Genomic DNA, 57,671 nt, shown 5'->3' on the forward strand with positions numbered 1-57,671 from the left:
AAAACGAAAAACTGATCGATGAAATTGAAGAGTTTACGCGCACTGAGTATCGACTAAGAAATTATGCAGAAAGCTTCGATCCATCGTCAGTGAAAGTCAATGAAAAAGACAACGGCGACGTGACCATTAGCTTCAACTATTCGAAATACGGCTTACCACAAGACATCGCCTATTTCCGTTTCTTGAATGTTGATATTGAACTTGTAGGCGGCACACCAAAACGCATGGTAATCACCAACGACAAGCCATTTAATCTTGGTAAGTCAAAAGTCGATACCTATTACCAAGTGATTGATTTCCAAACGTTAGACTCTGGTAAAGTCGTTATTGAACGTAAGACAACTAACATCGAGGGTACGTCTAAAACGAAACCGATGACCATGAGCGCTGTAACTGAACCCGTCGCAATTTATGAAGACGACAACGGCGTTAATGTCCTGCATGAAGAGCGTCTAAAAGAAGTTTCAGATCCTCGTATGCAAGAAGCGAGTGTTAAGTTAGATCGAGTATTCCCTTTAATGGGTGACATGGTGCGTCGTCAAGGTATCGATTTACCCCTTCCATTCGGCGTATCAGTGGCTTATCGCAATCAAGATATGGATATACCCATGACAGATTACGTGATTGGTGGAGTGCGCTTGAATGATTTATTTGACCCGGAAGACAGTGTTGCGACGGTCAAAGCGGAAAGTGTTTCGATACGCGGCGACGTAAATATCTTGCCATTCTGGAATGTATTCGGGTACGTAGGAAAGGTAAACGTTGATGCGAATATTGACGCCTCTTATACCGGCGCCGCAGGTGAATACTTAAAAGACAAGCTCAATAACAAATTGCCAGGGCTAGGTAACGCACTTTGCGAAGGTGTCTCTGCCTTATGTAACAGTGGTCGTTTGAATGTACCACTTCATCTTGAATATGACTTACGCGGCGCGGGCACCACATTATCTGTTGGTTACAAAGAGTTCTTTGCCTCAGTCACAGGTACCTATTCACAAACACGCCTGAAAGGGTTGGATGATTGGGGTGATGGCATTGTGACGGTTCAACCCATGCTGGGTTACCAATTAGTCGATTATCGAGCTCAGTTTTTCGTGGGTGCTGAATACCAAGGTTTAAATTCACGTATGCAAGGCACCGTAAAAACCGACGACATCGAATTTGATTATGACGTTGGCGTCGATATCGACCAGTGGGCATTCCTAACAGGTGTTAACAAGCAGATCGGCAAAAACTACAACATGACCATGTTGTACAACAAAGGCGAAACTCGTTCGGCTGTGACATTGAACCTTGGCTACCGATTCTAACGGTCAAACCATCGCTCTATTGTGAATATAGATTCGTTAGAGCGATATTTTCATACGAGCCTCTGAAGCTCAGTCGTCCAGCAAGATGACAACTCAAATATATGCCATGTCGATGCTCCATAGATGGAGCGCAATACCCAATGGAACTGCAGGATTGTCGATACAAGTGCGTTTGATCGTAACTATACCGAATATTATTGTGGAAAATTAAATATGAATATTGCATACCGCTCACTTATCGCATTGTCTATTGCTACTGCCCTTATAGGCTGTGGCGACGATAGCCAACCAACGGTTCCTTTCCCTGATAAACCTGAACCTTTAATTCCAGCACCTTCAGAAACCTTTACCACTCAAATCGGCGATGTGATGATTACTGCGACCAAAGAAGAGCTGGTTGTTACATCTAATACCGAAGACGATAAACTGGCTTCTGTTGAGTCTTTTAAAGGCATTAAGTTTGCCGATGCAGAGCGTTTTGAACACAGCAATCCTGTCGATTTAACTGAACTGATCAATTCAGAAGGCATTGTTGAAGCAACGTCGTTTGGTGATGCTTGTCCGCAAGACAAATCGACAGACTTTGGCTCAGGGCTTGATCTTGGACAAAGCGAAGACTGCCTCAACCTTAACATCTGGCGTCCAGTCGGTACGACTGAGCAAGACGACTTACCTGTTTATGTATTCATTCACGGTGGTGATTTTGAATACGGTACGGGTGCAAACCCAATGATTCATGGTGACACAGTTGTTGCACAGGGTGCCGATGAAGGCAATAAATTTCTCTCGGTGACATTTAACTATCGTTTAGGCTTGTTGGGCTCACGCTGGAAAAAAGGAACAGAAGGTATTGATGCAGAAGGAAACTTCAACGATGGCAACTATGGCATTGGTGATCAAAAGTCACTGCTAGAATGGGTACAGAAAAATATTGGTGATTTTGGAGGAAATTCAGACACAGTTACCATTATGGGGCAAGGCGCAGGAGCCATGTCTATTGAAATGCTTCAACATAAAATGAAGTTAGAGCAAGTTGATAGCGCGCTATTCTACCGTGCAATTATGCAGAGCGCGTCAACAGGCTTCGAATATTCAAGTTACAATGCGGCAAAGTCACGCTATGACCTTATGGATTTGGGTAGCCTTCCAACAGATAAAAAGAATCAAGAGGAGCTCAACCAAATTACAGACCGACAGTCTGACATCACAAACCCTATTTCCAAAATTGAAAAATGGTTGCTACGTAACGTAGGCGGCTTGATTAATAATATCGGTACAGATGATCCAGAGGAAGCAAGTCTGGACATTGACCTACCTGACCTGCCATTAGATTTAATCAGTTTTGTTACAGGTTCAGATAATACCCCAATGGCTGAACTAATGCCGTTTGCTCCTTACTTGGAATGTTATGAGACAAAACCATTTGGTAGCTGCAAAGACGGTAAAGGGGTGAGTCAACCTGCGATGTCGAGTTATCAAGTCCCGACAGTGACAGGGGTTAACTCTGGTGATTCAAACACCATAGCGATGTTGCCAAGTTTAACGTTTTTGATTCCAACAATCTTGAAAAACTGGCCAAACTCAGAACTGTATATGGATGACAAGGACAACGCTAATGAAATGTTGAAATCATTACTATCATCGTTTGCAAATGACTCAACTAAACAACAAATGCAAAATGAACTTAATGATGCTCTGGAATCTCGTATCCAATCACAAGATGAGGATATAGAGCTTAACTTAACCGCTTACAATGCAGTTTCTCAACTATTCCTAGGCTTGGGTAACTTTGACCAAAATACCAAAACATTGGGCCTAACCGATTATTATGTAAATGATGAACTTGAGCTAGGCAATGCGATTGAAAATATGGGCCAATTTAAAACCATGCTTAACGACTTGTTATTCACTGGTCCTGCTCGAATGAAGGTTGCGAAACAGTCATTGACCAGTATTAATAACATAAACATGTTCTACTATTTTGATTATAAACCAGGCTTTAATATCTGGACTTTCGAATCGACTGCTGAAGATAAAGACATCTTGGGTTTAATTAAATCAATCAGTTGTATCTCAGGTTCATGTAATGGATCAGAACTTCCATTTGTATTTAACAAAGCACTAAAAATGGATGGCTCAGGTACTCATCCAGGCTCTAAAGACAAACAGATGATGAATGAAATGTCTCGAACTTGGTTTAACGGAACACTTTTTTCTGAAGAAAATAAATACGTTGAGAGCGAAGACAAAGTACTAGTTATCAACAAAGATGGTATCTCACTTTCAGATTTAGATTGGGATCAGACAACGAATGAGGGTCAAGATCCCAAATTGAGAAATGGACGACTTAATGGATTGGAGAATTTAGAACTAATGGCTCACTACCTACAGAATTAAACCCTAGTTCATCGAAACCACGATTAATCGCTAGATTAAGGCCAGCTTGCTGGCCTTTTTATTGGCCCAAATTCCATGAGAACTCCTATGCTAAATAATAACCTACGTACTTTATGTGCCATGTTTTTCATGGCCTTACTCGCAGGCTGCGCCCAACCCTACCCTGATGTCGAACCTGACTTCGAAGCTAACTGGCAAAGCACAGAACATCAAGCCGAAGTCTATTTGATCCCGAGTGCGCCTGAAGCCTTTGCGCGCCGCATTGATCTGGTTCGCCAAGCAAAACACTCGATTGATATGACTTACTTCTCTTGGGAAAACGACACTCTGGGTCTGATGCTGTTAAACGAGCTGAAACACGCCGCTGACCGCGATGTGGCCGTGCGCCTCACACTGGATGACTTGTTGGTATTCAATGACAAATGGCTTGCGGAGTTGGACTCACACGCCAATATTGAGATTCGACTGTTCAACCCTTTTGAGTCACGTAAAGCTGGCTGGATTGGTCGTGCGCTCAACTTCTCTACTCATCAAAAACAGTTAGATAATCGACTGCATGAGAAATACTTTAACGTTGATCACCAATCGATGATCCTCGGTGGGCGCAACATCGGTGATGACTACTTTGGCTACAGCGAAAGTGCCAACTTCTTTGATATGGATGTGCTGTTTAAAGGCGATGTGATTGCTGCTTTCGACCGAAACTACCAAGCGTTGTGGAACAGTGAGCATGTAGTGCCAATTCAAGAACGCATTAAAATCAAAGAGAAAGAGCAATACCAAGCGTTCACCAAAGCGTTGAACAAAGGTGAAAAGAATCAAGCATTGATCACGTCTGAAGTCGAAAGGCAGATAAAGAGCTTAAACCAACCGAAGTTCATTTCAGCCTCTGTCACGCCGGTATTTGACTCACTGGAGAAACTCAATGACAACAAGCCCTACTTTCGCCAACGTATTGAACACTTGATGAAGCAAAAAGTACCGACACCTTCTAAGGTTATTATTTCTACGCCTTATATGGTGCCAAGCGATAACAAGTTTGTATTCGTCGATGCACTTAGAGAGAGCGAAGCCGAAGTCACCTTACTGACGAATTCATCGGCTTCTAATGATTCGGGCTTTGTGCCTGCGTATTACGAAAAACACCGTGAGACTCTACTCGACAAGGGCGTAAGTATCTATGAGTACAAAAGCCAAGCGATCAATGATGATCACTACTTTCATGTTGATACCTACTACCACAACAAGACAGTAATTTTAGATGAGCGTGTCACCTATATTGGCTCTTCTAACTTCGATCCAAGATCAGACTTTCTCAACGTTGAGTTTGGGGTGTTGGTTGACAGTGAAGAGTTTGCGAAGCAAGTGACACACTACTTAACACGTCAGAAAGAGGAGTTGTTCTGGGCTGTGTCGCGAGAACAATCAGGTGACACCATCTGGGCTTCAGAGGAACAAATCCATACTAAGAACCCGAACTACAGTTCATGGAACAAGGTACCTGATTGGTTATTTCGAAAAATAAATGGCGAGTTCGAGCTTTAAGTGTTCAGCTTCGAATCTTAATTTTTAATTTTCTCCAGTCCAAATGTAAAAAAGCCGCGTAATTCGCGGCTTTCTCATGTTTCAAATACACGTATCTGAGCTTATAGACGGTAGGTCATCGCTCTTTGGGCTACGTAGTTCACCATATCAAGCGTTGTGAAGATCGAATTAACATCATTAATGTCGTAATCCACATGTCCACGCTCCACATACTGTTCTGCGAGTCGATAGATATCGACAACACGTTCAGCTACCGCTTCCATAGGATCAATAAAAGTAATGGTTGGAAATGCGGTCTCAAGTTGGTTTCTAACCAGAGAAAGTTCAGTACATCCCAAAATAACCGTATCAACGCCCTTCTCTACGATGGATTGAATCGCTACAGCAAGCAGTGCGGCATTACGCTCAAACTCGCCCGCTTTGATCCCGTTGGTTTCTCGGATTGCTTGTCCACACTCTGTCATCTCACCGGTTACTTCACCATAGATAGCACTATGCACGTTATGCTCTTGCTCAAAGGAATCTGGCTTAACGAACACCAGATTCGCGTCCGTTAGGTAACGATCATAGATTCCCGAATTGTATGTGCCGTTGGCACATAAAATACCAACAACAGATTCAGAGTTCTGCTCTTTGATTTGATCAACGGTGGTTTGAAGCATGTCGACGATATAAACGTTGGTGTGCTTTTAAACCTCAGGTCTAAAGTAATGAGCGGTGTTACAGGTCATTACGCCAAACTGAACATTGGCATGTTCTAAAATGCACGCTGACTCAATCAGTTCAGGCACAGGATCGGTACCGCCTTCGTTAATCACTTCAGATCGATCGGGGATATCTGAGTTTTTCACCACTATCATGGCCATGTGGTCTTAGTCTTTAAGTGCGCCGTGTTCAATTTCTTTCTTGGCGACGATATCTTGGAACAGAGCATCTGCTTCAGGGCCCATATTACCAAATACACCGAATCGTAGCTTTTTCATTGTTTTTACCTTTGTGTTTGCTAAAGCACAAAGGTTATTACGCTCTTTCGATTTACTTGAATCCTATTAGATGGTTCGCATCCTCACGAGTGCATAAACAGCGTACAAAAATCAGAATTGAGTACCAAAGGAAAAATGAATACGAAATTCGTCGCCTTCAGGCGCATCTAAGCCGTAAGCAAAATCGAGCTTAACTGGCATTAACTGTGAGTTCCAAATCAAACTCACGCCCGTCCCACGCTTCCAATCCGCTTGTTGATCAAATGCATCACCCACATCAAGAAATGCGCCCAACCAAATTGAACGATAGACTTGATGCTGATATTCGAGCCCAGCAGTTAACATATAACGTGCCCCCGTTAGTTCACCATTCTCGTCTCTAGGGGAGATAGATTCGTAACCATAACCTCGCAGGTTTCCATCGCCACCAGCAAAATACCGCAGTGACGACGGCACATCAGATAATGATTTGGCAATGTTGATGCCTACGCTGGAGCAGAAATGGAGCTTCTGCCTGTCACTAATATCCCATGAAAGGACACTGTTTCCTTCCAACCGCAACAGCCTTGAGTCAGAGAACAGACTAGGGTCAGAATACTCGACAGAATAGATGTGTCGATGATTGAGCTCCAACTGATCATTTTTACGATCAACCTGAGAAAAACTGATGCCAGGTAACAGTAATTGCGATTGCTCTTCCTCAGACGCCTGACGGTACTGTTCGTGCAAGTATTTGACATAAATGGTGCTTTGCCAATCACTGTCTAATTGCCAGTAACGTTCGAACTTAAGATCGTTTGTAAAGCTATTGGTGTCTCGATGATCAATTCGTTTCGATTCAAACTGAATACCAAAGTAATCCGTTGTGACTTTCTCTGTGGGGATTTTGTACCCCAACTGAAGTGATTGCTCCTGTTCAGACAAATATGTCTGTGTTTCAAAGCTGTGGCCTCTCCGGTTATACCAAGGCTTTGACCAACTGAGAGAGGCGCGTAAACCGAGATCTGTATAATAGCCGCCACCGACCTGCACGATATTTCGAGAACTTGGCTCGGCAATGATTTCAATTGGAACTTCTAGGTTGTCATCAAGTTTGTCAAAGTCACCATGTACGATGACACTTCGAAACCATTGAGTGTCTGACAAATCAGATTGCAGTTCACCTAACTTGATGGTGTCAAAGTCATCACCTTTTTTAAAGGTGGGTATTTTCTCGATACGAGTAGGGTCAACCCCATCATCAGGAATACTTATAGAACCGAACTTGTAGCGTGGACCACTTGCAAAATACAAGTGTATATTCGCGATGTTCTCGCTAGGAATAACTTCAATCTTTGACTCGATAAACCTGCCGTCAAAATAACCTTTCCGCTTTGCTAAAGAGAAAATCGCACGCTTAGTTTGGTCGTATTCTTGGTGAGACAAAGTTAAACCTGAGCCTAACTTGCTTTGATTGAGTATATTGATGAACTCCGCATCTAGGCTAGCTTCACCTGTTATTTTTACTATCGATTCTGCGATGCGCATGACAGGACCAGAATCGATGTTAATGATCACGTTATCAGAATCATTGAGGTCGATATCGAGCTGTGGGTGATAATAACCATAAGGGTTGAGTGCATCTTGAATACGTTTAGATAGCTTCGTTTTCGATAGCTGTGATGCAGGAACATCGGCTAAAGGTTCTAAATATAATTCTACATTTTCGGTGAGAGTTTTATTAACCCCTTTAACCTCAAATTCAGCAGCACTAGAAGAGTGTTGGGTAAACAGGAAAAATGAAGTGGCCAGCACTAATTGTTTAATCGAGGTCTTCACGCGGTTACCCAATTGCTCAAAACCCGAACAGGTTATGAGCAAAGCGTTAAATCGCTGAATCTCTTATGGAGGACGCTATCCTTCGAACGGATTATCGGGTTGTTTAACACCGCAACAGTCGTTTATTAACGACTCAAATCCCAGCCCTACAGACACAAAAAAGGCGCAATTAAGCACCTTTTGAATGTCTATTACTTATTGATTTATATGGCTTGCTGACTCAAGATCAGTTGTTGTTCAGCCACACATCTTGGTTTTTTGGAGCTTTCTTCTTCTTTTTCTTCTTGCCAGTACCGGCCGGTGGCGCAACAGGTTTTAGTGCTGCGATCAGTTCAGCTGTCGCTTCTTCATCCACTTCAAAGCCTTCAATTTGCTCACGCTCAAGACGAATCTTGTTCTTCTTCTCGATGATTTTGAAGTGGTGGTAATCTTCGTGATCGATCAGAGATAACGCAAGACCAACTTCACCTGCACGACCACTTCGGCCGATACGGTGCATGTAGTCTGACGGGCTACGCGGTAAGTCAAAGTTGATTACCACTGGAAGCTTCTCAATATCCAGACCACGTGCCGCGATGTCTGTCGCGATCAGAACGTCAATCTCGCCAGATTTGAAATCTTCTAGGATACGAGTACGTGAACCTTGCCCTTTATCGCCGTGGAATACTTCTGCGATGATACCGCGCTTGTAAAGCTTGTCTGCTAGGTGCTCACAGCTGTTCTTCGCATTAACGAAGATCAGAGCTTGGCGCCATTCATGTTGTTGAATTAGGTGTGCGAGTAACGCGGTCTTACGACCTTTTTCTACTTCGAATACACGCTGAACCAGTGTGCTCGCATTGGCACTTTGAAGTTGAACCTCAATTGGATCATTCAGTAGTTCGTGAGTCAGCGTTTTAACTTGCTCGGGGAAAGTCGCAGAGAACAACAAGGTTTGTTTTTTGCTTGGTAGAAGTTTCAAGATCGCGTCTAGTTCTTCTGTAAAACCAAGGCTTAACATTCGGTCAGCTTCATCAAGCACTAACGTTTTTACTTTATCTAGCTTGATAGCGTTGCTTGAGATTAGATCCAGCAAACGACCCGGTGTTGCCACCAAGATATCAGTGCCGCCACGTAGCGCTTGCATCTGAGTGTTTACCGATACACCACCAAATACACAAACCGTTTTGATCGCACCATTGAAGTGTACTGCGTAAGACTTAACGCTATCGGCTACTTGCTTAGCAAGCTCACGTGTAGGAACTAAGATAAGGCCAGACACAAAGTTACCTTTGCCTGCTCTGCGGTCTAAAGGTGCATCTTCATGGATTTGTTGTAACAGCGGCAGTGCAAATGCTGCAGTTTTACCTGAACCCGTATTTGCACCTGCAATTAGGTCGCGTCCTGCTAACACACTTGGAATAACTTGCGCTTGGATAGGCGTTGGCTGTTGGTATTCAAGCTCTGTTAAACGAGCCATCAAAGGAGAGATTAAGCCAAGATCAGAGAAGTTGGTTGGTGTTGTGGTGTTAGTCATTAATTGCAGGAACTCAAAGCTAAAATAATAGCGCGCTATATTAACGTATTTCAGCAGTATTACGTAACTAAATCGCCCCTTTCTCCCGTGTTTCAGCGATTAAGCCCCTCTAAAACACATCCAGATATCAAGTTATCGCAAATTTAGTTAAGCCACCCTGCTACCGTTTGCTCTGGCGTATACGAGTTGAGATCAGTTAACCACACGGCTACAGCATCTGGCGTGGCGACTAAAGGAGAGAAATTGATATTGAATTGCCATTCAGACTCACCACGTTGATAGCCGTCGTAAACCACGACAAAATCGTGCTCAAGTTTCTTACCTCTGTTCTCGCCCGCTTTAACGCTGGTGACTTCGTTCATCGCCAACAAGGCAATATGAGCGACATAATCCCCTTTGCCTTCGTAACTCACGTTGAACGTATCGCCTTTATGGTTCACTGTTAATTTGGGATTAGTTTGTTGTTGGAGCGAAGGCAACGTTCTGTCTAGCCAATTAAAGTAACCACGCCACTCTTTTCCATCGACAACAAAGCCGGGTGTGTAAACCCCACTTGTTACTCCATAAGCTTTGTACAAGCGTTGCTTCTGACTAAACGCCTTACTCGCGAACTTGTCTCCCCAGCCTAAGTAGTCCCAGTAGTCTACGTGATAAGCAAGCGGTATAACCTCGGTCCAAAGTTTTGGATGATCTGCAAAAGTACTAAGGTACGTGTCAGCAGGCGGACAACTAGAACAACCTTCAGAGGTAAACAGCTCAATAACCTGAGCAGGCTGGCCTTCGTTACTCCACGTTTGTGCAAACGTCACAGAGGAATAGGCGCCGATAGGTAAGGCAAGTAAACAAAGTTTAATCAATGATGAATTGCGTGTGGCGTGTGACATACCGAGATCCTTGTACAAAGCGAATTGATTGGCGCTCAAATAAAGACCGTTATGCCTAAGTATTTCTTTCAGGTGATGAGTTTATTTCAGGTGCTGGGTTTCTTTCAGATAGACAGCTTGTTTTAGATGCACAGTTTCTTTCAGATACAAAAACGCCAGCTTTAGAAGCTGGCGTTTTCTTAAAATTCTATATTTTTACATGTTAACGCAGAGATCAACGGTTGATACCGATATCGCGTTGCATGTGACCAGATAGGTCGCTTGCGTAGTAACTACGTGGAGAGTTGTCTACGAAAAGAATATCGAAAATGTGTGCAATCAATCCTTTGATGTTAACCGAGTAGGTCTTCTTATCCATAGAGTTAGGAACAGCGATAGTATTCATTTGTACTGCTTGAGCCATGATTGCCTCTCTATAAATTTATTAATGTGTTTCGTTCTGATGACAAGAATAATAGGTGATCTTTTGCAGGTTAAAAAATGACTAAAATTAGATTTTGGGATTAGTTTTTCTAATAAAACAAACCATTAACAATGCCACAAAATAGATATGCAGATTATGTGATTATAAATTCAATATAGTGTTTAAATCATGCATTTAGTACAAATACCCCGCAAACAACAGTGGCCAATGTCACAGAAAATTTACATAAATAAATTTTCCACTTCATCAGCCACGTGTTCATTATCGACTTTTCGATAAGTTATATTTGTTTTTAATTTACTTGTTCAATGCCTGGCTTCTTCGCATAAACCGACGCTATAACCGCAATCGTCATCGTAGAAACCAATACCGCCAATGACCAGTAAGTTGGGATAGCCCACTCGCTATCAACCAGAAGCATTTTCACACCAATGAACACCATGATGAATGAAAGCGCGGGTTTCAAATAGATGAACTTGTCCATCATACCTTGCAGTACAAAATACAACGAGCGAAGACCAAGTAACGCAAACACGTTAGCCGCAAGTACCAAGAACGGTTCTTGTGTTACCGCAAAGATCGCAGGGATAGAGTCTAATGCAAACATCACGTCCATGACTGCGATCGCACCGATGACCAACATCATTGGAGTGAATGCCCATTTAGCACCCTGTTTAACCATTAATGCAGGGCCATGGAAGTCCTCTGTTACCGGCATCACTTTACGAAGTAGCTTTTCAGGCAGAGTATTCACACTCTCCTCTTCGCCCTTGTCTAATGCCAGCTTAATACCTGTACCAATCAAGAACGCAGCGAACACGTAAAGCACCCAGTGATATTCCGCCAATAGCTGTGCGCCTAGTGCGATCATAATTGCACGAAGCACCAATGCACCAATTACGCCCCAAAGAAGCGCACGAGGTCTTAGATGCTCAGGAACTTGGTATTGAGCAAAGATCATCGCAAAAACAAACAAGTTGTCTACGCTAAGGGATTTTTCTAACAAGTAACCCGTAATGAATGACACGGTTGCTTTTTGCGCTGTGTAGTCACTGTTCGGCGCATAAATGTCCCAAAATAGGTAAATCGAGCCAGCAAACAAAAACGCAAGTACAAACCAGAAAACACTCCAGATTGCCGCTTTCTTGATAGTAACGTTACCGCCACGAGTCTGATAGATATCAATAGAGACGAGAATAACCGTTAGCAGGAAAAAGCCCGCATAAGTCGTCATGATTGGCGATGAAAAAAAGGATTCACTATTTGTAGATAATAGAGATTGAGTTGAGTTCATTATTCCTCCGGGCGGAAGAACTGTACAAAGACCTTCCGCAAACAAAGCATATCAAGCTCCATTACGGATCTTGACTGTGATTGCGTTGGTCTCGTTGAAGTGAAATATGGGATTTCACTTTTACATACCGGATAGACTCTTGGCCTAACGAGATGACGATATGTAAACTTGCGCTAACTACTCCCCAAACGCGTGGATAATAATCCTCTGGTTGTGTTTCGTCTATATAAATTTGCACGGAAAAAGCAAAAAAGGAGCAAACGCTCCTTTCTGATTGATGCCACTTTGTCAAATAGACACGCGAATTGATTCTAAGAATAAATTCGCAAGTCAAACACACTATTGCACTGCGTAATGAAGTTGCAAAAAGAGCAATTTACAGCCCTGCGGCAGGTATTAAATACACTAACGCTGACCAAACTGATACCCAACCGACAACCGCTACCGCATCTAACCAATCTTTCTTATCCATGCATATCTCCACAAGAAGGCGACCTGCAGAGATAAAGCATAAACAATGCCAATTTTATAAATAACCCAAAGTAATAGTGTTAAATATCAGTATCAGCTTTAGTTATCTAAAACACTCCATGCAATTCAACGGTTCATTGAGGTGAAGCGACTCTGGGTGGTCTTGCAGAAACTCGATGAAGCAGTCTGCCATAGAGTCAGTGGTGACCGTGCCATCACCGATCATATCCAACACAGCGTTATAGCCCTCTTTGCCTTTCATTGTATAGGCTGACGACGCGCCCCGGTAAATACGGTTGCGAGAAACAGCTTGCCAACCTGAATCATCAGAGTGAATTTCTAGATGGTGAATCCTGTGTCCTATAGGCGCTTCTTTGTGGTAACAAAACCTCAAATTATGTGTATAAGGAAAGCTACCTGAACCTGTGCCCACGACACCATTATCAATCGCGTTATTGATTGCACCTTCAAGCATGCCAGCGATCGTTTCACCTTTTACTTCATACACACCAATAGGTACGGCAAACGGTAGTAGTTTTCCGGCAATATCGGCAACAGAGACATCGCCGCTGTTCAGTGAATTTCTTACACCACCGGCGTTGTGAATGGCAAAGTCAACCTGATGCCCTTTCTTGTTCATTAGATGGTGAAATGATTGAGCAACCAAGGGGGCTAGTTGACTCGGGCCTTTAGCATCTGGAATACGTACATGGCGAAGTTTAGTGTCTGCATGAGCAATCACTTGTTGCTGAAGCTTTCGAACTCGCGGCTGGTATTTATCCGTCAGAATGCTCTGCAGCTCAGGATCTTTCTTACACACTGCAATATTAGGGTGATTGTTTAAAAACTCACACGCCATATCGTGGGCATCGTCTTGCCCTACTTCACTCAGTTTCGCGTCTATAAAGAGTCGACGGCCTAATAACAGTTCGTTTTTACCATTGAAGTGCGTCACTTTGCCTTGAGAATCGAACTCGATTTCGCAGTGTCCTAAGCTCATGGCGTGGAAACCCGCTTGCACAACATAGGTATCGCCAATTTTCACACCGTATTCATCATCTTTAACTAAGCCGATATCAGAGAAATCACCTTGTAAGCGATGACTATGACCACCAACGATGACACCAATACCTGTTACGTTGGCTGCTAACTCTAAATCAGCTTCGTAACCAAGATGGCTAAGTAACACAATCTTGTTGATACCTGCTTGATGGATTTGCTCAATGGTCCCTTTTGCTGTTTCCAAAGCATTTTCAAACGGTGTATCGATATCTGGGTTAGCGATGCCTGCCATCTTGTCGATGCTTAAGCCGAATATTGCGACCTTCTCGCCATCAAACTCTTTCGTTATAAAAGAAGCACTTCGTGTTTCAGGCAGATAAGGCTTAACAATGTCGTTGTCCGCTAGCGTATGAGTTTTATTGATATCCTCATTCGATAGATTCCAGTTACCGGCCAACAGCGGGAATTTGATTCTTTTCGCGAAAATCGCAACGGGCTCATTACCCATGTCTAACTCGTGATTACCGAGCGTCATGGCATCTATATTAAGGGCATTCAACAAATCGGCATTGGCTTTTCCCTTGAATAAGGAAAAGTACAACGTGCCCTGGAAGCAGTCACCAGCGTGCAAGAACAAGGTTCCAACCTTCTGACGCTGGGCATCTTGTTCTATTTGTTTGAAGCGTGTTGAAATTCGAGCAAAGCCACCAGCACTGACATAAGGTTCAATGATGTGGTTGTTCATTTTAAGTGATAGCTGTAACGAGGTTGGTTCAAAGTATGAGTGGGTGTCGTTGATGTGTGCCAACACTATTTTTGTCGGCTTATTCTTTTTAGTCATATTTTCTTCTCTCTTTGTCCCTTCATACTAGGTCGAGAATCATGACAGAATCGTGAATTTTATGAAACTGCACTGCAAAAAAATACTCGAGATAGATCAAAAATCTCATTTTGCACCGTATTAATAAACAACGGGTTTTGTGACAGGTGAGCATACCGGATTTGGATTTTTCGATTATGATTAAAGATATCTGTTAGCTTTCAAATAATTAGCAGAGCCTTCCGTTAGGAGTAAGCCTATGCAACTAGAAAGAATCGAGATTTCTGGCTTTCGAGGTATCAAGCGCATGTCACTCGCGTTTGACGAGCTAACCACGCTTATTGGTGAAAATACTTGGGGTAAGTCTTCATTATTGGATGCCCTTTCCGTCATTCTGCCCTCAGACGGTGTGCCATATCACTTTGAAATGACCGATTTTCATGTCGATTACTCTGTTTCACACCCGCAGTCTCAACATCTTCAAATTGTTCTCGCTTTAAAAGCTAACGATAAGAGCGAACTTAACGCAGGTCGTTATCGCAAACTCAAACCTATTTGGGTTCAAGATGAATTTGGCGTATTTCGCATCTACTATCGCATCAGCGCGACGTTAGAACAGTATGAGACAACAACACACTATGCATTTCTTGGTTTGGACGGTAATCCGCTCAAGCTTCATCATTCAGAAAAGCTTGCTCAAGAATTAATGACCTTACATCCCGTTATCCGTTTGCGTGATGCAAGGCACTTTGATCGTCCTTTCAACGGCAAGTCCCTTAACCACAATGCTCACCTGCCGACTAATGTTCACGCAACTAATGCAAATTCAAACGGGAACGGGAACGGGAACCATCACACGAGCAATGGCACAACAAATGGAAACGGCGCCAATAACGGTAATGGTCGACAAGCAAGAATAGAAAAACGAATAGACAACACCTGCCGCCGTCTTATGGCGATACCCGGACATGTTAATAAAGGTGAAATGCGCAGTAGCCTAGAGTCGATGCAAAGTCTGATTGAGCACTATTTTTCTTTCAAAAGTACTTCTCGTCGTAACCCTAGAAAACAGCGAGACGGATTGCTTTATTCTGCGGGTGCCAATGATCAGAGTATTCATCAACTTGTCGAAGAGACCAAGAACAAACAAACTCGCTTATTATTCATGGGGTTACTTAACGCTTATCTACAAGCTAAAGGGCCAAACGACTTAAGGCGATGTGCGCGCCCTCTTTTGATCCTTGAAGATCCAGAGGGTCGACTGCACCCAACACACTTGGCAAGGGCTTGGAGCTTGATGCAGAAATTGCCCATGCAGAAAATCCTGACCACCAACAGTGGCGACCTACTTGCGGCGGTCCCACTTCAATCGATTCGTCGCTTGGTTCGTCAGTCAGACAAAACCATCGCCAATCAACTCAACATGAACCATTTCAGTAAGGATGAACTTCGACGAATTGGTTTTCATATCCGCTTCCACCGCTCTGGGGCACTATTTGCTCGCTGTTGGCTATTAGTAGAAGGTGAAACCGAGGTTTGGTTGTTCAATGAACTTGCCAACCAATGTGGCTATAACCTAGCAGCAGAAGGTGTGCAGATTATTGAGTTCGCCCAATCAGGACTTAAGGCACTGATTAAGGTCGCGCAAGAGTTTGGCATCGATTGGCATGTGGTAACTGACGGCGATGCGGCGGGTAAAAAATACGCAGCAACGGTGCTATCGAAGCTTGGTAATGATCAGGAAAGACATCGACTCACGGAACTGCCAGATAAAGATATCGAGCATTACCTATATATGAATGGATTTGAGAGCTTTTTCCGTGACATGGTTAAGATTCCATACGATCACCCTATCCCTCCAAAGAAAGTGGTTGCCAAGGTATTGAAGAAACATGCAAAACCCGACCTTGCACTCGCCATTGTTTCTCATTGCGAGAATCAAGGACAAGAATGCATTCCGCTTTTATTAAGGTGGACATTAAAACGCGTGATCACCATGGCGAATGGAAATACCTAAACATAATTTGTTTTATAGATGCTATCAGTTGCTCTACTGATGAAATATTTAGCTAGTCGCCTCAACCAAAAAAGGCACACCAAACGGTGTGCCTGTATAAATCGATATACAAATTAATTGGGGGTTATCTTGCAAGAGTTCACAGTGACTAACTAAGGTTAGGTTAACGAATTAAGCCTTTGCCTGTTTAGCGTGTTGTTCAACAACTTCCGAAGATTGAGTCGATTTCTCGTGAAGCCATAGCCCCGTTGCTTTCATCAAGTATCCAAATACACCACCAAGCAGTAAAGATGGCACTACAAGTTGCCAATCACCACCTGCAGCAAACGTCGCACAGCAACCAATGAAGGTGCCTGGGATATAACCTAGCCACGCTTGTTTCGCTTGAATACACATAAAGAAAGCCACAATAGCAGTAATCATGTAGCCTAAAATCTCTAACCCTGCGAAGGTTGAGCTTTCGATAATCACCATTGCCCAGAATACGCCAGTCATGTTGGTCAATAGGCTACCTGCAAGTCCTTTAACGCCGCCTGTTGGCGAAGCAAAGTAACTGGTGCAACCTAAGAAACCTGCCCATGACAATAAGCCGAAAGAGATAGCAATCCATCCCCATAGACCTGACAAAATACCTGTTGTTAATGAAATCGCGACTAATGTACTCATACTATTTCTAAAGCCTAATTACGTAATTGAACGCAACCGGATTTAGCCTCACTTAAAATCAAGTAAGCATACTATGGGAAGATAGCCCTTATTTAGCCGATCACGATCACATTAATAATGTATGAAGTTGTTCATTTATCACTAGATAGAGACCGGAATCGCTTATTCAACACATTTAGTTATTAGCATTGGTGTTGAATAGCGGCTAAAGAGCCGACCGTTTGCCTTTCATCATGCGCTTACCTTCACGCTTGATACATTCAGCAAGTGGGTTCTCTGCCATGTCAGCACGCCAAATAAAGGACAAGGTTCTTTCCATTTCAAGCTCAGAAACATTCAACGTCACAAGTTGACCTGACTCAACAAACTGTTCGACATCTAGATAAGGTAAACACGTTAAATATGGGCCGTTTGCAACCAAACTTCTTAAAACAGGAACGTGTTCATACTCTCGCCATACATCGAGATCGCCAATTAAATGGTGAATAGAGCTATCAAAAACTTTGCGAGTACCCGAACCATGTTCGCGTAATACCCACTTTGCTTGTTCTAATTGTGCCAAGCTGACTCGTTCACGCTTCGCAAACGGGTGATGAGCCGATGCAACCACCGTTAAATGGTCGGTACACCACACTTCTTGGTGAACTCGGTTGTCATCACAACGACCTTCGATAACACCCAAGTCATATTGATAATCTAATACACCATCAATGACTGCGTCGGTACTTTGCACGCCAAGCGAGATTCGCATCTCAGGAAAGTCGTTATCAATAATACTGATGAGATCCGGAACGAGGTGTTCCGCTGGAGTTTGGCTAGCACCTAATTTGAGTTCGCCACTCAACAAATGCTGCTCGTAAAAACCCATCTCAATTTGCTGCGCATCTTGCAGTAAACGCTTCGCTTTTGGTCTTAACCACATGCCCCAATGAGTCAGGGCCATTTGCTTGCCCTGCCTTTCAAACAAAGGCCTGCCGAGCATTTTTTCCAACTGTGCAAGAGACATACTTGTTGCTGACTGAGTCAACGCCAATTTGTCTGCTGCCTGACTAACGCTCCCGGAGTCTGCTACTGCATCAAATACCGCGAGTTGCTTTAATGAATAACGCAAAATTCATCCTTAATGCTTTTAATTATTTGTGTCCTGATGCTCGTTTTTTATAAAGCCAATGAGCAATCAATTTCATTCTACGCGTAACCCAATCTATATCAATAAATTTGATGTGGTTTCTAAAAATTATCAATTTTACCTCTACCCATCAACGCCCTAATCTGGAATGGCAGGACACAACGAGCCCTGCAAAACATTACTGATTAACCATTACGGATTAACCAAGTCATTAACACTAGGAATTACACATGACGGATTGTTCAAGGGGGGGATATGGCAACCAGCACTTCTGAAAATCATCAACTGTTCTCACCAACAGAAATGATGGCGGAAGCAGAGAAGTTTGCATTAAGTAAAGCAAATAAAACCAGCAGCATGACATTGAGTTTGGCAATCATGGCTGGCGCATTCATCGGGCTTGCTTTTTTGTTCTACATCACGGTAACCACGGGCAGCGCTGATGCTGGATGGGGATTGAGTCGCTTAGCCGGCGGTCTTGCATTCAGTATGGGTTTGATCTTGATTGTGATTTGCGGTGGTGAGTTATTTACCAGCTCAGTGTTATCCAGCATCTCATGGGCTAACAAGCAAATCACCTTCACTAAGATGCTGTCTATCTGGGGCAAAGTGTATGTCGGCAACTTTATCGGTGCCATGTTCCTATTGGCTTTGGTAAGCGCAGCAGGCTTATATCAACTGGATGGCGGCCAATGGGGCTTAAACGCTCTAAACATTGCTCAACACAAGCTGCACCACAGCCCAGTTCAAGCGTTTGCTTTGGGTGTGCTTTGTAACTTGTTGGTGTGTTTAGCGATTTGGTTAACGTTCAGCTCTGCTAACGCAATGACCAAAGCAATGATGACCGTGTTACCCGTTGCAATGTTCGTAAGCTCAGGCTTTGAACACTGTGTGGCGAATATGTTCATGGTTCCTCTAGGCATCACGATTCAAACATTCGCCCCGGAAAGCTTCTGGATGCAAATCGGTGCAACACCAGCGCAGTACGCAGACTTAAACGTCATGCAATTTGTCACAGCAAACTTAATACCAGTGACAATCGGCAACATCGTAGGTGGTTCAGTATTGGTCGGCTTAGCCAACTGGAGTATCTACCGTCGCCCACAACTTAAAGCAGCAAAAATTACCGCTATTACACAAACAACAGAAATTACGTCAGTTAAGGAAATTACTATGAACACAGCAACTACTATCAAGCAAATCATGAACACTCAACCAATTACATTGAGCGTTGAAATGCCAACATCAGTCGCGATTGATACACTTTTAGACGCGCAACTTGTTAGCGCTCCTGTTTGTGATGTTGAAGGCCGTCTAGTGGGTATCTTCTCTGTTCATGACGTAATGGTTGACCTTTGGTGCCAAGATTACATCCCAACTAAAGGCCAAAAAGTCGTAGACCTAATGAGCCGTGACGTTGTGGCAATCGATGCAAACGACAAGCTAGTAGACGTTGCTGAGTTCCTATGCATCGACAAAGAGCAACTGTACCCGACGACAAGCATGGGCTTCGCAACTCGCTTGACATCTCTTTCTCTAGAAGAGCGTGCAAAAGCGATGAAAGTAAGCCAACCACATATGCTTCCAGTGTTAGAAAATGGCGTGATGGTGGGTGTGTTGACTCGCATTGAAGTGATGCAAGCACTGCGTCCAATCTACGGTGACCGACTAAACGTGGTTCCTCAAGCTGAACTAGAAACAGCTTAACTAATCGTAAGTTGAACTATTAGGGATTAGTAGTTCAATTAGATAACTCAGTCATGGCAACGTTGACTGGCTAGAGGCAAATGGTGGCTTTTAACGTACTAAACGGTTTGACACAAAACAGACCTAAACGCGTTGCCATTTATCTCAATAAAAAAGGCGCAAAGTGAAAACTTTGCGCCTTTCTCTATTTCTAACTGCTGACCTATTTAGTATCGACCAAACTTTTGATATTTCTAAATAATGTTGATACCTGTCAGAGAGCTAGAAAGCTAGATTACTTTTTTACGCCTTCAACGTGTAGTTCCATGTCTACATAGCTTGAAGCGCCCATTACTGGAATGTTGAAGTCAGCAAGTTCTAGACGAGTTGTACCCACGAAACCAGCACGCTCACCGCCCCAAGGGTCTTGACCAGCACCGATGAATTCAGCTTCGATAACGATTGGCTTAGTTACGCCGTGAAGCTTAAGGTCACCCATTACTTCAAGTTTGCCGTTGCCTTTATCAACCACTTTTGTGCTGTTGAAAGTAGCGTCAGAGAATTTACCTGCATCAATGAAGTCAGAGCTACGGATGTGCTTGTCACGCTCTGCGTGGTTTGAATCAAGGCTTGTTGTATCAATAGTTACGTTTACTTTTGATGCTTCAACGTTGCTTTCATCAAATGAGAAATCACCTGAGAATGTGTTAAAACGGCCTTGGATGAAGCTATAACCTAGGTGGCTAACTTTAAAGTTAACTGAAGCATGCGCACCTTTTGTATCAATCACGTAATCAGCGGCGTTCGCAGCGAAAGGCATTGCCATAGCAAATGCTAATCCTGTAGCGATAATTGACTTTTTCATTTTGAAGCTCCTATCATTTTTCGTAGCGTATCGTCTTTGTCGATAACGTGGTGTTTTATCGCCGCTAAGGCGTGCACTGATGCCATAATGATCAGTACCCATGCAGCATAGTAGTGAATCGTTCCTGCGAGATCAGATTGGTTTGCAAACAGTTCACCCATACTTGGTACAGTGAACCAATTGAATACGTCGATCCCGCGGCCATCTGATGTTGAAATCAAATAACCTGAAATAAATAAAACCGCTAAGTTAATGTACATAAAGCCGTGAGCGATCTTCGCTGCTGCAACTTCATAGCTTTTACCTTCTACTTTAGGTGACGCGGTAACTAGTTTCCAAACCAAGCGGATAACAGTAACAGTAGCCAAAAGAATGCCTACCGAGCGGTGATAGTCTGGCGCTGTTTTGTACCACTCGCTGTAATATGAAAGATCAACCATCCACAGGCCTACACCAAATAAGCCAAATACTGCGAGAGCTGAAATCCAATGCATCGCTCTAGCTAAAGGGTTGTAATTTCTAACGTTGTTGTCCATGCATCTCTTCCGAATGTTAACGAATCGTGTAGTTTTGAAAAGCGTACCCTACACTAAGTTTGTGTAACATATTATTTACCAAGCTTTACAATAGTTACATCATTTCAAATTAAACGAGTTATTCAAATTATTTGAACAAGTTTGGGCTAAACGTTAGATTTCAACGATTTGTTCGATCTCGTAAAGCTCATCTGAGATATCTAACATTTTACGTTCCATGACTTTTTGAGCGTCTTCTATCCCTTTGTTGTAGTAAACCGCCCCAAACTTTTTACTTATGAAATCGACCAAGAATTCTGTGTCGAACTGACCAAGCTCCACATCGAGTTCATCCTGCAGGTACTTTTGGAGCGTATGAGTAAGCTCAGACTTTTGTTTCGAATCTAATTGAATGGTCATGAATGTTTCCAAATAAAGAGTAAGTAGATCAATTGTGATTTGCTGACTAGACTATAGTCGAGGTAACTAGCTAGAATTCCTCATAATTTAGAATACAGACCTGTAGAGCGCCAGTGCTATCCATAAAATCACTCAGCAATGGTTAATTTTGATAGAGAGATCAAGAACTCGCACTTTGACGATAGGTAACGGAACCGCAATTACCGTACTATTGCCCATCAATAAGATAGTAGCTGTGTATAAGGGACTTCATTGTTATTAGATCTAGTGATTAAAAGCGTTAATCAATTTCAAGACGATTGCCTAAAGCTCTGTGAACGCCACTACCCTACGGTGCACAATCAAGGGATCAGTGAGCACCATATAGGAAAGGCATTTGCTCGCCGAATGGAGCACACCTTCGTTAGCTTTAATCATGCAAGCAACATCAGCCCACTTGAAATGCTTTCTTCTGGCGAAACGCCTCGACACTTCCGAATATCTTCCGAAATTGGTACCGTTTGGATGATCAGTCATCATATGGTGAGCGCCGGGAAAACCTGTCGTAGAAAGTTAATGTTGGACATCCATAATTGGCAACAAGAGTATGGATTTTCCATTCAACCCAATGACGTTTTGATCATTGTCTCCGACCATTGGATTAGCCGAAGTAAAAACAGTGGTGAATTATTGCATTGGTGGATGGGTGAACTCCCAGACGAGATCACGGAATATAGCCAACAAGGTATCACGCTAAGAGAGAGTGATTCTCAATTCGCTACTGACTTAAATAATAATTTTAAAATCAGCCCTTGCTTCATTAAATTTGGACACCCTTTAAAGCGGTCAGGAAATCAACAACTGGTTCGTAAATACCTGCAACTTTACGCAGTACTTCAATGGCAGTAAGAATACGGGTCAACTTTTTCATTCAATATTGAAAGTAAATTGTTAGACCTTCATCCCAGTATTTTATAAAAGATAACTCATTCCCTGTTCATTAATTATTCGAACTTCCTGTTTTAATTATTAATAGCCGATCGACTCACAGTCTCGATTTTGAGAGATAGATATCATTTCTGTGTAACTCGCTTAGTCAATCTATTTTATAACTTTGACACTCCCCCATAATTTAAGCCATTAACCCTATTTTTCTCTGGTGTATCAGCGTTCTAGCCTTATATTGGTTGGGGTTAATATGTGAGACGTTACTTAGCCATTAGATTCACTTAAACTATCAAACACAGTCAATGATAAGTAAATTTAATGGTTAATGTCATTTATCATGCTGATTTTTCGTTAGTTATATTAATTTAAATATTGACTCTACAAATGAGTTTTTATTAATTGACAATTTACTTACACCTGTCAATATTGTGACAGGCGCGACATGTACGTCCGCCATTGAATAAGCCCTCTTTATTAGCGACTATGATTTTATCAGACAGAAGTGAATTTATTAGCTGTATATCCGTAGATGCTGATATGCAGTTTATTGCGAAATATCAAGACCTAACACTTAGAAGTGTCTACCAACCTATATTTGATTCTTCTATGACTCAAATAGGTGTTGAGGCTTTGGTGCGCATTTCAAATAACAAAGGTGATATTGTTCGTCCTGATCACTTCTTCCATTCCGACGAAACCTCAAGCACAGACAAAATCAATGTAGAGAGGTTGAGTCGAGCGATTCATATCCGTAACTTCGCACAATCGACAATCCGTCATTTACATCTATTTTTGAACGTTCTTCCAAACGTTGGTGAGTTGTTTGCTGCAGAAAAGGTCAGCGATAGCTTGTTAGCTAAACGCCTTCACGAGCTTAACCTTTCATGCGAACAGATAGTGATGGAGTTGGTAGAGTTGAACGCAGAAAGTGAAGAGCGTTTGAAAGATGCCGCTCTTTCTCTTGCGGATAATGGCTTTCAAATAGCGGTCGATGATTTTGGAACACAAGCATCAACCGAACAACGCGTTCGTCACATTAACCCTCATATCATCAAGATAGACCGCTCGGTTATGTTGGACTTTGAACAAGGCGACACTCGAGAAATGGAGTTAGTACTTGATCTTGCAAACCAAATTGGCGCAAAGACAGTGATTGAAGGTATTGAAACCCAACAACAACTCGCAGCGATGCAAAATTTAGGCTTCGATATGTATCAAGGTTATCACTTAGCCATGCCAAAGCCGATTGAGTTAGACATACGGCTAGCAATTTAGAATCGCCCTATTGTTCTTAAAGCCGCTTGCCCATTGAGTAGCGGATTTTTTAATGCTTGCCTATTCGTACCCTCTTACCGCTCTCACGTGTCAACACATTTCAGGACGGGACAACACGCATAAAAAAGCCCAGTCAAAATTGACTGGGCTGGCTTAAAAGAATCTGTTTTATATCAATCCCTAATAACCCGCAGTGGACGGTTTGATTCTATATAGAATAGCGAACATCACTGGTACTACTATTAGCGTTAGTACGGTAGCAAAGCCTAAGCCTGCCATGATGGTAATCGCCATTGAGCCGAAAAATGCATCGAATACCAAGGGAATCATCCCCAAGATAGTCGTCAGTGCTGCCATAGATACCGGTCGTACACGACTAATCGCACTGTCGACAACCGCTAAATATGGGTCTTTACCTGTTGATAGCTCACTGTTGATCTGGTCAAGCAGTACAATGCCGTTCTTCAAAATCATGCCGCTTAGACTCAATAAGCCAAGGAACGCTGTGAAGCTGAATGGCATATTGGTACCTAACAGACCAATTGAAACACCAATGATAGAGAGTGGAACCGTAAACCAAATCACAAGCGGCTTACGAACCGAGTTAAACAGAAGCATCGTGATGATAAACATCAGCAAATAACCCATTGGCAGTGAACCAAACAGAGATTCTTGCGCATCTTTAGAGCTTTCGTACTCACCACCCCAGCTAATGCTGTAGCCTTCTGGTAAATCTAATGCTTCTACCTTTGGTTTCACACGAGCAAACAGACTCGCTGGCGTTTCATAACCAAGAACATCGTGGTCAGCCAATACTGTTAGCGTACGTTTTCTGTCGCGACGCTGAATCAGTGGCTCAGACCATTGAAGCTCTACGCCATCAATCACTTGCTCAACTGGGATGTAAGTTTGTAGTGATGGGCTCCAAATCTTCACATTGTTTAGCGATTCGAAATCAAAACGCTCTTCTTCCGGTAAACGCGCCACGATAGGTAACATATGAGTACCATCACGCAGTAGGCCGATGTTGTAACCGCCAAACGCCATTTGTAATGTCTCAGACAAGTCAGTTTTTGAAATGCCTAGGCGACGAGCCTTAGATTCGTTGAACAGTGGTACAAGTTCTTTAGTGCGTTCACGCCAGTCATGACGAACATTTCGAGAGCCTGGATCGGCAAGCAAGATGTCTTCGACTTCAACTGCAATGTTACGCAGTACTTGTGGATCGGCACCGATAATACGCGCTTCAATTTTTGAAGCGGGTGACGGACCAAACTCAATCAACTTGAACTGGAACGTTGGTTGCTCAAATTCGTTCGCTAAGTCTTTGTCTAGCGCCGCTAGAGCCTTAAACATAGTGTCGCGGTCAGTGGTTCTTACTTGTAACTGGGCGTACGCTTCGTAGCTTTTCTCTGGTTGGTAAGTCAGTGCGAAACGTTGCATGCCCTGCCCAACCGTTGTCGTTACAAACTCCACGTCGTCTTGCTGGCGAATGTAGCTTTCAACTTTTTCTGTCTGCTTGATCGTTTCACGAACATCGGTGCCTTCTGGCATCCACATGTCTACGTAAAACATTGGGGTATTTGACGGCGGGAAGAACTGCTGCTTCACCATACCAAAACCGACGACAGAAACTGCTAATAGAGCGACCATACTAACTACAGTAAGCCATCTAAATCGAAGTGCTACTTTCAGACACGCACCGAATACCACAAACAGGATGCCTTTGTATGGGTCTTCGTTCTCATCAACCTTGTCTTCTTCTTTAAGCAACATCTCGGCAAGGAATGGCGTTAGTGTTAGTGCAGTTACCCAACTCAAAAACAGTGAGAAACACAGTACCCAAAACAGTGAACCCATGAATTCTCCTGTCGCATCCTTCGACAAACCAATCGGTGCAAACGCTGTGATAGCGATAATGGTCGCACCTAACAGTGGCCATTGTGTTTGCTTGACGATGTCTTTCGCTGCTTGAAGCTTGGTTTTGCCTTTCTTCAAGCCCACCAAAATACCTTCAACGACAACAATCGCATTATCCACCAGCATACCCAGCGCGATGATCAGTGCCCCCAGAGAGATGCGGTGCAGTTCAACATCGTTGTAATCCATCAGGATGAAGGTACCGAATACCGTCAATAGAAGAACCAAACCGATGATCAAACCACTGCGTAAGCCCATTGCGAACAACAATACAATGATAACGATGGCTACCGCTTCAACTAGGCTGATTAAGAAGTCAGCCACAGATTTGTCTACTTCTTGCGCTTGGTTGTAGAAGTAATTCAGTTCTACACCCGCTGGCTTAATGCTTTCTAGGCGATCCAGTTCCGCATCCAGTGCTTTACCAATCTCAACCACGTTTACACCAGAAGAGAACGCAATACCCAAGTTGATTGCTGGTTTACCGTTGTACGTTAATACATTGCCCGGCTTTTCTTGAATACCACGAGTTACTTCAGCGACATCTTTCAAGCGAATCAGGTTACCTGTATCGCGACCATGAATGATCAGGTTTTCTAGTTCTTCAACCGTGCTTAAGGTGCCGTTTGGCTTGATCGTAAGGCTTTGACCATTCAGCATCACCTCGCCTGCCGATACCACACTGTTTTGCTGTGCTAGCAGTGACGTAACCGTCGACATATCTAGGTTCAATGCGGCTAAGCGTTCCAGTGACATCTCAACAAACAGTTGTTCTTGTTGGTCACCTGCAATGCTTACTTTACCGACACCGTCGACCAGTTCGATTTCACGCGTTAGGTAATCTGCGTACTGTTTGAGCTCAACGTAATCGTAACCATCACCGGTCAGCATGATCATCACACCAAACACATCACCAAAATCATCGATGATCTGAACGGAATTTACACCACTTGGCAGTGTTGGTTGTAGATCGTTGATCTTACGGCGCATTTCATCCCAGATCTGAGGCAGCTCGTCTGGACCGTAGTCCATCTTCATACTGACCATAATTTGGGACATACCGTTCGATGATGTCGAGGTAATCTTGTCGATGTACGGAAGCTGTCTTATCTCTTTTTCTAGTGGGTAAGTCAGCTCTTCTTCAACTTCCATTGACGTAGCGCCAGGGTAAGTTGAAATAATCATTGCATCTTTAATGGTAAAAGCTGGGTCTTCTAAACGGGATAGATTACCAAAAGACGTCACACCGCCAATGGTCAAAATGACTAGAAACAGCCAGCTGATTACTTTGTTCGTTATTGAATATTCTGCGATGTTCATTCTGCTTTTCCTGACAATTGGATTCCGTCACGGAGTTTTCTTAGATTCGAGTTTACGAGTCGATCACCTTGCTCAACACCATGAGCGATTAATGCGCCTTGGCCACTGATCTTGTCGACTTCTACTTCGCTTTTGAATGCTTGTCCGTCTTCCATTTTCCACACATAGAACTGATTCGCTTCAGAACCCGCTTCTAAAGTTGTCATTGGTAATTGGTAGCCTTGAACATCGCTCAAGCCGGCTTTCGCCATATCCACGTTCACCGTAACGCTGGTGCCCGGCAGGATTTCGTTTTTAGGTTGTTGCATCTGCATCCAAAATTCGTAAGTACGCGATTGCGGGTGCAATTCACTGGTGTGCTCCAAATACGTCAGTGGATATTGGCCAGTGTGACCGCCAAAGGTCGCCTCAGGACGATAGCTATTTGAACGCATGTCTGGACTTATCGATGCCAAGATCGAATCTGATACTTGAATTCGTACATACACCTTATCGTTCTGGTACACGCTCAATAGTGTTTCACCCGGTGTCGTGTTTTCGAAACGTTGCTTGTCCACCGTAGAAACTGTCCCAGGAAATGGCGCTAAAAGTTCTGTGTAACCTAGCTTGCGTTTCGCCGCCGCCAAATTCGCCGATGCGAGCTTGTAGTTAGCCGTCAGTTGGTCGTGTTCTGATTGCGATAACATTTCGCTGCCAAACATCTCAGTACCACGGGCCAACTGTTTGCTCGCCAGTTTGAATTGAGATTGAGCATCAGTCAGATCTTGGACGTACGTTGCGTTATCTAAGGTGGCTAATAACTGCCCTTTTTCGACATTGTCGCCCGCTTCTACTAATACTTGTTGAATCTCGCCTGCTAGCTTAAATGCCAAGGGAGTCAATTCAGCTGGCATCACCTGTCCATTAAAACTTCTGAACTGATTAGTAAGCGGTGCGCCAACTTCAAAGGTAGAAACCAACAAAGGTGGTTGTTCACGGTGTACAGCTTCATTGTTACAGGCTTGAAGTAACAGAACCGACGCGACAACAACTGATAATTTTGAAAGGTTCATTAAATACCGCCCTCACGAAGCCAAGCTTTTACTTGTTGTCCGTCTGATAACACATCCACACCCGCTTCAACGATAAGGTCACCAGACGACAATCCGTCGATAACCTTGCCTTGCTCATCAAGAAGGACTTGTACTTTAGAAATCAGTTGAGAGTCAGGGTTATAACGCCATAGTTCACCATGGCCTACGTCTTTGTTTAACCAAGCTGAATCCACAATACCAATGCCGTAGTCAGATTTACTTTTCTGAACTTCAACTTGCGCTGTCATACCAGAAAGTAGATTGATGCCTTCTGGCTTTTCGATAGACACAACCGCTTGGTAGCTGTTGGTATCTTCATCTGGTTGCGTTGAGATTTCTTTAAAGCGAGTCGGGATACGAATGCCGCGGTGGCTGTCCATCACAACCCACATGTTTGAGCTCGTTAGGTCTTGAATAGAACGGTCTTCAAGCTTTGATACTGGAATTGAAAACGTCACATCCATTTCACTGTGATTCAAAATATTCAGTACAGGCTGCTTTTCTGCGATCAATTGATATTGCTTTCCAAACACCATCGATACCACGCCATCGAATGGAGCAACTAAGGTAGTGTAGCCAAGGTTTGTTTTTGCTTGGTCCAACTCAACTTCAGCGGCAGTAAAGGTGTTTACGGCTTGGTCGTAGTAATCGGTACTGACCAGTTTTTTCGCATACAACTCAGAAGATTGTTTGTATTGGCTGTTCGCCAGATCAAATTTAGCTTGGGCTGCGTCAACGGCAATACGGTAATCCGTCGCGTCTAATACGGCTAACACCTGACCTTTCTTCACTTCTTGTCCCATACGAACATCGAAGGTTTCTATATCTCCACCCACTTGGAAAGAAAGTGCCGCACGGTCGGTTGCATCAACCTTTGCAATGAAGCTATCGAGATAAATATCAGTCTGTTGTGGGATTTCGAACAGCTTGACTGGCTTGATTACCTGCACATTTTCCTCTGACTGAACTTTGTCACATCCAGTTAGAGAGCCTGCGAGCAATAGTGCTGCAATAACAGCTCCCATGCGCTTGCTCGATATGGCATTGATAGACAAATTGAACTGCATGATGCCTCTCCGTTTAATTATTATGATTTATTACACAGGTGGGCAGTATATTTAATATTAAATAATTCTCAAGCTTTACTTTCCACTTGTGCAGTATTTTTTATTTCAGTAAAAACAGTGTAGAATGTTGTAATCAGGTAATTATGTGAAATGAAGATGACCGAAAAGAAGCAAGGTAGAAGAAGTGCAAAAGACGCTGAAGAGACGCGTTTTTTGATCATGAGCGTTGCCGCAGACATGTTCTGTGACTTTGGCTACGATCGTGTATCACTGCGAAACATCAGTGAAAAGGCAGGCGTCTCGCATAGCCTTATTCGCCACCACTTTGGTAGCAAAGAAAAGATTTGGCATGCAATAAGTGATTGTTTACACGATTATTTTCAGTCTTACATCAGTAAGATTATGGAAGAGCTGCCAAAAGATGTTGCGCCAAATATCGCTATCTACCTGTTTAGCATGCGTCTGTTCACCAACATGATTCACTCACGTAGGCCAATGCAGCTTATTTCAGACTCTGTTCGCCAAGAAGACAACCTAGTTGATTACTTCATCGACAATGTCGGCGATGTTGAAAAAGAGATTAACGGGCTTGCCGCTGAGTACAATGCAGCTAACCCAGACAAAATGATCAACATTTACGAAGTTAAATGGCAAATGATCATGTACGCAAACGGCGCTGTATGCCTCACTCCCTTTATGGAAAGCACTTGGAATGAAGGTGATATGGTCACCTCACCCGAAGACGCCCTACTTAAGCATTGGCAGCTTTTCAACACGCAGATGGTCAGCAAGTTCAATATTGATGAAGAGTGGGCTCTAAATCCAACCTCGATTGAAGAGCTGATTTATGAAGTGCCATGTGAATGGAAGTGTAACCAGGAACATAAAGCTTAATCGGGTTCATAACCATTATGAGCTTATAAGATACAAAAACGCGCCGTTACAGAAGTCACTGTAACGGCGCGTTTTTATATGTATAGATCTTTAAACTGGAGCTTTGTACAGCTTATTAGCGACGTGCTTTACCGCGGTTTTGGTGAATCTTAAGCTTCGCTTTCATCTTACGTTTTTCTGATGAACGGCTTTTGCTGCGACCACCACGATCGGGCGCTAGATCTTTTTCAAGGCTTGGTTCAAAGCCCTCTAGCCACTCTTGAGGCAAGCGAGTATCAAGTAATCGCTCAATATCACCCAATAGGTAAGCTTCATCCTGACTCATCAAAGAGATCGCTAAGCCGCTGTTACCCGCACGGCCAGTACGTCCGATGCGGTGAACATAATCTTCTGCTTTAAATGGCATGTCATAGTTCACAACTTGTTCTAGCTGCTGAATATCAATACCACGAGCTGCCACGTCGGTTGCGATCAACGCACGAACTTTGCCTGACTTGAAATCGTCTAGGGCTTTTTGACGCGCACCTTGGCTCTTATCGCCATTGATTGATGCCGCTTTAATGCCGTCTAACTTAAGCTCTTTAACGAGAGCATCAGTGCCCTGCTTAGTCTTTGTGAACACCAACACTTGTTGCCAGTTTTTTGAACCAATCAAATACGCTAATAGCTCACTTTTACGCGACTTATCTACCGGGTAAACCATCTGTGTTACGGTTTCAGCGGTGCTGTTTTTTGGAGTAACTTGGATTTCACTTGGCTTCTGCATCATACGGTGTGCAATCGCTTTGATTTTGTTATCAAACGTTGCAGAGAAGAACAGAGTTTGACGCACTTCGTTCATGCGAGAAAGAATACGCTTGATGTCAGGCATGAAGCCCATATCTAACATACGGTCAGCTTCATCCAGTACCAGTACTTCCGTTTGGCTCAACATGATGTTTCTAGTGAACATGTGATCAATAAGACGACCAGGCGTCGCGACAAGAATATCTGCGCCACCGCGTAAGTTATCAGTTTGCACCTTCATGCTAACGCCGCCGTAAGCCACCACGACTTTAATGTCGGTGCCCTTTGCGTAGCTAGTTAAGTTATCGAAAACCTGTTGTGCCAATTCACGAGTTGGCACTAATACAAGCGCACGAACGAGCTTAGGGTTCGGAATAACGTTGTCTTTTGTCTCGATTAATCTTTGAATAATCGGTAAACCAAACGCAGCCGTTTTACCTGTACCCGTTTGAGCACCAGCCAGTACATCTTTGCCTTCTAATACCAATGGAATTGCTTGTTCTTGAACACTGGTAGGAGCCGTAAAATTAAGCTCAGACAACGTGGCAAGAAGATGCTCAGATAATCCTAGTTGGTTAAAAGATTTTGTAGATTCAGACATAGTATGATGCTCAAAGATTAAATAGGCGCGGATTGTAGCAAACCTGCATTACGCTGTTTACCTTTCCTTTTGATTTTTCTTCATTTGAAGCGCATTAAACTGCTTAGCTTCCTCTAAAACGTTGGGATAAAGCTCATTAAAGTGACACTGCAACGTATCATAGTGACGTTCGAGGTCATCGTAACATGCCTCGAGCATACCGAGCTTAGGCCTTCTCAACGCCATTCGCTGCAACACCACCTCTATAGATGACATGTCTTGATAGCTCTCTAACCATCTATGCTCAGCCATTTTCTGATGAACCATAACGAAATTTTCAGGCCAGTGTGGCTCTTGATGTTCAAAGATCTGCTCATGGCTATCTAAACAAAAACGCTCTAATGTCTGCTGTGAAAACTGATCCCAATGATTGGCTAAGCAGTGATCCCAAAATACATCGAGTGCGATAGGCGCAAAGCGTCGTGTTTGGTCTGAGAAAAGTGATTTTGCAGAACGAGATACATCATGACGATCAGTATAGCTATCAACAAATCGATGAAGCCTAATACCGTCAGAAAGGGAATCAGAATAGTGTTTATTAGGGTCGCCTTTAACAAAATCACCTAACAGGTTACCTGCTAAGTTGCTGTTACAGTGCTTGGCGATGTGAAGGTGTGCGAGAAAGTTCATTGAACCTCATTAAAGTATCGAGAACTAAGTAACATGGTAAACGTACTCGTTTATCTTCGCGAACTTTAATGAGGATAGTTTTGGTATGACGTGTGAGCGAATACGATTTGCTCAGTTTAGAATTGTTTGCTTTGAGAAGCTTTAGCTAAGAAAACTTTTAGCTTTAAAACGTTTCAGTTGAAACTGAATTAAAGATCTTAAAAGCTTAGTTCGAAGACTTGAAAAGCTCTTCTGCTAACTGTTTCACTGTCTGCTCATAGTCAGACAAATCAATGCCAATTTCCATAGCATCTAACAACTCTAGACTTTCGTCGTTATAAGATTGGTCACTCATTGTGCCCCCTCTATTCCTTGATGTGGACATGATGTCCGATTAACTAGTGCACCATCTTGGACTTATATTATGTCACTTTGATGAACGCACTCTACTCTACCCATTCCATATTCATAGCTTAAAGCTACTCGCGATCATTAACGCTTTTTTGCGCTAAAGGGGTATACGCGAACGACATATGTACTGCCACCTTACACCAAGTACAACAAATTACTCTATAAATTTTGAAACCGATCATGGTCAAACGTTTGCTTTGCTCAATTGAATGCTGACACGCCCCTTTGTGTAAATATTAATTTACAGTGGATGTTTTTAATTACAATAAGAATTGCATTTGGAATTAAACTCAATCAGAATACTTCAAAATCGAGATATTCTTTGGGTTTATGCGCTTAAGCTAGAAGAATTACAATTAAAACACACCCTAACGTAAAGAATTATATACAATGAATAAATCAAAGGTTTTTGGTAGTACTTTGATCATTGCAGGCACAACCATTGGTGCTGGCATGCTCGCTCTTCCACTTGCTTCTGCAGGTATTGGCTTTTCAACTTCACTTTTCTTGATGCTGGGTTTATGGGCGTTAATGGCTTTTACTGCGCTATTAATGGTAGAGCTTCACCAATTCGCAGAATCTGACGCTACCCTACACACGTTAGCTCATACCATTTTGGGGACAAAAGGAAAGTGGATTGCGAGCTTCGCGGTGATGTTTCTTTTCTACGCTCTGTGTGCGGCATACATAGCTGGCGGCGGTGCGCAATTTAACCAACGAATTTCGGATATCGCGGGTATCGAACTTAATGCTCAAATCACCACGCTTCTATTTACCCTATTAGTTGCCGGCGTTGTTACTATTGGTACACACAGTGTTGATAAAGTTAACCGCGTTTTGTTTGGCTTAAAGCTTATCGCGATGGTTTTGGTACTCAGCTTCCTAGCGCCAAACATTACCTCTCAATACTTAATGAGCATGCCTTTACAGCAAGGCCTGATTGTTGCGGCTATTCCGGTTGTGTTTACCTCTTTTGGTTTCCACGGCAGCATCCCATCAATTGTTCGATACCTAGATGGTGACGTTCGTTCTTTACGTAAGGTAATGATTATTGGCTCGGCACTGCCTCTGGTTATCTACGTTTTCTGGCAAAGTGTTACTTTGGGCGTGATTAGCCAAGAGCAGTTGTTGTCTGACACAAGCTTGGGCGCGCTATTAGTCTCGCTATCGCAAACGGTTCATCAATCCAACCTAAGCGTGATCGTCGGTGTGTTTGCAGACCTTGCACTGCTGACATCTTTTATTGGTGTGAGCTTGGGCTTATTTGAATTCATGGGCGACTCACTGAGCAAGAAACTAGGTAACGCAAAACGTGTTAAGACAGCTGCTATCACCTTCTTACCGCCACTGGGGTTTGCCTTATTTTACCCACAAGGCTTCATCATGGCTTTAGGCTACGCAGCCATTGCACTTTCAGTGCTCGCGATTCTGTTACCAACAGTGATGGTCTACAAGGTTCGTTACACTGATTTCTCTGTCAAACCACAATCTTCAGAAGCCAGTTACCAAGTGTTAGGCGGTAGCAAAGCGTTGTTTTTAGCAGGTAGCGTTGGCGTATTTATCATTGCGATTCAAGTTCTTATTTCAGTAGGGTTACTGCCTTCTTTAGGCTAATAAACCTATACAGAACTAATTTACTTGATTCAGATCTCATAAATGACATATCACTATCATTAATTTTCACAATTAGTCGATTGAAGTCACATTTTTATTGAGGTCGGTTATTTAGAGTCCACGGTAAAGGATTTACCGTGGAGTTTTTATGAAAGAAGTACAATTTCGAACGATAGACAAACTGTTTATTAAGATGTCGATCAACGACAAGTTTTGGGTCATTTTCTTAATCTTTTTTGCCGCTCTGGCAAGCCTAGCTGGACTGAACTACGTCAACAAAATGGAACACATTGACGTAACTGCAAAACAGCAGGTCGAGTATCAACTGCAAGGCATTTTATCAGCATCAGATTCCCCGGCATCTGTTCGCTCTGTTAGCCAGCAAACTCGCGCTCAACAAACCACTATTTCAAATAATGGTTCTGTGACTGCCACAGCACTCGCACAAGATGGCAACTACTACTCACTTACCGTTTCAACTAACGATATACAGAATCAAAAGCAGCAAGCACTGTACACTTTATTACTGAGCTTCTTGTGGTGTGTGCCTTTTGGCCTTTTCTGTTACTGGGTAGCGACTTTCCTAGGCGGCGCACTTTGGGTTCTTTATTCAACGACTCAAAAGATTGGTGATGGTGACTTAACATCACGCCTTGGCTTCCACCCTGGCCGTGATGAGTTCGGCACGATTGGTTGTGCGCTTGACCGTTCAATGGACACGCTTAGTGAGTTAGTCAACAACGTAAACCACAGTGCAGCAACGCTAAGCGAAACATCGGCTTCTTTCGAAACTGAGATGAAGCGCAGCGAAACACAAATCATGAGCCAAAATGCCTCTCTAGACTCTGTAGCGACAGCAATGGATCAGATGACAGCTTCGGCAAATGAAGTCTCTAACATCTCTGCACGCTCAACTGAACAAACAGAACAAGACGCGCAGCAAATCAACGATAGCCACGCGAAGGTTCAACAGGCAATCTCGGAAATCACCACCCTTTCTTCTTTGATTGAGCAAACCTCATCTTCTGTTACTAGCTTGAATGTGAATACGAGCCAAATTAACGAGGTCATCACGACGATCAATGCTATTTCAGAGCAAACTAACTTACTTGCTTTAAATGCCGCGATTGAAGCCGCTCGTGCGGGCGAGCAAGGCCGAGGTTTCGCTGTTGTTGCTGATGAAGTAAGAACACTGGCAAGCCGCACTCAGTCGGCTACTGTAGAAATCCAAGCGATGATTGAACGCTTACAGCAAGAGAGCCAAAATATCGCGAAGATCACCGAACAGACGGTTGACCAAGCGCAAACCAGTAGCCAGTTGATTTCAAACATTGGTCACGACGTAAACTCGATTGCAGATTCAGCTCAAGCACTAATGGACATGAGTATCCAAATCGCAACATCAGCCGATGAGCAAAGTAACGTTGCCAATACGATTGCAGCAGAGCTTAACGATATTCGAAGCCAATCCGATGTGATTAAAGACGTGGCTCAGAATTCTTCAAATGGCGTATCTAGGCTAACAGAAGCGTCGGTTTCTCTATCTCAGACATTGGCACGCTACCGAACTTAAGGATCAACTGGTGAACTAGCGGCGTGAATTGAAAACAAACTAATGAGGACTCGTAATGGGTCCTTTCTTTTTGGCTTTTGTTTAATAACATTACAAGAACCATGGTCAATAACGATGACATTATCAATTACCATGAAGCAAGTCGCAAAGGAGAGATTAAGAAGTGTCAGAACTGTCTAATATTCGAGCTTAGGAGTAATCTAATTGAACGGGTCTTTTTTCGCTTACCCTCTTGCTGCAGGTGACACATAATGAATAAAACAGAAACACCAAACACCGACGACATTACATGCCCTTTATGCCAACACGACGAGTATCTGCTTTCAGAAAGTGGAGAAAAGTTTACTTGTGCATCTTGCGGTTTCCACACCAAACAATTTAGTAAGGTAGTCAGCCTTCAATTAAGCTCTACCCCACCAAAGCTGCAGAATTCGATATACCACCATTTGAGCAGTGCTTGCCATTAATCCAAACTGAAATTTCTTCTAAACTGTAGATATCCTGAGCCGCGAGTTCTGCTGAGTCGGCTTCGGGATCTACGATTGCTTCATCAATACTCGGGCGTAATCGAAACGATTGGATACCCGCGCGAACACCAGCCTCAATCCCTTTCAACGTATCATCCACGTAGATGCACTCATTCGGTAGAAAGCCCATGTTCATGGCTGTGTACATGATTAGATCAGGTTCTGGCTTCCAGCTGTTAGCATCAAAAGCTGAGAACACTTTGCCTTTGAAGTCGTCTAGCATGCCTGTCATCGCCAATGAAGATTCAACTCTAGATTTCGGTGCATTGGAAGCAATACAAAACTCGATGTCTTGTTGTTTGAGAAATTCAATAAGTTCGATAGCGCCGTCCATCGGTTTTAAATGACGCTGGAACAGTGCTTCTAATTCAGTGCGATATAACGGTTCGAGTGTATCAATCGAGATAGATAGCCCAAGACGTTCTTGTGTATCCATTAAGATGTCAGCTAGCTTCCCGCCTTGGAAATGCGCATAGCAGTCGTTGACGTTTAGCTCCGCTCCAAAGCCAGTGAAAACGTTCACCAAAGCTTGGCAGCACAGCTTTTCACTATCGATAAGTGTTCCGTCACAATCGAAAATCACACATTTAGTCTGTTCTAACCGCATAGGTATCTCACTCAGATTGAATCCAAGTTTTATCCTATAGTGTTCTTTCAATGCGCGAGATGATTGAGGTAACAGTTTGCAGATACAGGCTTATTTCTCTTCGCGAAATATGGAGTTGATCACTTTATCGCTCGGCATAAGCAACAGTTTTCATCAAATTAGCCCAAATTCTACGAAATCAAATGCTGCGAGGTTTACATAAGCGACTCAATTTCAGGGGAAAATATAAATCACTACTTTCTAGCCGGATCGTGATGAATAGATAAAAAATAAGACTTATAGGCTACTCAGATAAAGCAACGGTTAGCTAACAACCGACTCTTCTAATACCTTTGCTTCAATAGTAGGTGCAGACGCATATTCTATAGTTCCAGTATCGGGATACGAATCTCGGATAGCGACAAACTCGGGTAAGTGTTTCAGTAGCAATTTAGTTAGCTGAGGATCAAACTGGTAGCCACACTCTCGCTCGAACAAATCGACCACCATCTCTAATGGCCACGGTTCTTTGTAGCAACGTGCACTAAGGAGCGCATCAAATACATCGGCTACAGCTGTGATACGAGCAAACAAGTGTATTTCATCCCCCACTTTGCCATTCGGGTATCCAGCACCATCCCAACGCTCGTGATGTTCGTTAGCAATGATTGCTGCGAGGTTGGTAATATCACCCGCTCCGCTCTTCAGTAAGTTATAGCCAGCCGTAGTATGAAGCTTCATCACCTCCCACTCTTGGTCGGTTAATTTCCCAGGTTTATCCAAGATCGATTCAGGGACAGAAATCTTACCCACATCGTGCATTGGGCTGATGATCTCAATCATCTCGACCTCACGATGGCTCAAGCCACGATACTTCGCTAGCAATGCAGACAGCTTGGCTACACGCTTAACGTGATTACCTGTTTCGCCAGAGCGGGTTTCAATTGCTTCTCCGAGAACATGAATCATATCCTTTTGGATATTCAAGGTCTGTTTCTGAAGCTTTAAGATTCGTTTGTTCTTATTCGCCAACTCTTTCTTTTGGCGCAGAGTGACAAATTGCATCAAGATGATCAGGCTCAAACCCGCAATCACCATCGACAGCCCCAATAACAACTGGAAGTTTTTGCGAATAAAGGATGAAGGCTCGTTAATGAAAACCGCTTCGTCAGGTAACGCGTTTCCACTAATCCCGTATCTCTTCATTGCAGGGTAATTGAATACAAAACGTTTGTTGTCTCCGGGAGTTAACGGTGTAGTAAAACCAAGTGGAAGGTATTTATCCAACGCATCGACGGCCTCTTCACCCATGCTTTGTGAGTGATTAACGTAGCCACCGAGTACATCACCCGAAATATAGAACTGCCACAAAGCAAACACCGGAGCAGCACTCGCTTTTGACAACGTATCCGCAATCTCTTGGTAAGTGTGATAAACCCCTTGCTTTAACTCGGTGTTGTAATGACTGAGCAATACCGCATCGTCCGCAGAGATCCCTTCCAAAAATTGGCTCGTATGCTCCAGCGACAAGTCGCGAATTTCTACGAGATTGATATTTGAAAATTCAGCCATCATTTTGTTCATTTCTTTATGAATCAATTCAGACGTGACACTATAATCATTTACAAAATAGAGATTCTTTAGATTAGGTCTTAATTTGGAGATCAGCTTAATATTAACGTCTATCTGATCGTTCTCGTAAAGCACAGTTGCTCTGTCAGACACCGCGTACATGTCGGTGCTGAAATCATTGATGCCGGCTGCAACGACAGGTGTGGAGCGATCAATCAAATTAGGCAGAGATTCAAGAAAATTGGCTGCGTTATCGTCCGTCGCAATTACGCCATCAAATTTATAACCTGCATACTTCGCACGTAAGTAGTTCGCGAGAGAGTCGTAATACTCTGGGCTGTGGACACGCTTTGAATCCAAATACTCTATTGAGAGTTTAACTTCGGTTTGAGACTGGCTGAACGCACTGTCTATCCCTTTTTGGAAGTCAGCAGTCCATTGATAAGAAGGTTCGTATGAGTGTAAAACTAGGATGCGTTTAATATCCCAGTCGTTAGCAAAACTGAGTGAAGAATAAGCGCTAACACATAATACAGCGATTGATATCAATAGCTTGTACATACAATACCCTTTAAATAAGACGGGGTATTGTACTTAGATTAACGCTTTGTCAAAGAATCTTTAGTTCTCGATCCATACTTTATCGCAAGAAGCATGATCTTGTGCCCAAAAATCGTGTAACTGCTTAGCAAAGTTGTTGATACTTTGACCATTTTCAGCAACGACATCCGAGATCAATAGGGAACCATCCGCTTCTGTGACGATAGCGCTCGCCACAACTTCACCGTTTTGAGTACCAATATATAATACATGATCGTCAGAAAGCATAATTTGGCTCAAGAACTCAAGCATGTGTGCCCTTTCGATTTCATCTTGGTAAACGCTTGCTTGGTTGAGTGAAAATAGCACGGTCAATTTATGGAAATCGACTTTATGCAGTTCATCAATTTGGGAAGGAGTTTGATCTTGTGCTAGGAGTTGGTATGTCTTGGATGGAAGTTTGCTTTGATAAAGTTCACGGCCGAGGAGGCTCTCTTTTGCGGGGTAAGCAATATCGAGCTGACTAAATAGCCATTGGTTTTTCTTGTGTGCAATTTCAGGTATTTCGTTATTCATTCTTTTAGTACCTACGGTTAGTATCCCCAAATATCGCAGTTATTTGGAAGACATACGGTCGGCTGAGGTGCCGAGCTACAAGCAGAGAGCATACAGAGCATGACCAAGGCCAACAAGTACTTTAAATGCTTCATATTTTTCATTATCCAACAACATCCTTTAAGAACTTAACGAAAAGCTCTACACTCGTATCCAAGCTTTCAATATCCTTATAGTAAACAGAACTATATAAATAAAAAGGACTTCTTATGAAAAAAGCCTTAATAGCAGCAGGTATCGTGACAATGTTAGCTGGCTGTTCGGACAACGAGGTTGGCGACGTCTCACTGGGTTTCTTCACAATGAAGGATATCAAGATGTCTTCATTAGATGACGATAAGATCGCGGGTGTTACCTGTCATATCGCATCAATCGAAGCAAACCTTAGCCTTTCTGATCCAAGTGATAGCTCTATATCTTGTCGTCAAACAGGTGAAATTACACCAGAAATGATTGCTCAAATAGACAAGAGTAAGTCTGGCGAAGTGGTATTCAAGCAATCGAAAAGTATCTTCTTTAAAACAATGAAGGTTCGTCGTATCTACGATGCAGAGAATCAGTCGCTGCTCTACTTGTCTTACACCACCAAAGAAACAGAAGGTAGCTTCAAACACAGCCTTTCAACTGTTCCACTATGGGGTACAGAGGCTTACGTTGATCCAGCGGCGTTAGTACAGCCAACCGAGTAGTTTCAAACATATAGTTAGTTGAATCACCTGTACAGACATTGTGCAGGTGATTCAAAATGTAATAAAAATGAAAGAAACAGAAACAAAATGTGATATCATGCGGCAAAATTTTTTCACTGTATTTTTCATATGAAGTTTCCTGGACAGCGTAAATCTAAGCACTACTTTCCAACTCACGCACGTGATCCGTTGGTCAACCAAATTCAACAAACGCCTAAGCTTCACCGCGCAACGATTGTGGGTGTTGGCCAAACGATTGTTGATATCGAAGCCCGTGTTGACAACGAGTTCCTAGAAAAATACGAGCTGAGTAAAGGTCACTCACTGGTATTGGAAGAAAGTAAAGCAGATGCGCTGTATGAAGAGTTAGTTGAGCGCGGTTTGATCACGCATCAATATCCTGGCGATACTATCGGCAACACACTGCACAACTATTCCGTACTTGCGGACAGCAAATCGGTCCTGCTTGGCGTAATGTCTAAGAAGATTGAAGTTGGCTCATTTGGTTATCGTTACCTTTGCCGCACTTCTTCTCGTATGAATCTAAACCACCTTCAAACTGTTGATGGTCCAATTGGTCGTTGTTACACGCTGATTTCTGAAGATGGCGAACGTACGTTTGCAATCAACGAAGGCCACATGAACCAACTTCTTCCAGAAAGCATTCCTGAAAAAGTCTTCGAGAAAGCTTCTGCATTGGTTGTGTCGTCATACCTAATGCGTGGCAAACCTGAAGATCCGATGCCAAAAGCGGTACAAAAAGCGATTGAATACGCGAAAGCGCACAATGTGCCTGTTGTACTAACACTTGGTACTAAGTATGTGATCGAAGGCAACGCTGAATGGTGGCAAGAATACCTGAAAGAAAACGTAACCATCGTCGCGATGAACGAAGATGAAGGTGAAGCGCTAACGGGTGAAAAAGATCCTCTATTGGCTGCTAACAAGGCACTTGAGTGGGTTGACCTAGTTCTATGTACTGCAGGTCCTATTGGTCTATACATGGCAGGTTACACTGACGAACCAGCGAAACGCGAAACCACACTGCCATTGTTACCGGGTAACATCCCTGAGTTCAATAAATACGAATTCAGCCGTGCGATGCGTAAGCAAGACTGTAAAGACCCAGTAAAAGTGTACTCTCACATTGGCCCTTACCTAGGTGGCCCACTTGAGATTAAGAATACCAATGGCGCTGGCGATGGTGCACTTTCAGCACTACTTCACGACATGGCAGCAAATAGCTACCACCACGTGAATGTACCAAACTCAGAGAAACACGAGCACACTTGTCTAACTTACTCTTCACTGTCTCAAATTTGTAAGTACGCAAACCGTGTAAGCTACGAAGTGTTGACTCAGCACTCTCCTCGCCTTTCTCGTGCATTACCTGAACGCGAAGATAGCTTAGAAGAAACATACTGGGATCGTTAATCGACCATATTAGGCAGTTACCTCTTAAAGGTTAACGCCAAGTGAGATTACCCATTCCTTGAAGGGCTGCTATATGCAGCCCTTTTTGTATTCAACACCAATATAACGGCAGGTGAAGTTAATCATATCGAATATTTTGCTCGTTTAAGATTTGATCTCGCGCAATGACTCTTTAGATCTGTTATCTTCCAGCACATAATTCGTGTGGTTTGCCTTTACTTGGCAAATTTATACAGTACTATCGCCACGCAAACGTTTACGTACCGCCTTTCGGTTCTGATATAAGGATCAAATATGCTGTCTGATATTGATATTTGTCGCTCTACTCCCCTTAAAAACATCAGTGAGGTTGCCAAGCAAGCTGGCCTGCACCACAACGAACATCAGCCATTAGGGCAATTCAAATCTAAAGTGTCTCTCACGTCACTTGAACGCCTCGCCAACCAACAAGATGGTAAATTAGTCGTAGTCACGGCGATCACACCGACACCTCTTGGTGAAGGCAAAACCGTCACTACTATCGGATTAGCACAAGGCCTCGCAGAGATTAACCAATCTGCAATGGCCTGCATTCGCCAGCCTTCAATGGGTCCGGTATTTGGTGTAAAAGGTGGCGCTGCGGGTGGTGGTTACTCTCAAGTTGCCCCTATGGAACAATTAAACCTGCACCTGACGGGCGATATTCATGCTGTTACGGCCGCTCACAACCTCGCCTCTGCCGCCATTGATGCACGTTTGTATCATGAACAACGGGAAGGCTTAGAGGCGTTTGAAGCGCGTTCTGGCTTAAAAGCCTTGGATATTGACCCAAGCAGAATCGTTTGGCGACGTGTACTTGACCACAATGATCGCGCACTACGCATGATCACGGTTGGCAAGAACGAAGCAGACAAAACAATTAACGGCTTTGAGCGAGAAGATGGATTTGATATCTCAGCTGCTTCAGAGCTAATGGCCATTCTTGCTCTAGCCAATGACCTTCAAGATTTGAGAAAGCGCATCGGACGAGTGGTACTTGCCTACAACAAACAAGGCTTGCCGTTGACCGCAGATGACTTCAACGTTGCAGGCGCAATGACCGTAACCATGAAGGATTCTATTGAACCAACATTGATGCAAACCCTTGAAGGCGTTCCTACCCTAATTCACGCCGGGCCTTTCGCGAACATCGCACATGGTAACTCTTCAATTATTGCCGATAAGATAGCGTTAAAACTGAGTGACTTTGTCGTGACCGAAGGTGGTTTCGGCTCAGATATGGGCTTTGAAAAAGCGTGCAACATAAAAGCAAAAGCGTCGAACAAAAAGCCCGATTGCGCTGTGGTTGTTGCAACATTACGTGGATTAAAGGCCAACTCTGGTTTATACGATTTGAGACCCGGCACTCCATTACCAGATTCAATTTTTAATGATGACCAAGACGCGCTAATTGCAGGCTTTGAGAACCTAAAATGGCACATCAACAACGTTAAGCAATACCAAGTGCCTACAGTTGTTGCGATTAACCGATTCCCACAAGACTCAGCTCAAGAGCTCGATGCTTTGAAACAGATGATCACCGACTTCGACTCAAGCGTTAACGTTGAAGTAAGCGAAGCATTTGGTCAAGGTGGCGAAGGCGCGACTCAACTGGCTCACGCTGTAGTCAAAGCTTGCCAAAAACAGAGTGAATTTAAGCCTTTGTATCACTCAGAGCAAAGCCTAGAAGAAAAGCTGATGGCAGTTGCTGAAGTTGGTTATGGCGCGGCAAGTATTTCGCTATCTCCACTGGCTAAAAAACAACTGGCTGAATTCAAACTGCATGGCTATAGCGACCTATCAGTTTGTTTGGCAAAAACACCACTATCGATCTCGACAGAAGCACACGTAAAAGGTGCACCAACCCAATTTGACGTGCCTGTTAGAGAACTAAAATTGTGTGCTGGTGCTGGCTTTATTTACGCGTTGTGCGGCAATGTAATGACCATGCCAGGCTTGCCTGACAAACCGGCGTTCATGTCGTTAGATATTGATAGTAATGGAAATATCGTCGGCCTAAGCTAGCTGCCCTTAGTTAGATAATCGGCAATTAATCGCGACTAATTTAGCTTAGGTTTCGGAGCAGTGTTCTATATTGAGCAATCATTTACTAACGAAGTGATTGCTCAACAATCAAGCTTAAATGCAAAAAGTTGCACTTAAATCGTAGTTATATGCGAATCTTGTCTTAACTTCTGGGTCAAGATCACATTAAAAACCCTATAAAATATATAGTATTGCGCTGATTCTTTGAGGACAGTGATGAATACAAGTATAAAAAAACTAGTCAGCCAATTTCTATGTACCATCTTTGCCCTAGGACTAGTCCCTGCCCTCTACATTAACTCTGAATTTGACAGGGTTGAAGCTCAGCACACGCTAAATATCCAACAGTCCAGCCAGAACCAGATCGAATACAGCTTTCATGAACTCGCTGTTATTGTTGAGCAAATCTCTAACTCTGTTCCGTCAATCGCCGACTCTCAAACACTACTCCGAGCGATTCGAGAACCTTCTATTATCCATAAAGAAACCCTGCAAGATCTTTGGGTGATGTTAGCTCGTGGCCAAAAATACTATTCCCAGCTTCGTTATCTCGATCTAGCCGGCAACGAAGTGTTCCGCGTTAACTACAAAGACGGTCGAGCCACTGTCGTCCCCGAGAACGAACTGCAGAACAAATCTTCTCGAGATTACTACCAGATGCTTCAGAAATTAGAGATTGGCGATGTCAGATCCAGAGGCATTGACCTAGAAATGGAAAATGGAGAAATCATCCACCCGTTAACGCCGGCGCTTCGCATTATGACGCCAGTCGCTGAAGGGAATCGAATTATTGGTTACTTCATTGCAAATCTAAACATGCTAGAGATTTACAACCGCCTTCATTACCAAATTGGAGACTCAGATGCAGTCCCGGTCATTCTAAACAAAACTGGTCATGTCATCATGGGCCCTGACCCAGCTGAATCATTTGGGCATGTGATTGAATCACGTTCAGACAAGACATACGCAAAGCTATACCCAGAGCTTTGGAAAGACATTCAAGACAACTCTTCGTCTAGCTATTTCGATGGTAAGAACTGGTATTTCCACTCGGACATCAGCCCAAAGATAAAGCAGTTTGCAGGCCCTATTTACATGGTTCTTCACATTGAGAATCAGCATTTCAGCAGTCAATACCGACAAGAAAAACAAGCGATTGTCGTTCAGATCATCACCTTGTCTTTCTTGATTTCGATGATCTCCGCTGGCTTTGTATTGTGGAACAGTAACCACAAGAAGAACAGTATCGATAGTCAACTGGCTAAAGCCGCGATGAATGGTATGTCTGCCTTAGTGATTACCGACAGAAACAACCGTATCATCAAGGTAAACCAAGAATTCACCCGTGTTAGTGGCTACGAGTTAGAAGACGTAAAAGGCCGCCAACCATCCATGTTTGCCTCTGGTCGCTACAACGAAGAGTTCTACATCAAGATGTGGAGCATAATCACTAAGACTGGGGTATGGGAAGGCGAAGTGGTCAATCGCCGTAAAGACGGATCTTTGATCACGGAAATATTGCGAATCCAAACCATTAAAGACTCGAAAGACGTGATTCAGTTTTATGTCGCTTCATTTGTGGATATCAGTAAACACAAAGAGCTAGAAAACAAACTGAGAAACCTGAGCGAAAAAGATGCCTTAGCTGGGTGTTGGAACCGCCGTAAGTTCGATCTTGAGCTGAGAGATGAGTGCTCTCGTGTGAATCGATACCCTACTCGCGAACACTCTTGCTTAGCGATCTTGGACATAGACTATTTCAAACGCATTAACGACAGATTTGGTCACGATTATGGTGATCGCGTCATTCAAACCGTTGCTGAGGTATTACAACGTGAGTGTCGAGAAACTGATTTTGTGGCTCGCATTGGTGGCGAAGAGTTTGGCGTTATTCTGCCTCATACCACAACTGAAGAAGCTGAATATGTGCTTAACAGATTGAGAATCGCAGTCAATATTGAGCTCGACAACGTGGTGACGGTCAGTGGCGGAATCACCAACCTGACCAACGACCCTACTCTCAACTACAAGTGTGCGGATTTAGCACTCTATGAAGCCAAAGCCGCAGGTCGAAACAGTGTTTGCCTGTTCCTAGACAGCGAAATGAGCGAAATCGCCTAACAGAAAATCAGTATTGTTCCGCTAGGCTATCAGTTTGGCGGTTTAACAACCCAATCCTTTCAATCAGCTTGGTGCTGGATAGAACTCTAACTTTTTCCCTTCTACCACCAGAATACAATCCATGTTCGCAGCATGAGCAGCCTGCTTACCTAAGTTCGTATCTTCAAACACAACACACTGCTTTGGCTGTAATCCCATACCAAAACACGCATCTAAGAAGGTATCCGGATTTGGTTTGTGATTCTTCACATCTGTTGCTGTCACTAGGATATCCAGCTTGCTCAAAATATCTGTTTTGTCCAACAACTGTTCGGCACTTTTACGTTGACTGCCCGTTCCTACTGCAATCTTCTTGTTACCCAGATGCTCTAACAACAGAGAGTGAGTACAAGGGATAACGTCTCCTTTGTCTTCAATAGCCGCAAACGACGCCATTTTAAACGTAGAAACCGCTTGTGGGTCGAGCGATAAACCGTATTTGCTGTTCACCTCACCGGCTATCTTATAACTCGGCATGCCACCTAAACTATGTAGCCAAGACGCTTCAAAATGAAAACCAAACTCTTCAGCCGTTTGCTGCCACGCCTTTACATGTGCAGGCATTGTATCGATCAACGTACCGTCCATATCAAAGATTAATCCTTCATATGCCGTTAAATCTATTTTCATCACTACTACCACTCTTTAATAAAGTTACTGATACCATAACCAATATTCAGTATCATGGCGCCATATTACCGTTCAAAATGGATGTTTATGTTACAAATATCTAATTCTGTTTCGATTCAAGACTGGGAACTTCAGTTAACAGCGATCAGAGCACAAGGAGCCGGCGGTCAGAACGTCAATAAAGTATCGAGCGCGATACATTTACGTTTTGATATCAAGCACTCTACCCTACCTGACTTCTATAAAGAAAAGCTCCTCGCACACAAAGATAGCCGCATCACCAAAGACGGTGTGATTATCATTAAAGCGCAACAGTATAGAACTCAGGAACAAAACCGAGATGATGCTTTAGTGCGCTTGAAAGAATTGATCTTGGAAGCGACAAAGGTTCAAAAAGTAAGACGAGCAACTAAGCCGACGCGTGGCTCTCAGAAAAGACGTTTAGAAAGCAAAAAACAAAGAAGCACCACCAAACAGCTGCGTGGAAGAGTGAGCTGATGGCTTCATGCCCTCAGAGAACACATTACCCTAGAAGTATCTGTCAATTTGACTAACGAATCGATCTATTACGCTGTTTATTTGAAAGAAAGACTACTGCTTCTTTTTGACCGACAAAATCAGCTTGATCAACAACAGGCGCTCTTCGCTGGTCAGCAGACGACTGACCGCAGCTACATCTTCCGCTGTTACTTGTGATGCGCCAACAATATCAAGCACCACATCCAAATCCGTCACTTTTAAGGTTCTAGTGATTGAACGATACTGAGACATCTTGATGTCCGCCTCTCCGCGTTCAATCCTTTGATAGGTTTTTAAGCTCATTCCTGCACTCGAGGCTAACTTTTCTTGAGACAAGTTGGCTTGTTTCCTACGCTCAATCAGCGCCAATATTATGGGTTCTTGTGACATAAGCTCATCCTCAAAAGACAGTTATGTCCTAAATTCAGCAAGAAGCAGACCATATTGACTTGTGATGGTTTACATAAGCCATCAAAGGCATATTATTCGCTTGATAAAACCGTTACGTTTCATAAACCTTCACACTGATATCAGTTGTGAACGTACGGCTAGGTAACTTGAGTATTCAAGTGTTGGGAAATTAGAAAAATTGCAAATTGCGAATAAGAAAGACGTCATATTGGAAATTGCGAATCGTTATAAATTGGCATTTCCTTGCATTAAGCACGCATTAGAAACGGACAATGCCCGCTCCGAAATTATTGCAGTGCAGCATAGGCTACTCACTTACAAAGAAGTGCTGCTGCACGGAAGTATGTTGGAAGAGAAAGAATTGAAGCAGGCCTTTTCTGCTCTGAACCAAAATGAAAAAGGTGTCGCACAAGGCGGTATTCAAAGCATCAACGACGCAGTTAAAGAGATGGATGTGATTGTCGAAAGGTACAGTAGAAAAGCGTCTACTGAATTCTGTGCCTAATCCTCTGAACGGCTTAAACAAACAAAACAAAAACGGCCAGTCATAGTTGAATGACTGGCCGTTTGTTTAGCTAACATGAAGACGTGGGTATCTAACAAGACATCGCTCTTCTAAACCTACCGAGTAACATCAACGCGCCTAGCACGCCAAACGACAAACTGCCTCCACTGCCGCCTGAACCAGATGAAGTCCGTGCATTCACATAAGCCGTTCGCTTAGCTTCTGTTGCTGAAATTTGAACGGTTTCAGAACTATCTATCACACCACCAGTTACATCTGTAATCCAATCTCTGTAGTCATAGATTTCAGTGAATACCGAAGTTACTCTTGAGCTGCCACCACACGTTTCAGGACCAAAGCTGGTAATCCCTACTTGTCTGTAAACCGAACCATCCTTCCAGTAGACAGGACCTCCAGAGTCACCTTGACAAGTGCCACCGTACAAGCCAGAAGTAGCCACATCTCCAACGAAACAAATTTGATTCTCTGTTAACTCATTGCCAGCAGCAAATACCGTTTTACAAGTCGCATTGTCTACATAATTGAGGTTTGCTTTTTGTAGCAAAGTGGTTCCGTCGAAACCAGTGCGTGTATCACCATGGCCCACAGCGGTAAACGCCTCAGAAGAACTGCGATAACCATCCGAACTAGGACGCTTTACAACATCATTGATTGAGTCGATATTAAGTGCGCTTTCTAGCTTAAGAATAGCAACATCATTGCGTAATAGATCACTCAACGCATTTGAATAGTCACTGCGATAGTAAACTTCTGAGACTCGCGCTTTTTGGATGTTCCCATTAGGAAACTGAGAAGTATCTTCAATTTGAGGAACGACAACCGTAAATAACTGCCCTTCTTCATTGCCGTAAATACAGTGTGCTGCCGTCAGAATATGCGTTGGATCTAAAATTGTTGCTCCACAGTAAGGGCCTGTAGAGTAAACACCGTCATAATCAATACGATCAATGAACAAGCTCGCCATCGAAGGAAACTCAGTGACCGAAGCATTGCTACCATTCACGATATAAGGTGTTACACCCGTATTAGGAGTACTTTCGACCGAGTTTTCTGTCGCCATAACACTTGATGTGTAAATCAATGGCGCTAAAAGCCCTAAGACGGCTTTACGAACCGGACTCATTGTATGGTTTACGTTCATAGTTAACTCCTTGTAACCCCTACGACTTATTTACAAAAATGATGAATCGTCACCATAACACGTCACAACCGTGATTATAGTAAGTATTTGTAACGATATCGCCACATATCTCATTTTATAAACGAATTTTAAGTAACCGTTGTTAGTGGGTAACGCTAAACCTAATACGCTCGCAAAACATACGCTACCAAAAACAAAAAAGCCTACCGTTAGGCTTACCAATAAAGAGAAGCAAACAATAGGCTTTCGTTAAACTTGGTGTTTTCTCTTAAAAGAGATTAGCCACGGTAGTAACGCTGAGGTACGAAAGGCATTTTTTCTACTGTCATTGGTAGCTTCTTGCCACGAACGTCAGCGAATACTTCAGTGCCAATTGCTGCTAGGTCTGTACGAACGTACGCCATAGAAACTGGCTTGCCTGCATTAGGGCCAGCAGTACCACTTGTTACAACACCAATCTTGTTGTCTTCAGCATCGAACAATTCAGCACCTTCACGTACTGGTGCTTTAGTTTGACCCACTAGACCAACACGTTTACGTTGAACATCTTTCGTTGCGATTTGCTCAAGGATGATATCAGCGCCTGGGAAACCGCCTGCACGCTCACCGTCAGTACGACGAACTTTTTGAATACCCCATAGAAGGCTAGCTTCTACTGGTGTTGTCGTTGTGTCTAGGTCGTGACCGTATAAACATAGACCACACTCAAGACGAAGCGAGTCACGAGCACCAAGGCCAATCCACTCAACTTCTGCTTCTGATGTTAGTTTACGAGCAAGTGCTTCAGCGTGATCGTTCGGTACTGAGATTTCGTAGCCGTCTTCACCGGTATAACCACTGCGGCTTACAATGCACTCTACGCCGTCGATATCGACTTTTTGAACGTCCATGAACAGCATGTCTGCAACACTTGGTTGGAAACGAGCAAGAACTTCAGACGCTTTCGGACCTTGAAGTGCTAATAGAGCGCGGTCATCAATCACTTCCATTTCTACGTCTGCAGGAAGGTGAGCCGTTAGGTGGTCGATATCTTGTGTTTTACACGCCGCGTTCACAACAACAAATAGGTGATCGCCAAGGTTAGCAACCATAAGATCATCCATGATGCCGCCCTGTTCATTAGTAAAGAAGGCGTAGCGCTGCTTACCAGAAGGCAGGTCGATAATATCTACTGGAACCAGAGATTCTAAAACAGCGGCTGCATTTTCACCGTGTAGACGCAGTTGCCCCATGTGAGAAACATCAAAAAGACCAGCAGCGTCACGAGTGTGTAAGTGCTCTTTCTTTACACCTAGTGGATACTGAACTGGCATGTCGTAGCCAGCAAAAGGAACCATTTTTGCGCCGACTTCAACGTGAAGTGCATGCAGAGGTGTTTTTAGTAGGTCTTGATTAGCGTGTTCTTGAGTCATTTTATTCTCCATGAAGCGTTGCAGGCTTTCCAAATCGAATCTGCCGCTTATATCTCTATTTAGAGTCGCCTCTAACGATATGGGTTAACGTTAGAAACAGTAGATAGTAAAAAGTGATGTCTTCTATATAGGCTTTTATTACTAGCGTTATAAAAACAGACAGCAGTACAAAAACTCTACAACTCACTTTCTAAGAATTCACTTCAGTAAACTTCAATCAACATGAGTAAACCGTGTTCACTATAATAAACAAGGCTGAGTCAGTTTTACACCCTTAACAAGATTAAAACGGCTCAAAATGTGACATTTAACAATTTAAAAACAATTATTCGATGCATACAAAAACGCGATATTGATGATTTTCACATCAATATCGCGTCATTTAGCAAACGTTAGAAACAAAAGCAAACGTTTGCATCCACTATAAGAAATTCGACCTTTGTTAATTTATTTTGCTGTCACCCACAAAATGAGCGCGTCTTCTGCGCTAGTCGAGATAAGCATGTGACCCATATTGGCATCGTAATACATGCTGTCACCTTCGCTCATGGGTACCGGCTCATAGAATTCTGAGTAGAACATCACATCACCAGAGATCACCATCAAGAACTCCTCACCATCGTGGCGAACCCAATCGTTATACTCTTCAAAGGTGCGTGCTCTCACTCGGCTCTTGAACGGCATCATCTTCTTATTCGAAAGTTCTGTCGCGAGCAGTTCATGCTCGTAAGTCGGAGTTGGGTGAGGTTTACCCTGACCTGCTTTAGTTAAGTCACGACGTCCTGTGGCAACCTTTTTTCTTGGTGGCTCAAAGAGTTGCGGCATATCAATTTGCAAACCCATAGCCAATTTCTGCATCGCTTGGAACGTCGGTGAGATTTGTTCGTTCTCGATTTTACTCAGCGTAGAGCGCGCCAAACCAGTACGTTGGCTCGCCTCTTCTAACGTAATGCCCAGCTTGCTGCGGATATCTTTAATACGCTGGCCGAGCCTAAGTGGTTCGATATTCTGATCTAACGTCTCTTTCGCCAACGTTAAAGATGGGTACTCATCATAAATGTCTTCTGACATAGGTCCCTCATTCATTTCTTACTTCCTGTCTATTGATTTCATTGTTGCATGAAGCGCTTTGTTGATTAAAGAGCACACAGGGAAATAAAGCGTGCTCCCTGTAGCAAAACGAGAAAATCTGTTTCCTATTGGAAATTTTTGTTGAAAATTGATTTTATCGGAGCTATGTTATCGACTTGTTAGATGAAGAGATGCTACTTCAGCTTGCAGCAAGTGATAGATTTAACATTTGTAAGAGCTGTTTTTTTACCCGAAATTTTTGGGAACCAATTCGTGCTGCATTGACCCTACAACGATCGCTTTGACGCTATGGTCGTATAAATAAGAAGCAACGCACTATTTATACACCTATATAACGCAAACGATACCGATGCAGAAATCAACGTAAGACCTAATGGACTATAAAAACAATCACCATTAGCTTAATGAAAGGTCTCGACAATGAACGCTTATCAAAATCATAGCTTAGACAGTTTTTTCTCTACGAACCTATCTGCGACTGACGACGCAGTATTTGCTGGAATCCAAGCAGAGAACACTCGTCAAAACGAACAAATAGAACTTATTGCTTCTGAGAACATCGTTTCTAAAGCAGTAATGCAAGCTCAAGGCACTTGCCTTACCAACAAATACGCAGAAGGCTACCCAGGTCGTCGTTACTACGGTGGTTGTGAGCACGTAGATACAGTAGAAGCTATTGCGATTGAACGTGCTAAGCAGCTGTTCAAATGTGAATACGTAAACGTACAGCCTCACTCTGGCGCTCAAGCGAACGGCGCAGTTAAACTTGCCCTACTTCAACCTGGCGACACTATCCTAGGTATGTCTCTAGACGCTGGTGGTCACCTTACACACGGTGCGCGCCCTGCAATGTCTGGTAAGTGGTTCAACGCAGTTCAATATGGCGTAGACCGCGACACACTTGAAATCGATTACGAAGCGGTTCGCGCTTTAGCAATTGAAAGCCAACCTAAAATGATTATTGCTGGTGGTAGTGCTATCCCACGCGTTATTGATTTCGCTAAGTTCCGAGAAATCGCTGACGAAGTTGGCGCTATCCTAATGGTCGATATGGCACACATCGCGGGTCTTATCGCGACAGGTGCTCACCCTAGCCCACTACCACACGCACACGTTGTGACTACAACAACGCACAAAACACTTCGTGGCCCACGCGGCGGCATGATTCTGACTAACCACGAAGACATCAACAAAAAGATCAACTCTGCAGTGTTCCCTGGCCTTCAAGGTGGCCCATTAATGCACGTTATCGCGGCTAAAGCAGTGGCGTTTGGCGAGGCACTTGGTCCAGAATTTAATACTTATATTGATTCAGTGATCGACAACGCAAAAGTTCTTGCTGAAGTGTTGCAAACTCGCGGTTGTGACATTGTGACAGGCGGAACTGACACGCACCTAATGCTGGTTGATCTTCGTCCTAAGGGCTTGAAAGGTAACGTAACTGAAGAAGCATTAGAGCGTGCAGGGATCACATGTAACAAAAATGGCATACCATTCGATACAGAGAAGCCTATGATTACTTCTGGTATCCGTTTAGGCACGCCAGCTGGAACCACTCGTGGTTTTGGCACTGAAGAATTCAAACTTATCGGTGAATGGATCGGCGATGTACTTGATGGCTTAGTTGAAAGCCCTGAAGGCAATGCTGAAGTTGAGCAACGTGTTCGCAAGCAAGTTAAAGAGCTTTGCAAGCGCTTCCCTCTTTACCGTTAAACCGTTTTTAAGATTTAAATTAAAACCTCATAAATTTTTGGAGAATAAGCAATGGACAATACACTAAAGTTTGCAGACAGCCACGAGTGGGTAAAAGACAACGGTGACGGTACTGTAACTATCGGTATTTCTGAGCACGCTCAAGAGATGCTAGGTGACGTTGTGTTTGTTGACCTGCCTGACACTGGAGACGAAATCGAAGCTGGCGAAAGCTTCTCTCTAGTTGAATCAGTGAAAGCAGCTTCTGATATCTACGCACCAATCTCTGGCGAAATCGTAGAAATCAACGAAGAATTAGAAGATAGCCCAGAGTTAATTAACGAAGAATCTTATGAAGGTGGTTGGATTGTTAAAGTGAAGATGTCTGATGCGTCTGAACTAAACAACCTTAAAGATGCGGAAGAATACCTAAGCTCTATCGAAGAAGACTAATAGGTTCCTCATTACGATAAAGCTGCTCTTTGGAGCAGCTTAATTTTAGGGGCTAGCTCACGGCTCCAGAGAGAAAGTAGAACATATCATGACTGAATTACTTCAAAGCCAATTACTGAAAGACTTGGGTACGCAAAACGAGTTTGTTGCTCGTCATAACGGCCCGAATAAAGCAGACCAGCAAAAAATGCTTGAAGCGATCAACGCGACTAGCCTAGACGCACTGATCGACGAAACGGTTCCTGCACAAATCCGTCTTGAAAAACCAATGACACTTGCTGCTCCATTGAGCGAAATGGACATGCTGACCTCTCTTAAAGAGATCGCTAACCTAAACCAAGTGAAACGTACTTTCATTGGCCAAGGCTACTACAACACATTCACTCCAAACGTTATTCTACGTAACGTTTTAGAGAACCCAGGCTGGTACACAGCTTACACACCATACCAACCAGAGATTTCTCAAGGTCGTCTTGAAGCTCTACTGAATTACCAACAAATGGTAATGGACTTAACTGGTATGGAAATCGCGAACGCGTCTCTTCTTGATGAAGCGACAGCGGCTGGCGAAGCAATGACACTGTGTAAGCGTGCTGGTAAAAGCAAGAGCAAAGTATTCTTCGTTGCTGACGATGTTCACCCTCAAACACTAGAAGTTGTTAAAACTCGTGCTGAGTACATCGGTTTTGAAGTAATGGTTGGCGCTCTTGAAACACTTCCAGAGCAAGACGTATTTGGTGCGTTAGTTCAATACCCTGGCACAACAGGCGAAGTTCGTGATCTAACAGACATCATTGCGAAAGCTCAAGCTAACAAAACACTAGTTACAGTTGCTACTGACCTACTTGCTTCTGCTTTACTTAAGCCTGCGGGCGAGATGGGCGCAGACGTAGTTATCGGCAGCGCACAACGTTTCGGTGTTCCTATGGGTTACGGCGGTCCACACGCTGCATTCATGGGTACTCGTGAAAAGCATAAGCGTACAATGCCAGGTCGCGTAATCGGTGTTTCGATCGATACGCACGGTAACCAAGCGCTACGTATGGCGATGCAAACTCGTGAGCAACACATCCGCCGCGAAAAAGCGACATCGAACATCTGTACAGCTCAAGCACTTCTAGCAAACATGGCGTCTTTCTACGCGGTTTACCACGGTGCAGAAGGCCTACGTACTATCGCTCGTCGTACACACCACATGACAGCTATCCTAGCGGCTGGCCTGACTAAAGCGGGTTACGAGCTAACGAACAACAGCTTCTTCGATACCATCACAATCAACTCAGAAGAGAAGACAGATGCACTGTACGCAAAAGCGCAAGCAGCAGACATCAACCTTCGCCTTCTTAAAGGTAAGATCGGTATCAGCTTAGATGAAACAACAACGATCGACGACGTGAACGCATTGTTCGCTATCTTCGACGTGAAAGAAGACGTTCAAGCATTATCTTCTGACATTGCATCAAACGAGTTTGCAGCAATTCCAGAAAACTGCCGTCGTGAATCAGAGTTCCTAACTCACCCAGTATTCAACACGCACCACAGCGAAACGCAAATGATGCGTTACCTAAAACAGCTTGAGAACAAAGACTTCTCACTAACGCACGGCATGATCCCACTGGGCAGCTGTACGATGAAGCTGAACGCTGCTGCTGAGATGATTCCAGTAACATGGCCTGAGTTTGGTTCAATTCACCCATTCGCACCTCTTGATCAAGCAGCGGGTTACACAGCACTAGCGAAAGATCTTAAAGAGAAGCTATGTGAAATCACTGGTTACGACGATTTCTCACTACAGCCTAACTCTGGTGCATCTGGTGAATACGCAGGTCTAATCGCTATTCAACGTTACCACGCAAGCCGCGGTGAAGCTCACCGTAACGTTTGCCTGATTCCAAGCTCTGCGCACGGTACTAACCCTGCAACGGCATCTATGGTTTCAATGAAGGTAGTGGTAGTTAAGTGTGATGAAGATGGCAACATCGACATGACAGACCTAGCAGCGAAAATCGAGAAGCACAAAGACAACCTATCAAGCATCATGATCACTTACCCTTCTACGCACGGCGTATACGAAGAGCAAGTGAAAGAAGTGTGTGAACAAGTTCACGCAGCGGGCGGTCAGGTTTACCTAGACGGCGCGAACATGAACGCTCAAGTAGGCCTAACTTCACCTGGCTTCATCGGTTCAGACGTATCTCACTTGAACCTACACAAAACATTCTGTATCCCACACGGTGGTGGCGGTCCGGGTATGGGTCCTATCGGTGTTAAATCGCACCTAGCGCCTTTCCTACCAGGTCACATCGAAAATGGTGTACAAGGTTCTGACTACGCGGTATCAGCAGCAGATTTAGGTAGTGCTTCAATTCTACCTATCTCTTGGGCTTACATCGCAATGATGGGCGAACCTGGCCTAACAGACGCAACGAAAGTAGCGATTCTGAACGCGAACTACGTGATGGAAAAACTACGTCCTCACTACCCTGTTCTTTACCGTGGCACTAACGGCCGCGTAGCGCACGAATGTATTATCGATATTCGTCCACTTAAAGAAGACACAGGCATCAGTGAAGAAGATATTGCTAAGCGTCTAATGGACTTTGGTTTCCACGCGCCTACTATGTCTTTCCCAGTAGCTGGCACACTAATGGTAGAGCCAACTGAATCAGAAGATTTAGAAGAGCTAGACCGTTTCTGTGAAGCGATGATCGCAATCCGTCACGAAATGGCAGCAGTAAAAGCGGGTGAATGGCCACTAGACAACAACCCTCTAGTGAATGCACCGCATACACAAGTTGACCTTTCAGGCGCTGAATGGGATCGCCCTTACTCTCGCGAACTGGCTTGCTTCCCATCGAAAGCAACGAAGAACTCGAAGTACTGGCCTACTGTTAACCGTGTAGACAACGTATACGGCGACCGTAACCTAATCTGTTCTTGTCCAAGCATCGATAACTACGAAGACTAATTCGTAGCGGCTCTATGCAGCAAAACATAACAAAGGCGAACCAAACGGTTCGCCTTTTTGTTGTCTGAAATTCAAGGTCTACAAATGCATTGACCTTACCGTAAGGGAAAGGTTTAAGGTGAAATGAATCCAATGATGAATGAGGAAACGATGATGGGATGTTGTAACAAAGCGCCAAAAGGTGGAGCCCCTCTTGGCTTGCTTCTAAAAGTCACGCTTGGAATTGGTCTTTTTGTGTTTCTGCTGGCGTTGTGGCAGTGAGAGGTTTATATAGAGCTAGGTTTGAAGCTAAGAAGTGATGGTATGAACAAGATAAATAGCGCCAAGTTGGATATTGGCGCCACTGTCGTTTGTTAGGCAACTGCTGATATTTGTGAGATCTTTTCTTTACTCGATTTCACTGATAATGCGTGTTCAGAAGGCAGTTTATCAAGAGCAATCACTGTATTACGAATAAGCTCTGCATCAGGATAAACATTACACTCTTTTTTCAAAATTGAATTTAAGTCTTCAAGAAGGTTATCAATACCTGTTGCTAGTAACCATTCATCATTTAACGTAATACTCGTATTTATAATATTAAGAGAAGAACTTAACGCGTTAACGTATACTTTTTGCTCATTCCAACTTAACCTCTCTTGCTCATGGCGATAAATACTTAACCGCAAAATATCATTGTTTAAAGAGTTGTATCGAGAGTTTAGCTTTGTTTCTAAATTTCTTGAAAGCGGTGTAACCTTATCGTCAACGAGTGTCTGCAGTGCCCCTT

Annotated in this window: 46 protein-coding genes and 1 pseudogene (2 of these 47 cut by a window edge); 20 read left to right on the top strand and 27 right to left on the bottom strand. The window is 43.5% G+C overall.

Annotated features, from left to right (window positions below; all coding sequences use genetic code 11):
- The 3 genes from AB4249_RS06600 to AB4249_RS06610 all read left to right on the top strand — a co-directional run.
- Positions 1–1,310, top strand: partial view of a hypothetical protein gene (locus AB4249_RS06600; protein ID WP_372102597.1) — the 3' portion only. Its footprint begins 349 nt before the window's first position; 1,310 of the gene's 1,659 nt are visible here — the last part of the coding sequence; its start codon lies off the left edge, out of view; its stop codon occupies positions 1,308–1,310.
- Positions 1,311–1,523: 213 nt separating this feature from the next.
- Positions 1,524–3,707 (top strand): carboxylesterase family protein, encoded by a 2,184-nt coding sequence (locus AB4249_RS06605; RefSeq protein WP_372102598.1) that lies wholly within the window; start codon positions 1,524–1,526, stop codon positions 3,705–3,707.
- Between the two features lie 87 nt (positions 3,708–3,794).
- Positions 3,795–5,252 (top strand): phospholipase D family protein, encoded by a 1,458-nt coding sequence (locus AB4249_RS06610; protein ID WP_372102600.1) that lies wholly within the window; start codon positions 3,795–3,797, stop codon positions 5,250–5,252.
- 101 nt (positions 5,253–5,353) lie between these two features.
- On the opposite strand, the pseudogene AB4249_RS06615 reads toward AB4249_RS06610, so the two are convergent.
- The 7 genes and pseudogenes from AB4249_RS06615 to AB4249_RS06645 form a co-directional block, all read right to left on the bottom strand.
- Positions 5,354–6,235: pseudogene (locus AB4249_RS06615) on the bottom strand (aspartate/glutamate racemase family protein).
- A gap of 111 nt (positions 6,236–6,346) precedes the next feature.
- A complete protein-coding gene (locus AB4249_RS06620; RefSeq protein WP_372102601.1) occupies positions 6,347–8,065 on the bottom strand; it encodes an autotransporter assembly complex family protein in 1,719 nt (572 codons plus the stop codon).
- A gap of 214 nt (positions 8,066–8,279) precedes the next feature.
- The gene (locus AB4249_RS06625; RefSeq protein ID WP_017081120.1) at positions 8,280–9,569 is read right to left on the bottom strand and encodes a DEAD/DEAH box helicase; all 1,290 of its coding nucleotides are present in this window, start codon (positions 9,567–9,569) and stop codon (positions 8,280–8,282) included.
- A 143-nt stretch (positions 9,570–9,712) separates the two neighbouring features.
- Complete coding sequence (locus AB4249_RS06630) at positions 9,713–10,453, bottom strand: DUF1223 domain-containing protein (RefSeq protein WP_108093860.1); 741 nt, start codon at positions 10,451–10,453, stop codon at positions 9,713–9,715.
- Positions 10,454–10,667: 214 nt separating this feature from the next.
- Positions 10,668–10,856, bottom strand: a complete 189-nt coding sequence (locus AB4249_RS06635; RefSeq protein WP_372102604.1) for a hypothetical protein — start codon at positions 10,854–10,856, stop codon at positions 10,668–10,670.
- Positions 10,857–11,169: 313 nt separating this feature from the next.
- Positions 11,170–12,171 (bottom strand): TerC/Alx family metal homeostasis membrane protein, encoded by a 1,002-nt coding sequence (locus AB4249_RS06640; RefSeq protein WP_017059813.1) that lies wholly within the window; start codon positions 12,169–12,171, stop codon positions 11,170–11,172.
- 574 nt (positions 12,172–12,745) lie between these two features.
- Positions 12,746–14,485, bottom strand: a complete 1,740-nt coding sequence (locus tag AB4249_RS06645) for a bifunctional UDP-sugar hydrolase/5'-nucleotidase (RefSeq protein WP_372102606.1) — start codon at positions 14,483–14,485, stop codon at positions 12,746–12,748.
- Between the two features lie 238 nt (positions 14,486–14,723).
- On the opposite strand from AB4249_RS06645, the gene AB4249_RS06650 reads away from it, so the two are divergent.
- Entirely contained in the window at positions 14,724–16,481 is a 1,758-nt protein-coding gene (locus AB4249_RS06650) for an ATP-dependent endonuclease (protein WP_372097486.1), read from the top strand.
- 171 nt (positions 16,482–16,652) lie between these two features.
- On the opposite strand, the gene AB4249_RS06655 is transcribed toward AB4249_RS06650, so the two are convergent.
- Complete coding sequence (locus AB4249_RS06655; protein WP_017059817.1) at positions 16,653–17,147, bottom strand: DUF1097 domain-containing protein; 495 nt, start codon at positions 17,145–17,147, stop codon at positions 16,653–16,655.
- A 205-nt stretch (positions 17,148–17,352) separates the two neighbouring features.
- Entirely contained in the window at positions 17,353–18,258 is a 906-nt protein-coding gene (locus AB4249_RS06660; RefSeq protein ID WP_372102608.1) for a LysR substrate-binding domain-containing protein, read from the bottom strand.
- 273 nt (positions 18,259–18,531) lie between these two features.
- On the opposite strand from AB4249_RS06660, the gene focA reads away from it, so the two are divergent.
- Positions 18,532–19,983 carry a formate transporter FocA gene (gene focA, locus AB4249_RS06665; RefSeq protein WP_017064629.1) on the top strand — a complete coding sequence of 484 codons (1,452 nt, stop codon included), beginning with the start codon at positions 18,532–18,534 and terminating at the stop codon, positions 19,981–19,983.
- Between the two features lie 274 nt (positions 19,984–20,257).
- On the opposite strand, the gene AB4249_RS06670 is transcribed toward focA, so the two are convergent.
- From AB4249_RS06670 to AB4249_RS06680, 3 genes are all read right to left on the bottom strand, one after another.
- Complete coding sequence (locus tag AB4249_RS06670) at positions 20,258–20,827, bottom strand: YceI family protein (RefSeq protein ID WP_017064630.1); 570 nt, start codon at positions 20,825–20,827, stop codon at positions 20,258–20,260.
- Positions 20,824–21,363: a cytochrome b gene (locus AB4249_RS06675; protein ID WP_017059820.1), complete on the bottom strand. Its 540-nt coding sequence runs from the start codon at positions 21,361–21,363 to the stop codon at positions 20,824–20,826. Before AB4249_RS06675 ends, AB4249_RS06670 begins: the two co-directional genes overlap by 4 nt.
- Positions 21,364–21,516: 153 nt before the next feature.
- Complete coding sequence (locus AB4249_RS06680; RefSeq protein ID WP_017059821.1) at positions 21,517–21,762, bottom strand: DUF2164 domain-containing protein; 246 nt, start codon at positions 21,760–21,762, stop codon at positions 21,517–21,519.
- A gap of 252 nt (positions 21,763–22,014) precedes the next feature.
- Between AB4249_RS06680 and AB4249_RS06685 the strand changes: the two genes are divergently transcribed.
- Complete coding sequence (locus AB4249_RS06685) at positions 22,015–22,650, top strand: hypothetical protein (protein WP_017069925.1); 636 nt, start codon at positions 22,015–22,017, stop codon at positions 22,648–22,650.
- A 576-nt stretch (positions 22,651–23,226) separates the two neighbouring features.
- Positions 23,227–23,964 (top strand): EAL domain-containing protein, encoded by a 738-nt coding sequence (locus AB4249_RS06690; RefSeq protein ID WP_372102610.1) that lies wholly within the window; start codon positions 23,227–23,229, stop codon positions 23,962–23,964.
- A 180-nt stretch (positions 23,965–24,144) separates the two neighbouring features.
- Here the strand turns inward: AB4249_RS06690 and AB4249_RS06695 are convergent, their stop codons facing one another.
- The 3 genes from AB4249_RS06695 to AB4249_RS06705 are packed head-to-tail and all read right to left on the bottom strand — an operon-like array spanning position 24,145 to position 29,344.
- Positions 24,145–27,204, bottom strand: a complete 3,060-nt coding sequence (locus AB4249_RS06695; protein WP_372102612.1) for an efflux RND transporter permease subunit — start codon at positions 27,202–27,204, stop codon at positions 24,145–24,147.
- Positions 27,201–28,256, bottom strand: a complete 1,056-nt coding sequence (locus AB4249_RS06700; RefSeq protein WP_372102614.1) for an efflux RND transporter periplasmic adaptor subunit — start codon at positions 28,254–28,256, stop codon at positions 27,201–27,203. The genes AB4249_RS06695 and AB4249_RS06700 overlap by 4 nt, the downstream gene beginning before the upstream one ends.
- Positions 28,256–29,344: an efflux RND transporter periplasmic adaptor subunit gene (locus tag AB4249_RS06705; protein ID WP_372102616.1), complete on the bottom strand. Its 1,089-nt coding sequence runs from the start codon at positions 29,342–29,344 to the stop codon at positions 28,256–28,258. Before AB4249_RS06705 ends, AB4249_RS06700 begins: the two co-directional genes overlap by 1 nt.
- A 150-nt stretch (positions 29,345–29,494) precedes the next feature.
- Between AB4249_RS06705 and AB4249_RS06710 the strand changes: the two genes are divergently transcribed.
- Positions 29,495–30,238 carry a TetR/AcrR family transcriptional regulator gene (locus tag AB4249_RS06710; RefSeq protein WP_017064637.1) on the top strand — a complete coding sequence of 248 codons (744 nt, stop codon included), beginning with the start codon at positions 29,495–29,497 and terminating at the stop codon, positions 30,236–30,238.
- Between the two features lie 115 nt (positions 30,239–30,353).
- Here AB4249_RS06710 and AB4249_RS06715 read toward each other — a convergent pair whose 3' ends face one another.
- From AB4249_RS06715 to AB4249_RS06725, 3 genes are all read right to left on the bottom strand, one after another.
- Complete coding sequence (locus AB4249_RS06715) at positions 30,354–31,625, bottom strand: DEAD/DEAH box helicase (RefSeq protein WP_017059829.1); 1,272 nt, start codon at positions 31,623–31,625, stop codon at positions 30,354–30,356.
- Between the two features lie 57 nt (positions 31,626–31,682).
- Entirely contained in the window at positions 31,683–32,294 is a 612-nt protein-coding gene (locus tag AB4249_RS06720; RefSeq protein WP_017059830.1) for an ACP phosphodiesterase, read from the bottom strand.
- Between the two features lie 205 nt (positions 32,295–32,499).
- Positions 32,500–32,628, bottom strand: a complete 129-nt coding sequence (locus AB4249_RS06725) for a hypothetical protein (protein WP_017059831.1) — start codon at positions 32,626–32,628, stop codon at positions 32,500–32,502.
- 446 nt (positions 32,629–33,074) lie between these two features.
- Here AB4249_RS06725 and AB4249_RS06730 point away from each other — a divergent pair, with 446 nt between their 5' ends.
- Positions 33,075–34,298: an aromatic amino acid transport family protein gene (locus tag AB4249_RS06730; RefSeq protein WP_017059832.1), complete on the top strand. Its 1,224-nt coding sequence runs from the start codon at positions 33,075–33,077 to the stop codon at positions 34,296–34,298.
- A 148-nt stretch (positions 34,299–34,446) separates the two neighbouring features.
- Positions 34,447–35,871 carry a methyl-accepting chemotaxis protein gene (locus AB4249_RS06735; protein ID WP_017064641.1) on the top strand — a complete coding sequence of 475 codons (1,425 nt, stop codon included), beginning with the start codon at positions 34,447–34,449 and terminating at the stop codon, positions 35,869–35,871.
- 408 nt (positions 35,872–36,279) lie between these two features.
- Here the strand turns inward: AB4249_RS06735 and AB4249_RS06740 are convergent, their stop codons facing one another.
- From AB4249_RS06740 to AB4249_RS06750, 3 genes are all read right to left on the bottom strand, one after another.
- Positions 36,280–37,005: an HAD-IA family hydrolase gene (locus AB4249_RS06740; RefSeq protein WP_048612527.1), complete on the bottom strand. Its 726-nt coding sequence runs from the start codon at positions 37,003–37,005 to the stop codon at positions 36,280–36,282.
- Positions 37,006–37,308: 303 nt separating this feature from the next.
- Positions 37,309–39,117 (bottom strand): HD domain-containing phosphohydrolase, encoded by a 1,809-nt coding sequence (locus tag AB4249_RS06745; protein WP_372102618.1) that lies wholly within the window; start codon positions 39,115–39,117, stop codon positions 37,309–37,311.
- 60 nt (positions 39,118–39,177) lie between these two features.
- On the bottom strand, positions 39,178–39,672 hold the full coding sequence (locus AB4249_RS06750; protein ID WP_017064644.1) for a hypothetical protein: 495 nt from the start codon (positions 39,670–39,672) through the stop codon (positions 39,178–39,180).
- Positions 39,673–39,920: 248 nt separating this feature from the next.
- Between AB4249_RS06750 and AB4249_RS06755 the strand changes: the two genes are divergently transcribed.
- The 4 genes from AB4249_RS06755 to AB4249_RS06770 all read left to right on the top strand — a co-directional run bounded on the left by AB4249_RS06755 (position 39,921) and on the right by AB4249_RS06770 (position 46,019).
- Positions 39,921–40,400 carry a CreA family protein gene (locus tag AB4249_RS06755; RefSeq protein WP_371725173.1) on the top strand — a complete coding sequence of 160 codons (480 nt, stop codon included), beginning with the start codon at positions 39,921–39,923 and terminating at the stop codon, positions 40,398–40,400.
- A 129-nt stretch (positions 40,401–40,529) separates the two neighbouring features.
- Entirely contained in the window at positions 40,530–41,834 is a 1,305-nt protein-coding gene (locus tag AB4249_RS06760; RefSeq protein ID WP_017069885.1) for an inosine/guanosine kinase, read from the top strand.
- 294 nt (positions 41,835–42,128) lie between these two features.
- The gene (locus tag AB4249_RS06765) at positions 42,129–43,877 is read left to right on the top strand and encodes a formate--tetrahydrofolate ligase (RefSeq protein WP_017059839.1); all 1,749 of its coding nucleotides are present in this window, start codon (positions 42,129–42,131) and stop codon (positions 43,875–43,877) included.
- A 237-nt stretch (positions 43,878–44,114) separates the two neighbouring features.
- Positions 44,115–46,019, top strand: coding sequence for a GGDEF domain-containing protein (locus AB4249_RS06770; protein ID WP_102331910.1), 1,905 nt, complete (start codon positions 44,115–44,117; stop codon positions 46,017–46,019).
- A 63-nt stretch (positions 46,020–46,082) separates the two neighbouring features.
- Here AB4249_RS06770 and AB4249_RS06775 read toward each other — a convergent pair whose 3' ends face one another.
- Positions 46,083–46,688: a beta-phosphoglucomutase family hydrolase gene (locus AB4249_RS06775; RefSeq protein WP_102331909.1), complete on the bottom strand. Its 606-nt coding sequence runs from the start codon at positions 46,686–46,688 to the stop codon at positions 46,083–46,085.
- A gap of 87 nt (positions 46,689–46,775) precedes the next feature.
- Between AB4249_RS06775 and arfB the strand changes: the two genes are divergently transcribed.
- Entirely contained in the window at positions 46,776–47,186 is a 411-nt protein-coding gene (arfB, locus tag AB4249_RS06780) for an alternative ribosome rescue aminoacyl-tRNA hydrolase ArfB (RefSeq protein WP_017059842.1), read from the top strand.
- Between the two features lie 93 nt (positions 47,187–47,279).
- Here the strand turns inward: arfB and AB4249_RS06785 are convergent, their stop codons facing one another.
- Positions 47,280–47,597, bottom strand: coding sequence for a helix-turn-helix transcriptional regulator (locus tag AB4249_RS06785; protein ID WP_017059843.1), 318 nt, complete (start codon positions 47,595–47,597; stop codon positions 47,280–47,282).
- Positions 47,598–47,796: 199 nt separating this feature from the next.
- Between AB4249_RS06785 and AB4249_RS06790 the strand changes: the two genes are divergently transcribed.
- Positions 47,797–48,123 carry a hypothetical protein gene (locus AB4249_RS06790; RefSeq protein WP_371721399.1) on the top strand — a complete coding sequence of 109 codons (327 nt, stop codon included), beginning with the start codon at positions 47,797–47,799 and terminating at the stop codon, positions 48,121–48,123.
- 91 nt (positions 48,124–48,214) lie between these two features.
- On the opposite strand, the gene AB4249_RS06795 is transcribed toward AB4249_RS06790, so the two are convergent.
- The 3 genes from AB4249_RS06795 to AB4249_RS06805 form a co-directional block, all read right to left on the bottom strand.
- Positions 48,215–49,285, bottom strand: coding sequence for a trypsin-like serine protease (locus tag AB4249_RS06795; protein ID WP_372102620.1), 1,071 nt, complete (start codon positions 49,283–49,285; stop codon positions 48,215–48,217).
- Between the two features lie 278 nt (positions 49,286–49,563).
- A complete protein-coding gene (gcvT, locus tag AB4249_RS06800) occupies positions 49,564–50,697 on the bottom strand; it encodes a glycine cleavage system aminomethyltransferase GcvT (RefSeq protein ID WP_372102622.1) in 1,134 nt (377 codons plus the stop codon).
- A gap of 447 nt (positions 50,698–51,144) precedes the next feature.
- Positions 51,145–51,768, bottom strand: a complete 624-nt coding sequence (locus AB4249_RS06805) for a helix-turn-helix domain-containing protein (RefSeq protein ID WP_102427964.1) — start codon at positions 51,766–51,768, stop codon at positions 51,145–51,147.
- A gap of 441 nt (positions 51,769–52,209) precedes the next feature.
- Here AB4249_RS06805 and AB4249_RS06810 point away from each other — a divergent pair, with 441 nt between their 5' ends.
- The 4 genes from AB4249_RS06810 (at position 52,210) to AB4249_RS06825 (ending at position 57,163) form a co-directional block, all read left to right on the top strand.
- Positions 52,210–53,502: a serine hydroxymethyltransferase gene (locus tag AB4249_RS06810; RefSeq protein ID WP_372102625.1), complete on the top strand. Its 1,293-nt coding sequence runs from the start codon at positions 52,210–52,212 to the stop codon at positions 53,500–53,502.
- A 51-nt stretch (positions 53,503–53,553) separates the two neighbouring features.
- On the top strand, positions 53,554–53,934 hold the full coding sequence (gcvH, locus tag AB4249_RS06815; RefSeq protein WP_004730871.1) for a glycine cleavage system protein GcvH: 381 nt from the start codon (positions 53,554–53,556) through the stop codon (positions 53,932–53,934).
- 88 nt (positions 53,935–54,022) lie between these two features.
- Complete coding sequence (gene gcvP / locus AB4249_RS06820) at positions 54,023–56,902, top strand: aminomethyl-transferring glycine dehydrogenase (RefSeq protein ID WP_299130861.1); 2,880 nt, start codon at positions 54,023–54,025, stop codon at positions 56,900–56,902.
- Positions 56,903–57,025: 123 nt separating this feature from the next.
- On the top strand, positions 57,026–57,163 hold the full coding sequence (locus AB4249_RS06825; RefSeq protein ID WP_158009006.1) for a hypothetical protein: 138 nt from the start codon (positions 57,026–57,028) through the stop codon (positions 57,161–57,163).
- A gap of 92 nt (positions 57,164–57,255) precedes the next feature.
- Here AB4249_RS06825 and AB4249_RS06830 read toward each other — a convergent pair whose 3' ends face one another.
- Positions 57,256–57,671: the 3' portion of an insecticidal delta-endotoxin Cry8Ea1 family protein gene (locus tag AB4249_RS06830; RefSeq protein ID WP_372083529.1), read on the bottom strand. It continues 352 nt past the right edge of the window; only the last 416 of its 768 coding nucleotides appear in the window; its start codon lies off the right edge, out of view — the gene reads right to left on this strand; it ends in the stop codon at positions 57,256–57,258.

Source organism: Vibrio sp. 10N.261.55.F4, from assembly GCF_041470465.1.
In the GTDB taxonomy this organism is placed as follows: Bacteria; Pseudomonadota; Gammaproteobacteria; order Enterobacterales; family Vibrionaceae; genus Vibrio; species Vibrio crassostreae_C.

What these genes read in the sequence shown, in the direction of transcription:
- AB4249_RS06605 (WP_372102598.1), top strand. Translation starts at nt 1,524, where the DNA reads ATGAATATTGCATACCGCTCACTTATCGCATTGTCTATTGCTACTGCC.
- AB4249_RS06610 (WP_372102600.1), top strand. Translation starts at nt 3,795, where the DNA reads ATGCTAAATAATAACCTACGTACTTTATGTGCCATGTTTTTCATGGCC.
- AB4249_RS06625 (WP_017081120.1), bottom strand. Translation starts at nt 9,569, where the DNA reads ATGACTAACACCACAACACCAACCAACTTCTCTGATCTTGGCTTAATC.
- AB4249_RS06630 (WP_108093860.1), bottom strand. Translation starts at nt 10,453, where the DNA reads ATGTCACACGCCACACGCAATTCATCATTGATTAAACTTTGTTTACTT.
- AB4249_RS06635 (WP_372102604.1), bottom strand. Translation starts at nt 10,856, where the DNA reads ATGGCTCAAGCAGTACAAATGAATACTATCGCTGTTCCTAACTCTATG.
- AB4249_RS06640 (WP_017059813.1), bottom strand. Translation starts at nt 12,171, where the DNA reads ATGAACTCAACTCAATCTCTATTATCTACAAATAGTGAATCCTTTTTT.
- AB4249_RS06645 (WP_372102606.1), bottom strand. Translation starts at nt 14,485, where the DNA reads ATGACTAAAAAGAATAAGCCGACAAAAATAGTGTTGGCACACATCAAC.
- AB4249_RS06650 (WP_372097486.1), top strand. Translation starts at nt 14,724, where the DNA reads ATGCAACTAGAAAGAATCGAGATTTCTGGCTTTCGAGGTATCAAGCGC.
- AB4249_RS06655 (WP_017059817.1), bottom strand. Translation starts at nt 17,147, where the DNA reads ATGAGTACATTAGTCGCGATTTCATTAACAACAGGTATTTTGTCAGGT.
- focA (WP_017064629.1), top strand. Translation starts at nt 18,532, where the DNA reads ATGGCAACCAGCACTTCTGAAAATCATCAACTGTTCTCACCAACAGAA.
- AB4249_RS06670 (WP_017064630.1), bottom strand. Translation starts at nt 20,827, where the DNA reads ATGAAAAAGTCAATTATCGCTACAGGATTAGCATTTGCTATGGCAATG.
- AB4249_RS06675 (WP_017059820.1), bottom strand. Translation starts at nt 21,363, where the DNA reads ATGGACAACAACGTTAGAAATTACAACCCTTTAGCTAGAGCGATGCAT.
- AB4249_RS06680 (WP_017059821.1), bottom strand. Translation starts at nt 21,762, where the DNA reads ATGACCATTCAATTAGATTCGAAACAAAAGTCTGAGCTTACTCATACG.
- AB4249_RS06690 (WP_372102610.1), top strand. Translation starts at nt 23,227, where the DNA reads ATGCAGTTTATTGCGAAATATCAAGACCTAACACTTAGAAGTGTCTAC.
- AB4249_RS06695 (WP_372102612.1), bottom strand. Translation starts at nt 27,204, where the DNA reads ATGAACATCGCAGAATATTCAATAACGAACAAAGTAATCAGCTGGCTG.
- AB4249_RS06700 (WP_372102614.1), bottom strand. Translation starts at nt 28,256, where the DNA reads ATGAACCTTTCAAAATTATCAGTTGTTGTCGCGTCGGTTCTGTTACTT.
- AB4249_RS06705 (WP_372102616.1), bottom strand. Translation starts at nt 29,344, where the DNA reads ATGCAGTTCAATTTGTCTATCAATGCCATATCGAGCAAGCGCATGGGA.
- AB4249_RS06710 (WP_017064637.1), top strand. Translation starts at nt 29,495, where the DNA reads ATGAAGATGACCGAAAAGAAGCAAGGTAGAAGAAGTGCAAAAGACGCT.
- AB4249_RS06715 (WP_017059829.1), bottom strand. Translation starts at nt 31,625, where the DNA reads ATGTCTGAATCTACAAAATCTTTTAACCAACTAGGATTATCTGAGCAT.
- AB4249_RS06720 (WP_017059830.1), bottom strand. Translation starts at nt 32,294, where the DNA reads ATGAACTTTCTCGCACACCTTCACATCGCCAAGCACTGTAACAGCAAC.
- AB4249_RS06725 (WP_017059831.1), bottom strand. Translation starts at nt 32,628, where the DNA reads ATGAGTGACCAATCTTATAACGACGAAAGTCTAGAGTTGTTAGATGCT.
- AB4249_RS06730 (WP_017059832.1), top strand. Translation starts at nt 33,075, where the DNA reads ATGAATAAATCAAAGGTTTTTGGTAGTACTTTGATCATTGCAGGCACA.
- AB4249_RS06735 (WP_017064641.1), top strand. Translation starts at nt 34,447, where the DNA reads ATGAAAGAAGTACAATTTCGAACGATAGACAAACTGTTTATTAAGATG.
- AB4249_RS06740 (WP_048612527.1), bottom strand. Translation starts at nt 37,005, where the DNA reads ATGCGGTTAGAACAGACTAAATGTGTGATTTTCGATTGTGACGGAACA.
- AB4249_RS06745 (WP_372102618.1), bottom strand. Translation starts at nt 39,117, where the DNA reads ATGTACAAGCTATTGATATCAATCGCTGTATTATGTGTTAGCGCTTAT.
- AB4249_RS06750 (WP_017064644.1), bottom strand. Translation starts at nt 39,672, where the DNA reads ATGAATAACGAAATACCTGAAATTGCACACAAGAAAAACCAATGGCTA.
- AB4249_RS06755 (WP_371725173.1), top strand. Translation starts at nt 39,921, where the DNA reads ATGAAAAAAGCCTTAATAGCAGCAGGTATCGTGACAATGTTAGCTGGC.
- AB4249_RS06760 (WP_017069885.1), top strand. Translation starts at nt 40,530, where the DNA reads ATGAAGTTTCCTGGACAGCGTAAATCTAAGCACTACTTTCCAACTCAC.
- AB4249_RS06765 (WP_017059839.1), top strand. Translation starts at nt 42,129, where the DNA reads ATGCTGTCTGATATTGATATTTGTCGCTCTACTCCCCTTAAAAACATC.
- AB4249_RS06770 (WP_102331910.1), top strand. Translation starts at nt 44,115, where the DNA reads ATGAATACAAGTATAAAAAAACTAGTCAGCCAATTTCTATGTACCATC.
- AB4249_RS06775 (WP_102331909.1), bottom strand. Translation starts at nt 46,688, where the DNA reads ATGAAAATAGATTTAACGGCATATGAAGGATTAATCTTTGATATGGAC.
- arfB (WP_017059842.1), top strand. Translation starts at nt 46,776, where the DNA reads ATGTTACAAATATCTAATTCTGTTTCGATTCAAGACTGGGAACTTCAG.
- AB4249_RS06785 (WP_017059843.1), bottom strand. Translation starts at nt 47,597, where the DNA reads ATGTCACAAGAACCCATAATATTGGCGCTGATTGAGCGTAGGAAACAA.
- AB4249_RS06795 (WP_372102620.1), bottom strand. Translation starts at nt 49,285, where the DNA reads ATGAACGTAAACCATACAATGAGTCCGGTTCGTAAAGCCGTCTTAGGG.
- gcvT (WP_372102622.1), bottom strand. Translation starts at nt 50,697, where the DNA reads ATGACTCAAGAACACGCTAATCAAGACCTACTAAAAACACCTCTGCAT.
- AB4249_RS06805 (WP_102427964.1), bottom strand. Translation starts at nt 51,768, where the DNA reads ATGTCAGAAGACATTTATGATGAGTACCCATCTTTAACGTTGGCGAAA.
- AB4249_RS06810 (WP_372102625.1), top strand. Translation starts at nt 52,210, where the DNA reads ATGAACGCTTATCAAAATCATAGCTTAGACAGTTTTTTCTCTACGAAC.
- gcvH (WP_004730871.1), top strand. Translation starts at nt 53,554, where the DNA reads ATGGACAATACACTAAAGTTTGCAGACAGCCACGAGTGGGTAAAAGAC.
- gcvP (WP_299130861.1), top strand. Translation starts at nt 54,023, where the DNA reads ATGACTGAATTACTTCAAAGCCAATTACTGAAAGACTTGGGTACGCAA.
- AB4249_RS06825 (WP_158009006.1), top strand. Translation starts at nt 57,026, where the DNA reads ATGAATCCAATGATGAATGAGGAAACGATGATGGGATGTTGTAACAAA.